Here is a 52461-nt window from a genome sequence, read left to right as displayed (position 1 = left end):
CAGTGGGAATCCTCAACGACTCTGCGTTCGATGAAACCGCTCTAGATCGAGGATCGCTTTCGCCTTGCGTGCCCGCGCCGTGTTTGTTCATGTCGCAGTCTCGGCTCTCTCAAGAGACATACCAGACCTCAGGTCAGGCTTCATCGATCTCGGATCATGACCTGAGCGACGCGAGCGACATCCTCGCGATGGTCGTCGAACTCTTTGGTCATCAGTATGCGCCTCTTTATCAGCTTGTCGAAGAGGAGCGGCTGAACCGACATCGCCTCGCCACCGACCTCGCCGAGCGCACAAAGACGCTCAACCGGGCAAAAGTTCTCAAACGTTGCCGGCGAAAGCGCTGAAGAGGCTTTCCTCGTAGGGGTGAGCGATCTTTTCGAGCGCCTTGGCACGATAGGCCATCGATCCCCCATCGCCATAGTTCGGCCTTTTGATGTCGTGACCCATCAAGAGGCACCGAAGTTCGTAATCGACACCCGCCTCCTTCATCCGGCTCTCGAAGCTGTGGCGGAAGGAGTAGATCACGTGATCAGTCGTCTCGAACAGCTTGCGCCGTTTGAACGCGGCGCCGAGCGCGGCCGAAAATGCGTTCGTCTTATCGTGGTATTTCGGGAAACCGCGAGGTGCCCGCCTCGCCGCTTCGAGCGCGACGCCGACGAGCGGGATTTCGCGCTCGGACTCTGCCGCCTTGATCTCTCGGTCATCACGAACAGGGATAACAAGATGCGGCACCGGCGCCGCGAGGACAATGTCCTGCGGGCGCAGGTTGATGACCTCGCCAGGACGACACCCGGTCTCGATGAGGATCATGGTGACGAGGAACAGCTCATCGCTGAGGCCCGCCCAGGCTTCGCGGTCGAGAACGCGGGTGCGGACCCATTCGTCGCTGAAGGCTGGCCTTTTCTTCCGCTTCGCCCTCTTGTCCTTGAAGTTCAGCTCGCGGAACGGGTTCAGGCGCCCCTCTTCACCGTGATAGGTATAGTAGCGCCTGTAGAGATCTCGCATGTCACCGAAATGCCTTGCCGCCGTCTTGGGCGACTTCGGCTTGGGGTTGTTGTCCGACGGCGTAATCTCGTCGTTCCACCAGGCGAAATAGGTCTGGGCGTGCTCCCTTGTGATGTCGTTCATGGGGAGGTCGCCAACCACATCGACAAAGTAGCGCACCGAGCGTTCCTTGGTCTGCTCCCACAGCTTTTTCTGGGCGTCGGATTTCTGTCGAAGCTCGCCCACCGCAATCTTCGTGCGATAGAGTTCCATCGCCTTCGTGACCGTCACCTGCGGTTCGGCGACACCCCCAAGAACGGCTTCGACGACCTTCGGCAGCAGCTCCCCTTTCGAAGTCGACCTCTCCCCCGCGGCAAGCGCCCGTCGCACCAACTCCTCGAGCATTGCGGGGTCAGCGAGTTCGTGCGCAGGCTTGTACCGAAAGCCCAACGACAGCGCCCGCGCCTTAGCCAGCTCGTAGCGTTTGAGCGCATCCTCGATGGTCATCTCATGCCCCGCCGCTTCGAGCCGCAATTTCTCCTTGAGGACGTGCCAGTGTTCATCGTCGGCGGCGGCGAGCGCGTCCCGCCGCTCTCTGGCCTGATCGCGTTCCCGAGTGCCCAGAGAGACCCACAAATCGCCCCGCTCATAGAACGTGCGCAGACGTTTCGGCACCATTCGCCGATAGTGCCACCAGCCGTTTCGCCGGATCAGATAGCGGTCGGGATCGTCGCGTTTCGCCATGCCAAAATGTAGCAAAAAACGAGAAGAAAATGTAGCAAAACCTGCCGCTCAGCGATCCAAACGGACTAAGCAAGAAAAAAGCCGCTGAAAATCAGCGGCTTATCAAAATACGGAAGATCGACAATGGAGCGGGCGATGCGATTCGAACGCACGACCCTCACCTTGGCAAGGTGATGCTCTACCCCTGAGCTACGCCCGCTCAATGCCGATCCGGGTGCCGATCGGCGGCGAAGCCCGCATAAAGCAAATCGGGGTGCTGCTTGCAAGGCTTTCGTTGGCGCCAGAGCAAAAAACTTTCGCGGAGGTAGCCGGAAACCTTTCGCGAGCGATACTACCCCCGCCGTCAGCCGTTCTGAGGCGGAGTATCAATTGAGAACGGGGGCGATAAAGGGTAGGTTTTCAGCATGGATGCCGAGAATCGCCTCTACGCACGGTTCGCCGAGATGGGCCTGCCCTACGAATTGGTCGAGCACGAGGCCACGGCGACCGTAGCCGACAGCGAGAGGCTGGCGGCCGACATGCCGGGGGGGCGGTCGAAGAGCCTTCTTCTCACCGATCGCGACGGCAGGCTCGTGCTCGCCACCCTTCCGGGCAGCCGGCGTGCCGATCTACAGGCCATCGGTCGCCTCTGCGGCTCGAAGAGTAGGCTGAGCTTCGCCCTCCCTGAGACGATGCAGACGGTTCTCGGGGTGGAGCCCGGCCATCTCTCGCCCTTCGCGCTGATCAATGACAGCGCCCAGCGGGTCGGCATGGTGCTGATCGACGAGGCCCTTCTTCGAGCCTCGCCGGTCTGGGCGCATCCGCTGCGCAACACCGCCTCGATCGGCATGGCGCCGGAGCACTTGCAGGCCTTTGTCGCGCTTCACGCGGCGGAGCATCGGACCGCCGGACTTGCCGCAGCCTGATCGAGCGGCCATCTGGTGCCTCAACGATAGCCCCATATAGAGTGAGCGCCATGTCCAACACACTGAACCTAGGCGGCAACGCCCCCCAAACCGGCGCGGCAGGCGACGATCTCGTCAAGGACGCCACCATTGAGACCTTCGAGGCGGACGTCCTCACCGCTTCGATGAGCACGCCAGTGGTGGTGGATTTCTGGGCCTCCTGGTGCGGCCCCTGCAAGACCCTCGGCCCGATCCTGGAGAAGGCCATCCGCGCCAAGGGCGGACGGGTGAAGATGGTCAAGGTCGACACCGACAAGAACCAGATGCTCGCCCAACAGCTTCGCATCCAGTCGCTTCCCACGGTGATGGCCTTTATCGGCGGCCAGCCGGTGGACGGTTTCATGGGCGCCGTGCCCGAAAGCGAGGTGAACGGCTTCCTCGACCGCATTCTCGCCGCCGCGGACCAGATGGGCCTGCAAGGCGGCCAGGCGGGAGCACCCGATCTCGGCCAGCTACTGGATATTGCCGGACAGGCTTTCGAGGGAGGCGATCTTCCGGGGGCCATGGGCGCCTACGCGCAGATCGCGGATGTGGCGGAGGACGGCAGTGAGGAGCACGGCCGCGCGCTGGTCGGCATCGCGCGCTGCCAGCTCGCGGCGGGCGACGCCGAAGCGGCCCGCGCCACGATGACGCAGCTCACCCCCGCTCAAACCGCCCATCAGGACGCAGCGCAGCTTCAGGCCCAGCTCGATCTCAGCGCGGGAGGCGAGGTCTCCGTCGAGGCGAACGAGGCCGCCGAACGCTACCGCGCCAACCCGCAAGACCCCGAAGCCGCGCTCGGTTTCGCCGACGCCCAGATCGGCAGCGGCGATATGGAGGGCGCGATCGACACCCTCCTCGCCTCGATCGAGCAGGACCGGGACTGGAACGAGGGCGCGGCGCGGCAGAAGCTTCTCACGGTCTTCGACGCCCTGGGCGGCGCTCACCCTGCGGTGAAGAGGGGGCGTCGGCGCTTGTCTTCTATCCTGTTCAGCTAAGTCCCTTAGGGACGTCCCCGCGCCAGAGGGACGGTTTGGCGACAGGAAACGGGCTATGCACTTCAACCGACAGGATGCCGTTCTGCCGACGAAGCTGCCGATCTTCCCGCTGCGCAGCGCGATGCTTCTGCCGCGGGCGCAGCTTCCCTTGAACATCTTCGAGCCTCGCTACTTGGCCATGACCGAGTACGCGCTCGGCCATGGCCGCCTCATCGGCATGGTGCGTCCGAAATACGAGGACGACCCCGAGGGCACGCTCTACGATATCGGCTGCGCGGGGCGCATCACCTCCTTCATGGAGACCGGCGACGGCAGGTTCCTCCTGACCCTCACCGGGCTCTGCCGCTTCCGCCTGGAAGGCGACGAGCTCACCGATGGCGGCTTCCGCGAGGCGGAGGTGGACTGGTCCGCCTTCGCCCTCGACCACTATCAAGAGCCAGAAGAGAACCCCCACCTCCGCGACCGCGTCATCGAGCTTCTGATGGAGTATCTCGAAGAGGTCGGGCTTCGTGCCGATTGGGACTCGATCGAGGGCGCCAGCGCCGAGACGATCATCAACTCCGTCTCCATGTCCTGCCCCTTCGAGCCCGACGAGAAGCAGGCCATCCTCGAAGCCCGATCCATCGAAGAGCGCGGCGACGCCCTCGTCGCGCTGATGCAGATGGCGATCGCCACCAAGCGCTCCGAGCTGGGTGACGACGAGGTCTCGGAGCGGCTACAGTAGCCAGGCCATGACGAACGACGCCGCCCTCTCCCCCCGCCTCCTCGACCTTCTCGTCTGCCCGGTCAGCCGCGGACCGCTGCGCTACGACAAGGAGGCGCAGGAGCTCGTCTCCGAACAGGCGGGCCTCGCCTACCCGATCAGGGACGGCATCCCGGTCATGCTCGAAGGCGAAGCGCGCAAACTGGATGATTACCCGGCAGCAGGCTGACGATCAGCCCGTGAGCCGCTCCGCATGCCATCTGAGATGGTCCTCAATGAAGGTCGAGACGAAGTAGTAGGAGTGGTCGTAGCCCTCCTGCATCCGTAGGGTGAGCTTCTGACCGGACTCCCGGCAGGCCTCCTCGAAGAGGTGCGGCCTGAGCTGCTCTTCCAGGAAGTTGTCCGCCGTGCCCTGATCGACGAGTATCTCCGCCGCCGACGGGGCCTCTCTCACCAGGCGCGAAGCATCGTAGGCTGCCCATCGGGAGGGGTCCTCCCCCAGATACCGGCTGAGCGCCTTCTGACCCCAGGGAACCTCCGTAGGTGCAACGATCGGCGCGAAGGCCGAGACCGTCTTGAACAGCTCGGGGTTCTTGAGATGCAGGGTCAGGGCGCCGTGCCCGCCCATGGAATGACCGGTGATCCCCACACGCGCCATATCGGCAGGCAGCTCGCCTTCGATGAGCCTCAGCAGCTCACCCGTGACGTAGCTCTTCATGCGGTAGTTCTCGCACCAAGGCTCTTCGGTCGCATCGAGGTAGAACCCCGCGCCCTTGCCGAAGTCGTACTCGTCCTCCGCATCGGGAACATGGTCCCCCCTCGGGCTGGTGTCGGGCGCAACGACGATGAGGCCGAGCTCGGCGGCGACCCGCTGGAAGCCGGCCTTGGTGGTCGCGTTCTCCTCCGTACAGGTCAGCCCCGACAGGTAGACCAGCACCGGTGCCGTCGCACTCTCCAGCAGGTCAGGGACATAGGCGGCCAGACGCATGGCGCAGCCGCAGCTATCCGAGCGGTGCTCATAGGTCCGCTGGCTGCCGCCGAAACAGCGGGTCTCGCTGACGAGGTCCGCCATCAGTACACCACCACGGAGCGGATGCTCTCGCCCTCATGCATCAGGTCGAACCCCTCATTGATCTGACCGAGGCTGAGCTTGTGGGTGATGAGGTCGTCGATATTGATCTTGCCCTCCATGTACCAGTCGACGATCTTCGGAACGTCCGTACGCCCCCTTGCCCCGCCGAAAGCCGTGCCGCGCCAGACCCGGCCGGTGACGAGCTGGAAGGGGCGGGTGGAGATCTCCTCCCCCGCTCCTGCGACACCGATGATCGTGCTCTCGCCCCAGCCCTTATGACAGCACTCGAGCGCCTGGCGCATGGTGGTCGTGTTGCCGATACACTCGAAGGAGTAGTCCGCACCCCCGCCCGTCATCTCGACGATATGGGGCGCGACATCCTCCGGCTTCATGCCGCGAGGGTTGATGAAATCCGTCATGCCGAAGGTCTCGGCCAGCCCTCTTCGGCTATCGTTGATGTCCACACCGATGATCCGGTCCGCGCCGACCATCCGTGCGCCCTGCACCACGTTGAGACCGATGCCGCCGAGGCCGAACACCACCACGGTGGAGCCTGGCTCGACCTTGGCGTCGTAGACCACCGCGCCGACGCCTGTGGTCACCCCGCAGCCGATATAGCAGACCTTGTCGAAGGGCGCGTCCCGCCTGATCTTGGCCAGCGCGATCTCGGGCAACACCGTGTGGTTGGCGAAGGTCGAGCAGCCCATATAGTGGTGCAGCTTCTCCCCGCCGATGGAGAACCGGCTGGTCCCGTCCGGCATCAGTCCTGCTCCTTGCGTCGAGCGGATCGCCTGGCAGAGATTGGTCTTGGGGTGCAGGCAGTACTCGCACTGGCGACATTCGGGCGTGTAGAGCGGGATGACGTGGTCGCCGGGGGCAAGGCTCGTCACCCCCTCCCCCACTTCGAGCACCACCCCTGCACCCTCATGGCCCAGGATCGCCGGAAACAGCCCCTCGGGGTCGTTGCCCGAAAGGGTGAAGGCGTCGGTGTGGCAGATGCCCGTGGCCTTGATCTCGACCAGCACCTCCCCGGCCTTCGGCCCTTCGAGATCGACCGTTTCGATGGAGAGCGGCGCTCCTGCCTTGAACGCGACGGCGGCTTCGGTCTTCACGGCGGTTCTCCTTGATGAGGGCTGAGACGGGCCGTCCTTGCGCCCTGCCGCCCCGCACCTCAAACGGTCCGTGCAGTCGAGACGCCGCGGGTCTCAAAATTCTCCCGAAGAGTGCTTGACGCCAGCGCGCCCGTTCTCTACTCCCGCCTCTCGCTCCGCCATATGGAGCAAGCGCGGGTGTAGCTCAGTTGGTTAGAGTGCCGGCCTGTCACGCCGGAGGTCGCGGGTTCGAGCCCCGTCACTCGCGCCACTTTCCTAAGGGAAAGTGTTGGTTTCTCTTCAAAAAACGGTTCTAGCTTGGTCTGGTTAGATGGTCGGCGTCTAGACATGTGCCGAGCTGCTCCATCATGGAATGATCTGCACACTGCAATTTGCGTGGANACGGTTCTAGCTTGGTCTGGTTAGATGGTCGGCGTCTAGACATGTGCCGAGCTGCTCCATCATGGAATGATCTGCACACTGCAATTTGCGTGGAAGGGAGTGGTACCGCCTCCCCGGTTCGAACGGGGGACCTCTTGATCCACAAGTCGGGACCTCGGGACAAAAAGCACAACCAGATCAAAACTTTGAAGGCGTTGCGAGCGAAACGAAGCTCGAACTAAGCCTTTGACCGTCTGACGTCTTGGATGAAATGCCCGGCTGAGGAAAACCGAGGGAGTCTATGGCGTGTACATTCCCGCCGGTCCGCCGCAACATCTCTCATCCTTTCCGATTCGTACTCCACGTGAGAACCCTGATGAGCGCACCTCTCCCCAAATTCTCTCATCGCTACAGCGAGGTTGACGAGAAGAAGTCTTCCGGCGCGACGTTCACGCCGATGCTCCTGGCAAATTTCCTTGCAACTCAAACGCTAAAGGAGCGGAACCAACGGGGAAGCCGGCTTAGAATCTTGGAACCAGCAGTCGGCGATGGAGAGCTTCTGTTAGCGCTCCTGCGCGCGCTGGCCCCTGAGGAGCGGCGGCATTGCGAAATCGTTGCGTTCGACACCGATCTATCGTCTCTCAGTATCGCTCGGGCTCGGGTTGAAGACCAATTCCCAGAATGTAAAATTGAGGTCCAGCATGGAAGTTTTCTTGAGCACATTGCCGAAAAACTGGCAGGTAGTAATTTATTCAGCTCCGCAGAACCACCAAAGTACGATCTAATCGTCGCGAATCCACCCTATGTTCGCACTCAGATACTAGGCACGAAACAGGCAAAGGAGCTTGCGCGGGTCTTCGGCCTTTCTGGCCGAATTGATTTATATCAGGCGTTCGTAATCGCGATCGGCAGAATTTTGGACAATAAAGGTGCGGCTGGTCTGATTGTATCCAATCGTTTCATGTCCACCAAGACCGGTGCCGTTATGCGAAAGTCGCTCATCGAACAAAGAAGGCTCAAGAAGGTAATTGACTTAGGCGATACAAAAATTTTCGATGCTGCGGTCCTTCCTGCACTTCTGTTTCTCGGTCCACAGAACGATGAGGAGATAGTATTCAGTTCCATCTACGAAGCTGACGGGGAAACTGACGAAGTCGCATCCGATCCAATTGACGCTCTTTCATCAGAGGGCAACGTCCGAATAAGTGATGATCGAGTTTTCATGGTGCAGCATGGGAAACTCGACAATGGTAGATCATCTGACGGGGTATGGCGTCTTTCAAGTTCGCGCGTAGACAGCTGGCTCGAAACCGTCCGAAACCACACGGATTCTTACTTCGGCGACATCGGAAAGGTGCGCGTGGGCGTAAAGACGTGCGCTGATAAGATTTTTATACGATCAGACTGGGAACAGTTAGGATCACCCGAGCTGTTACGCCCCCTCATCACTCACCATTCTGCAAGGAGATATCGAGAGGGCATTCCCAAGAAGAAGCGAGAAATTCTATATCCACATGGCTCGACTAATGGGCAGAGATTCGCAGTTGATATTTCTCAATACCCACGATCAGAGACCTATCTCCGACAGAATCAGGAAGCTCTAGAGAAACGTAAGTATGTCCTAGAGGCAGGACGGAAGTGGTATGAGCTCTGGGTTCCGCAAGACCCGAGTGCCTGGTCACAACCTAAGCTCGTGTTTCGAGATATCGCTGACGAACCAACATTTTGGATAGACCTAGAAGGTGCTGTCGTAAATGGTGATTGCTACTGGATAGCAGTAGATGATCAAAGTAGTGAAGATCTACTATGGCTTGCAGTTGCCGTTGGCAACTCATCGTTCATCGAGAAATACTATGACGCTTCCTTTCCAAACAAACTATACGCCGGCAGGCGACGCTTTATCACTCAGTACGTTGAGAAATTCCCACTTCCAGATCCCGCATCGAATGTAAGCAGGGCGATTGTAAAGCATGCGAGGGATGCGCATGCTCAACCGGCAGATGCCGATATCGAACATCGCCATCACCAGATTGATCTATTGGTCTGGTCAGCGTTCGGCCTAAGCGCTGAAGAAATTTGACGGCAACGGGATTTGGAGTTTTTTGTTCAGTCTACGACCTTGGAATTGAACAAACCGGTTGAAGAAGTCCCGTCCTGTAATCAATACCAGTCCAGTCACGGCCACCGCTGTCCCGTCGGTCTTCGCGTCAAAAACAGCATACCGCACATCACAATGCCTGATCTGATGGCCACCAAGCTGCGGTACATCGAGATACTCATCTGAGTTCGGTAATACGAGGCCCAAGTCTATCGTGGGGGAAGTCTGAAGCTTTACCTCCAAGAGCTGGTTTCGAACATCAGGGAACTGCCCATTATCTCCATAACGTGTATACCCGAGGGCCTTACACACGAGTCGATGCAATGCTTCTCCGCGGCTTCTCTCCGACACGGCCCCAGAATCCTTGAATGAGTTACCGACGATTGCGCGCAGTTTCTCGAAGAGATCTGCAATTGGTAGGATGCCTTCCTCGACCGATGGCGGTTCCTCTGGACGCCTTTGAGTTGACCCCACGGCACCTGAATCGCATAGAGGTTCAATCAAATCAGTATCCCTGGAACTGAAAAGCTGGCAACCCTGGCCTCTCTCGCTAAACCTCGCCTGATACTTCTGAGTGAGTGTGCCTGTCGTGTCAAGCACAGCCAATGTGTCACCGTTTACAACTTTTATTCGTGTGATTACATCATCGCTATCTACTCTGATCAGCACATAGCGCCTAGCAGATGATAACTCTTCGTTCCAAATCTGTAGGTTATTAGCCTTTTGAACATATGTATCAAGTAGCTGGCCAGGGAAACGAGGCTGCGTTTTTTGAAAGCTGGGCGGTGCAGAATAGCCCATTGCTTCTGCTACCCAGCTCTTCGCGACTTTCGACCTTGTTCTTATTGGCAGTCCCGCAAGGCTTGCTCCAATCAAAGAATCAGAAAGCAACTGCTCAAGATCACCTGTTGGTATCCAAAGATCTGGGTCTCCGACAGGTATCTCATCATAGATGGTAAGGTTGGATCGCTGGATGTTTGACACGAACCTGTTGCCCGTGTCGGGTTGAACTCGAAAAGATGCTGCGCGAGTGGAAGACTGAGACATCCCCAAGGGATGTCATTTCGATGGTGATTCCGCCAGACCAGCACTGCATAAAGAAGCTCGTCAGGTCACCGCTCAGCTCTCCACTTCAGACGCTTGGTGGCTGATAGGCTTGGTTTATCGGCGGTGGTCGATTTGGCTTCCCGAGCGTCGCATTGCGCACGCAACCGACGCCACCGAACGCCGGGTCGTCCGCGCCTCGGGGAACCTGGTCCGCACCGCCTCGACGATCGCCGGGTACGTCATGTCCGTCTCGGCGAGCAGGTGCCGGACCATCTCGGTCAGGTTCCTGAATCCGTCCGTGTCGTGACCGTCTTGGCCGTCGGCCTCATCGGCGGCGTCCGGCTCGGTGTCGGCAACCTTCGGCTCACGGAGGGCGTCGACGATCGCAACAAGCTCCGCCTTCGGGCGCTTCCAGTAGGTCAGCTCATCTCCCCGGCGCGCATCTCCTGTTGTGCTCCTCGACCAACTCGCGACCGGTCATTTCGTTCAGGGTCTTCATCGCCTATGCTCCAGTCTCGGCCGCCGTCCGGAGTGGGCGGCGGTCGCTGGGAGCGTGGCGCGAACATTGGTCCCTGCGAGCGTGGAGACGATGACAGCGAGCTACGGAAGCCTACCCGAAGCAAACCTAGTGGTTTTGTACACTGATCGGAATCAGTTCGCTATAGCCCCCGTCGTCCAGAGTCAGCTCAGAACCAGCAGCAGACACGGAGCTCAGCATCGCCGAAATCATGTTAACCTTGAAAACGCTAGTTCAGCCGTCCCAACAGGTAATGAACGACGCCAAGGCGCATGGCTTCATCAGCCTCATCGTCAGCGTTGATTGGGCTTTCGGGGTCGTCCGGACTGAGGCCTTCAAACTGCTTGAGCAAGGACGTAACATTCGGGCTAAATTCGGTATACGGCTGGTCAGCGCTCGGATCGGTGTCAAGTAGACCGTCTAGCTCGCGGGGAACAGTAGCGATATAGCCGCGCGAGTTGGTGATACCGGCGGCATAAGCCCAAAAGTCTTCTGGCTTCTCTAGCGCAGAAAGGTCGAGAAGTGAAACCCGCGATCGGCGTTCTGCGGTGATGGTGGACCTCGCGAGACTGACGATTGCTGAACGCCACTCTTCTTTCAAATCTACGCCCTTTAGAGCTTTCTGAAGTGAGGCTAGCATGTGAAGTTGATCAGTGTCGGAGAGCTTACCGTGCACAAGCTCAGACAGCCGGTGGATAACGATTTCGACGCGGCTTGGATCAGGTCGTCCAATAGCTTCCACACCTAAAGCCCGGCGTTGCTCCGTCGCGCGGAGTGAGTCGAACCCATCGACGTACATCAGAGCAAGACACTCAATTAGTTTTGTCTTGAGCTCGGAGTCCATTGGGGTTGGTTGATTGATCGATTGATGGCTATCCATAAGAGTTCTCCTTGTTTGGTATGGAGAATCTAGTGACAAAATTCTGGTAGTCAATCAATGATTGTCTGCGGTCGTTCAAGGGAGCGTGAGCTTGAAGAAAATCAGTGTCTCCATTGAGGAAGGAACTTTTGCAGCGATGCATCAGGTTGCAGATATGCGAGCGATGACAGTGCCCGATCTCATCCGATCGACACTGGCAGGCGCATTCGGTGGCGAAGGATCGGAGGCGTCTAGCCCATTGGTGAAAGACGTTGCAGAAGAGGCGATCAGGGAAGGCCTCACCAACGAAGAAACCATGGCACGTGTCCGGGAAAAATGCCCCGGTTCCTCTCCCACCCCGGCTTCCATCTCGTGGTATCGCACTCGGCTGCGGAAGAACGGCGAGCCTGTGAAAACCGATGCCGAAGCCAAGGTCACGCGTGCGAGAGGCTAGGTGGTCGCCCTACGCATCGTGACCTGCTGAAGGTTTGTCGCTTCGAGCACGAGTTCATAAGAGCTGGCCATGCGCTGTTGATCGCCAACTTTCATCGCGGCGTCGAACAGCCGCTCGGCACGCTTGCGCAGCGCCGTGCGCGGCTCTGCGGCGCGGTACGCCTTCCTGAGCTCGGGGTCGGACGGCAGCGCCACCCGCTCGGTCACGCCACGTAGGAGCGCGAGGGCGTTCGGCATCTCGGCCTCCAGTGCCTCGATCTGCCGCCTGAGCTCCACGACCCGTTCCCACTCGTCCTGGGTGGCGGCGATGGAGGCGAGCCTCGCGCTGGTCTCCTCCTTCCGCCTCTCCAGCTCCTCCCGCACCCGCTCAGCCCGTTCGAGCCCGGCGATGGCGTTCTCGCAGGTCAGCAAACCGTTCATTGCGCTTCCCCCTCAATGGCGGGGAGCATCGTGCCCGTCAGCTCCTCCATCGTCCTGCGGCGGTGGGCGGGAGCGCGCGGCAGCTCGGCCGCATGCGCGAAGTGGGGAGCGGAGCGGTAGGCCGCCCATCTGAGGTTCGGCGTCAGGCTCCTCACGATCCTGTTGCCATCGTGCAGCCCCGCATGGCGCAGCTCCTGCGCCAGCTCCATCCCCTGCTCGCGAAAGGCTAGGAACGCCTCTTCGAGCTCTACGAACGCTGCGTCTAGGTTGCGCGCCACGACGGTGAGCGCCTCGGCGCCCTCCTTCGCGACCGCCCTCGCCTCTGCCTGCCTCGTACGTTCGGCCTCTGCCGCAGCATCCGCATCGCGGGACCGTTGCAGCTCGGCGCCGTGGTCCAGGTCCTCGGCCTCGTCCCGCAGCTCGCGGCGTTCGGCCCTCAAAGCCTTCAGCGTCCTGTCGTCGCCGTCCGCCACGGCGGCGGCGATCCTTCCCTTCAGCTCGGCCAGCCGCTCCTCGGCCGCCAGCCTCCTCTTCGTCAGCAGTTCAAGCAACCTTCCGTCTCCTTCCCGTCCCGCGCGTTCGTGCGCGCACGAATGATAACGCGGTGGGAGGCAGGGCGTCCGCCAGCGTTTGGGCTCGCGGGGCAAATGATGATCATGCAGCAGCGAACAGGTCATTGCGAACCTTACGCCACAAGCAGTCAGACGGACCGAACGGTGCCTGGACGCGATCGGCAGGCTGCATGATCCGTTGAGCCGAGAAGTTTGATCGTCGAAGCGACAGGCAGGCATGAACAAGCGTGAATATCTTGCCTACATCCTACGCGACCGATGCGGACACCCCTTATGCGATCAGAGGGACAACCCAAAACTGCATGAGACTGCGGTTTGCCCTTGAAGCAAATTGTTCACCAGTTTAACTTGACTGAAGTTAATCGAGCGGGGAGATGGTGGTGAAGTTCGATTGGGGATGGGCAGCTGTTGCGACCGTCGGGGCGTTAGCTTCCGCTGTACCAGATGCAGAAGCTAAGCCTGTCACTGTCGCCAAGGCTTCGGCAAATCCTTTCGGGATCACTTCGTGCGAAGAAGCCGAAGCTTACGTGGCGGATCAAGTCGCGAAGGGCCGTATCGGTGGCAATCCGCTACCCTGCGAAGAAACAAGTCGGGGCACGACATTCTCCGAACCATCGCCATTCGTCGGCCAGCTCCAAAGCTTTGTACGGATCGTCGTTCCTATTGAGGATGGCTTTACGCCTGGGCTTACCGTAGATTTCCGCGAAACCGTATTGATTGACACCGTCACGCTGTCACAGAGTTCGAACTCAAAACGGTTTGATTATAACGAATGCATGTTGTCTGGTTCATCCGGCTGTAGCGAGAAACATGGTTATCAGTTGACTGCTGACGTTTTCGGTCGATTCGCAAACACACTCGATGATTTGGTAGATAACATTAAAGACAAACTGATATCATTTTTTGTGAAGGATGTCGCCAATCGTACTGAGCAGCATGCCCAGGGTGATCAAAAGCGCGCGCTTGATCCACCCGACTTCGACTATTTTAATGTGCCTGCCTACAACACATCTTTCGTAGAGTTGGAAGGATTCAACCCTCTTGCAAACGAGTTCAGCACCGCTTTCCAAGAAGCTATGGACCGGTTTGGAACGAGCAGTTTTCACAGTATCAATACCTATGAGAAGATGTTGGGGGCCATCGTCGATGAAGAGTATGAGGCGCTCCTCCCCTTGGTTGACGCCCACCTGATGTTCGAGGGCGACCGGCTTCAAAACCAACATGATGCTGGTGTCTACCTGGCCATGATGCCTTCGTTCCTGGCCGAGCTGGGCCTTCAGGACATCGACCTCTCGGGGCTGTCGGGGATCACCGATGCGGACCTTTCTTCTCTAGGCCTGTCGCTCGACGGTCTGACACTGTTCAGCCTTCTGATCACCATAGGGAACGACCTTCAGCTCGAGGGATACACAGACCCCCAGATAGCGAGCTTTAAAGGCGCGGCCTTCAGTCCCTCGGCCGGTGAAGTCCCGCTTCCCGGAGGCGCCGTGATCATGGCCACAGGACTCTTTGCTCTGGTAGCGCGGGCACGCCGCGTGCGGACGTTTTAGTCGGTCGACTCGCCCGGTAGGGGTCCGGGTCATGCCCAATTGCTCTAAGCGCAGAATGTCGAGTATCGCGCGGGAAAGATATTGCCGTAGGCCTCGTGGTCGTTGCGATTGAAGACAGGATCGCAAGGGCATGGCGGAGCTGCCCGCTCAGCCGGTTTGGGGTGAAAATGCGCGATGAGGTGGAGTTCAATGTTCGGGCGGCTGCCTCGCTTCGTCGTTGGCCAGTACGATAGGCGAAATTCCGTCTCACCGAACAGCATGTTCAATCGAGCGGGCTTGATTGCGCGTTACAACGAATCGGCAATAGCTGGCTCATGTGAAGTGTCACTAATCAGGAGTGCTATTGAACCCTTCAACTAAGGCCGAGAGCCGCACGAATCTCGGGGTAGAATATAGTTGCGACAACGCCGCCGAGGGCACCGAGACCGCCAAAGACGGTGCCCGCAGCTGCAACGCGAGGCCGTCTTTCACTCTGCGCTTGGTTCGAACAGTAGGTTGCTAAACTGACAGCGATAATGGCCACCAAAACTGCTTGTTCTCCAGAGGGAGGCAGGACGTCTGGATGGAATAGCGAGACCACCCAATAGACGACGAAGCCAAAAGGGATGAACACGATAGAGGTCATGAGCCCCGTACTCCATGCATCCCGCAACACATTATCTGTCATCGAACGCCCTTCGCACTGCCTGCTGCTATTACAGAATGGAGAAGCACGGGGGTCAACCGCATGCGAGCCAGGTTCCGAACCAACGGGGCTAGTTTCGTCCAGTAGAGAGCCGTTTCGCAGCGAACTTGCCCCGTGATTCCTGAGCGGGAGGATCTTCGGCCACATCCAGTAGCACTGGTGCTGAGCTACCGCTCAGCCCTCCAGGTGCCCGGCGTACTCGACCCACTGCCTGAGGCGCTGGCGTGTCGCCTTGTCCACACCGCCCATCCTCGCGACCACCTCAAGCGCCTGTCGCTGCAACGCCTCGCTCTCGAAGGGCGGGGGATCGCCGAGGCTGTCCATCTCCTTCAGAAGCCCATGCTCGGGGTGGCAGAGCTGCCCTACGGCGATGCGCACGTTCATGGCGCCGTCCGCGAAGCGGCGGCAGACGACGCCCGAGGGCGACACGAACTCTACGGTCACGCAGTCAGGGCAAGGCTTACTCATCCTCTTCGTCCAGCTCGGTCGTGGCTGCATCGGCGGCGCGTACGGGTTCGGCGTCCAGGACGTCGTCCTCGCCGGCCCTTGGTGCCCAGGACGGTCTTTCGACGCGCCTGATGACCTCGGGACGCTGCTGCGCCTGGACGTTTAGCTGCGTGTTGACCGTGACCGAGGGCGCGTTCCTGCCGTCCGCCGAGACCATGGTCTTGTTGACGAGGCTCTTCAGGATCTGGGGGTCGTAGTCCACGAGCTTCCTGACCGTCACGAAGTCGCCGAGCTCTTCGTCCCATACGGGCATGCCGTCCTCCCCGATCAGCGCCTCCTCCACGATGCGCCCCGTTGCAACGAGGGCCTTCTCGACCACCTCGTCTCGGATGGCATCGAGCCTGATCGCGATGGACTGCTCCCACGCCTCCGCCACCGCCTTGTCCGTGGTGCGCCAGTGATAGACGACGGAGCGGGAGAGCTGCGAGCGCCTGCACGCTTCCGCCACCGAGCCCGTCAGGGCCAGCTGCGAGAGGAACAGCTCCTTCGCCTCCCTCTGCTCGACCGGCGTCCTCTGCACCATGCTGACCTCCCCTATCCCAGGCCCATGCAAGGCCGAGCCTTTTCGGCCCCTCCAAGCGCATGAACCGGAAGGGCTTTCCGTCCCTCCACGGGGACCACCTGATCGTCAGTCACCGGACACTGCCGGATCGCGTGTAGAGCGCAGCGGGCGACGCAGCGCCCGCAGAATCCAAAGCGCGTTGCCGTTCTCTCTGCGGCTGCCAGAAGCAACCATAACGCATACTGATGGCACTCGACGCCCTCGAAGCGTACGGTGGGCGTCCGGTCTCCCAGGAAGACAAAGACACCATCAGGATGTGCGGACAGGACGGGGTGTCTTAGGTCAAGCTGCTGTTCGCTATAGTCTTTTCGTGCCCGGGACCGCTAAGACACAAGACGGCTATGCTCGAAGCTACAGAAATGTCGTAATCATGGTCACGGCTTTCGAGATGAGGCGAACGCCGCTCATCGTACCTTTTCTGCCATAACCATAATTGTAGGTGTCTTGGTGTCTTATTGCAGTAAGAAGGTAACGATAACAACGCTTTCGGGTAAGACCATGCTGTAAGACACACATGCCGATAAGACAGGCGCCACCCTGTCTTATCGGCGTATGGAACCCGGCAGCGCCTGGAAGCCAGTTAGCCGTCAAAGGCATCGTTAGCTTCCTCGATCTTCCGCCACGCCTTCGCCCTCCCTGCAGGTCCTTCAGCCTCCCACTTCGTGTGGTCGCGGCATGACCAGAGCTGACACGTAGGCAGTCCGCCCCCAGCGTTCGTGTTGCGAGGGTGTTTCACACATCCGAAGCGCTTCAGTGCCGTTCTCACCTTTGCCTGGCTAACCTTGGTCGCCGCGCTGCGGCGAAGCTCATCGCAGGCATCATCGACCCTGAACAGTGCGTGCGCGAAGGGGCCGGACTGCTCCTCAAGCCACTGTTCGATAGTCAGCTCGATGTCGGATTTCGAAGCCTCCCGCATAGTGAGCTTACCTGCTGTCATCGGCGCACGGCCCTTCGGGTTCAGCTTTGGCGTTCTCTGCTGAAGCATGTGGATGAAGGCCCCAGGTGCCTCCTCGCTCCCGATCCAGCCGAAGAGGTCATCGTAATAGGCGTCGTCCTGAGGCTCCATTGGCGACGACAGCACCATCCACCGCCTGTCCCCGTCCTCAAGCCGCACGGCATCGTCGTGGTTGGTGAACGCCAGAATGTTCAGGTGGTTGGGGATCGAGTAGAGCGGCATGTTCTTGTTCTCGATACGCAACGTGTCGTCAGTGATGACCGGCTTCAGCTTGTTTGCGACCTCAAGCTTGCCAAGCGTCATTAGCTCCTCGATGATCGCCAGCGAGGCCCCCTGCTGCCAAGCGGTCCAGTTGCCGGTGACCTCTCCGTTGCTCGGCTGCGAGACGTTCCGCTTGCCGATGGTCCGCTTCAGAAGCAAACCGATGGCCGATTTACCCGTTCCCTGGCTACCCACGACAAGCGCGGCGAACATCATCTTCACCTCGGGCCGACAGACAAGGAAGTGCATGTAGTCGAGGAAGTAATCCCGTTCCGTCTCGTCAGGCAGCAGCAGCTCCAGATGGCGCTCGATGATCGATGTATCGCTAGGCCTCGGCTCGGCGGCTGAGGGCCGCCAGAGATTGAAGGCGTTGTCGAAGGTCGGCGGTCTGCCGGGGATGTAGACGAGTTCCTCGAACTTCCGGACCGGCGTCTTGTTTTTGTAGACCAAGCTAGGAAGGTTCCTATCGGGGCAGAGGTCCGCGAACATCGCGTTCCATTGCTCCTGCTTGTACTGCTTGAAGTCCGTCCGCCTGATGAACGAGCTGGCATCCCCTACGAACACCCAGTCATGCAAGACCGGGTGGTCAACCTCGACGTTGGGCTTCTTCGGCTTTTTGGGCTTCGCCTCGTCGGCTATCGCAGGAAGATCGTCCTCGAAGTCGCTTGCTGCGATCTCAGCCGAAGGGGCAACGCCTGCAACGTGCCTCGCGAAAGTCTGCCAAGTGATACCGCCTTTCCGGTCAGCTTCCAGGCCCTGCCACCTATCCTCGATCGAAGGTCCGGCCCCACCATTGGCATACTCGGGGTCACGTTCCGACCACGCTTGGAAGGCAAGCATGGCATCCGTGTCGCCGCCTGCTGCAGCGTGGAACGAGATGAGGAGTTCGATCCACTGCTCGTACCGCCCCTTACCGTACTCCAACGGGTCCAGGCCGTTCAGGCGGTCGATCAGCTCCTCGACCGTGAGCGGACAGTCGGTTTTGATCGAAGCTGGCAGCTCGTTTCTAACAGCCAACTCGAGCAGCGCTGCCGGAGCGTCCTTGACCGACGGCATCCAGAGCTCGTCTTCCGCCCAACGGTAGATGCCGCCATCGGGATGAACCGAACCGGCGGCTACGACATAACCGCCCTCTGTCTTCAGATCGATACCAGGTAAACCGTGGCGGTTCAGGTTGGCTGCTACACGCAGATCGGCGGGTTTGCGCAAGTAGACATGGAAGCCGCCGCTTCCCGTACGGACGAAGGGAAACTCGTCAGCATCGAGCAGATCGGTTCCAAGCCTCTCGCGAAGCTCTGCTAGAATGTCGCGTCCCTCGGGGAAGTTGCGGGGGTCGATATCTACGACTAGATCGGTTGCGGTCAGCCTCACGCCCAAGTTGCCGCCGTTCTGCACATGGCGCTCGGCATCGAAACCTGCCTTCGGCTCCCGCCACGGGCCCTGTGGCTCTTTCGAGCGCGGTTTGAGGGAGAAGAGGTCGTGCCCGTGGATGTGGTGTGCCTTCAGCTGCTCTACCTCCGGCGCCTCTTTGTCGTCGTGAGCCATCGGTCAGACCTCCAGCGAGGTCGCGAGGAACGCCTCGACGGCGGCCAGCGGATAGAAGACCGCCCGGCCCCGTGTGACGAACTCGGGGCCCTTGTCCAGGCCCTTCCGCCTCAACGAGCGGTAGCTGTCTAGTGTACTGACGGTCAGGCCGGTTGCTTTTGCGGCTTCCTCCGTCGTCAGGAAGTTGCGCAACGATGGTTCGATCGCGCCTTGCGGCGCGCTACGCTGATGCATGAACTTGTTCCTTTCGGTTAGCGAGTTCGACGTCTGCTTCTTCGACTGGCCGCCGTTCCTTCTGGAGCGGCGGCTTTTTTCGTTCCGAAGTGAGCTGGATCGATTGTGTCAGTCCGGGTTTCGGGAAGAACCTATTGTTTGAGGTTCTTTGCTACATTGTAACTTAGCGAGCAGCCCGGCGGCAGTGTTGCCGTCGTCGCTCGGTTTGATACTCTCCCCGCCGAAGAAGGGGGACACCATGGAGATATCCGACTGGTTGAACGCTGCCGCGATCCTGGCGAGCGGCCTAGGTATCTACGTCGGCATCAGGGGCGTTCGTCAGCAGATTCAGACGGAGACCTCCATTCGGTACTCTGAAAAGATGATCGCTGTCATCGACCGACACAGACCAAAAGACCTATCCGCATACGTCGACAGACCGTTCGAGGAGTATCCCGACCCTTCGAAGCTTCAGGAGTACATGGAGTACTACTACGACGTGATCTTCCACGAGTTCCAGCTTCGGGAGATGGGCTCGGTCAACGATGTGATTTGGAAGACCTGGAGACAGGGTCTGAGGCGCTGACTACGGCGGCAAATCTACGCCGACGGCTGGACCAGGGTACGGGATGTCTTCAGCATCCACCCGAAGTTTGTCAGATGGGTGGATAGCGAGTACAGCAAGGCTGGCTGGGGAAAGCCGTTCAGCGCTGGCGGTGAGATGGTGCCATAACTGATCAATGGGACCATGCAAAGGCGTTCAGCTTCTTCGCCAGCTCGGTTTGCCACCCGCCTCAGTCGTTCTATCTCTCATACGAAGATCGGTTGGACGTTGTTTCTAAGAGGTGACACCTGCCGACGGATGCGGTTTAAGCAGATCGTAGACAGGCGCTGCCCTTAGTAGCGGCCGTTTTAGCCATCGACGCGGGAGCGATTTAACTCTCGGCTGGGCCTGGAGTTCCAAAGGTTTGCACTCAGTGTGTCCCCGTCACCGTAGCGCTTCGGTCCTGCCCTCGGCCATGAAGTTGTGGAGGTCGCGGACGGCGTAGCGGACTACCTTGCCGACCTTCGAGTAGGCCGGACCCTGCCGCTTCAGTCTCAGACCCTCAAGCGTCCTGACCGAGAGGCCGATGATCGTCGCCGCGCCCTCAGTGTCAACGTACTCGATCGGGGCGGAGAGCAGCCGCTCGATCCGATCCAGCCTCTTGATGATCTCTTCCATGACCTTCCACCACACTTCGCTCTACGGAAAACAGTGTACTGAATTATAGTGGGCGCGCAGACCATCAGTCGGTACTCTCTGGCACCTTCAGTATGGATGAGCAGCACTGTGATTGCGACGGGCAGTCGTACGATAGTTTCTGGCTAAGGGAATTGGTTGCGTTCCTTTTCTGAATGCGCGATGAAGCAAGGGCTCACTTAGAGCGGGGTTCAGCAGGTTCAGAGTAGGGTGTCTATCTCGTGCTAGTCGATGTCCTTCCTGCCTGGACTGGAAGCTTAAGTTTCGCAGCTGCTGTGACCGGCGGGGCCTTCTTGGCAACGTTGGTATTTTTACTAGGAGCGAAAAGGCGAAACAGTAATCGCTTGAAGTTAATTGATTTCGTAATTACGCTTGCTGGTGCATCAAGTGTACTAGGCCTACTTTATCGGCTCAAGACCGATTCGACTTTATCCGTCTGGAGATATTAGACGGTCATTGGAGAGGTCAACACAATATCTTCGAGTCAACGATCAATATTGCGGAACATAGTTGTGTAGCTGCAGAGACTGCAGTGAGGTCGCCCTATTCTCCTGATAATTTTGATGACATTGTCGGTTACGATCGGCAAGTATGCGAATGGGGTAAGGAACTTCGGTCGATTTTTGAACAACTGCCTTCAACTCCTGACGAACTTGATGGTCCCATCATATGGCCGGAGTATCCGGCAGATGCGCGAGATTTTTTTAAGGGCCGGGCCTCCGCAGCTGATGACGCAGTCAGAAGACTGAACAATTGGGTCGAGGAGTATATACAATTCAGATACAGAGTGCTTTCGCCTTGGCGACATGACTTCTACTACGCTCTTGCACCTTTTGTGGCATCAATCTTCTTCAGCGCTGCGATTGCCAGGTCTCTGAAAGCCTTTCAACTGGACTAGGTTTTCTCCTGGGGATGCTAGAGCAAGTCGTTTCTTCTGGTTAGGTTAGAAGTCCGGTCCGTTATGATATTGGTTCGGTTTTAGACCAAGGCGCTGTCCATCTCACGATAGGCAAGCATGGCCTCTGCCACCCTCTCCGCCTGCACTCGCATCGTCTCCTCGAGCGCCGCCCTCGTGACGTAGCGGAACGTCACGCCCTGACCCTTGTGGTTCATCAGGGCCATGCAGACCTCGAGCGGCACGCCCGTCATGGCGCAGAAGCTCCTGTAGGTGTGACGGCACATGTGGGGCGAGAGCCAGAAGCCGCCCTTCCGCTTGAAGCTCTCGATGTGACCGCTCCTCGACTTCGCCGGGAACACCCATGGCGACCAGCTCCTGAGGGCCTCGATCTCATCGAGCACCGCCCTCGGCAGGGGCAGCCTGAAGGCCCTGCTCTCGCCGCCCTTGGGCTCCCTGATGAAGGCGACGCCGTTCTCGTCGATGTCGTCCCAGCGCAGGTTCCTGACGTCGTTCGCCCTCAGCCCCGTCAGCATCATCGTCGCCCACGCCGCTCGCATGACCGGGTTCTCGATGCCGTCGATGGCCTTCCAGGCTTCCGCCATGTCCTTCGGCTCGACGGCCCAGTCCCGCTCCTTGTCCTTGTGCATCCTGACGGCAAGGCTGACAGGGTTCGGCGGCAGGTCCATGGTCCTCGCCACGTCGTTATAGAGGGCCTTCAGGACCCGAAGCGCCCCGTTCGCCGTCGTCGGGCTTACATCCTTCGTCAACCGTTCATGGAGCGATCTGCAGGTCTCCCGGTCGAGCTTGTCCATCGGCATGTCGGCCACCTTCTTGAGGTGCACCTCGGTCTGGTGGCGGTACCAGTCGACCGTCGTGGGCCTGAGGCTCTTGGTCGCGACGTGGCGCTCCATGGCCTCGCGGACGGTGGGTGCGGTGGACTTCAGGCGCCTGGGGTCCTCGCCTCGGCGTGCGGCGACGTTCGCCTCGGTCGCGAGCTGCCTAGCGGTCTTCAGGCTGACCTCGTCGGTCCTGCCGATCATCACCGAGACCACGCGGCCCGTGCCGTCGTTGATGCCGGTCACGAGCTTGTAGGAAGCGGACCTCTTGCCCACCACGACCCTGAAGCCCTTCACCTGCGTGTCGTAGAGCTGTTTGCCCGCGCCCACCTCTTCCATGCAGCGGTCCACCACCGCTTGGCTTAGCTTCGTTACCACTCTCCACCACCTCCTAAGGCCCGAAATCGGCCCTGAGACACAGAGTGCTCAGGGGTACACGGAGGTATTATGTCGAGAAGCGGAGCGGTCGCGGACCACGACATCTCGCGGGGAGACCATCGTTTTCATACTGGATGGAGTGCCTGAGAGTATCAGGGAGTGGTACCGCCTCCCCGGTTCGAACGGGGGACCTCTTGATCCACAATCAAGCGCTCTAACCTACTGAGCTAAGGCGGCACTGGGTCGCTACGCAAGCGTTGCGAAGGTTGCGGGGTGTAGCGCCGGGGACACCGCGCGTCACCCCCTTTTTTACGCCTCGATCAGCAGCGCTTGCCCTGCTGGCTGGTGATCTGGCGGAGGTTGTTGATCCTCGTGTCGGAGGCCGGGTGGGTGGAGGCGAACTCGGGCGGGCGCTGCTGGCCTGCCGAGGAAGCCTGCATCCGCTGCCAGAACCGCACCGCCTCGCAGGTGTCATAGCCCGCCCGCGCCATGTAGCGCACGCCGCCCTCATCGGCCTCGAGCTCGTGCTTGCGGCTGTAGGGCAGGATCGCCCCGTAGACGGCGCCAATACCCAGGGCCTGGACCAGGGCTCCGCTGCGCTGCTCGCAGGCGCGGCGCTCCTGAGGCGTGCCGTCACAGGAGACTCCCGCCGCGATCGAGGCCGCGCCGATGCCGATGCTGGCGACCATGTTCTGGCTGTAGCGCTCGCCCGAGTGGCGGTAGTTCACATGGGCGATCTCGTGCCCGACAACGGCGGCGAGCTGCGCGTCGTTCTGCATGATGTCCATGATGCCGGTGTGGATGCCGATCCTGCCGCCGGGCAGGGCAAAGGCGTTGAGGCTCTTGTCCTCGAACACCAGGTACTCCCACTGGGCCGGGTTGCCGCCCGCGGCCCTGATGAGCTTCGGCGCCACACGGTTGAGGCGCGAGGTGTAGCGCTCGTCTCGTGAGATAGGCTGCTGCTTCTTGAGCTGCTCCCAGCTTCCGGCGGCCGCCTGGGCCATGTCGTCTCGGCCCGCGAAGAGAAGCTGGCTGCGGCCCAGCTCCTCATTATAGGTGCAGGCGGTCAGCCCCGCCACGGAAGCGAGGACCACGGCCAAGGCCGAGCGGCGGAAACGGGGCATCAGACTCTCCCTAATGGAACTTTCCACAAGATAAGAGCCGCCGCACCCATGGTGCAACGGCTCTCTTCATAACAGCGCCGGGAGGTTACTGGTTCGGCGCCTGAGCCTTCACCGAGCTGACAGCCTGAGCGACGCTCTGGCGCTGACGCGCGAGGAGGTCGTAGGCAGGGTCGGTCTGCGGGAGGTCTTTGAGGGCGTCCTCGTACTCGTTCAGCAGCGTGCTCTCGCCGCGGGCGACCTCGTTGAGGATCGCGCCATCATCGCGCCCGCCGGTCACCGCATCGCGGATATCGGTGAAGGCGCGGTGGGCGGCGGCGAGGAGCGAGCCGTCCTCCTCGATGTTCTCGCCCGAGGCCTGAAGATGGCTTCTGATCTCGGTGGCGAAGTTGCGGCGCTCCTGGGCGCGCTCGCGGAACATGACGGCGAAGCTGCCATTGTCGGCGCTTTCCGCTGCGCTCTCATAGCCGTCGGCACTGTCGACGACGCGGGTCAGGACGCTTTTCAGCTCGCTGGTGGTCTTGGACATATCGGGTCTCCTTCTTCTGGTTTCCGGAGGCACGGGCGCGCGGCCCGTCCATGACGAATCAACGGCGCAGGCGAGCCCGCCGTTCCGTTAACGCCGGGAGAGCTTCACCGCCGGAAACACCCTGTCTTCAGGGGTTTGCCCTTTCGGGAACCGGCGGCTCCCGAAGAGCGTCTCCTCAGCCTGATGCTGAACGCCGTCCTCGATCCCCGCCTCGATGCCCAAGCCGCCGGTCTGGTCTATAGCTCGGACGATGCGCCGGGGATCAGCCGTGTCAGGCGCGGGCGCGGCTGGTCGTTCAAGGACCCGCTAGGCTGCACCATCGCGGATGGGGCCGAGCGCCAGCGCTGCCTCTCCTTGGGCGTGCCGCCCGCCTATGAGGATGTGTGGATCTGCCCCGATGCCAGGGGGCATTTGCAGGCCACGGGACGGGACGTCAGGGGCCGCAAGACCTATCTCTACCACGACGACTGGCGCCGCTTCCGCGACGAGAAGAAGTTCTCGGCCCTTGGCGGGTTCGGCAGGAAGCTGAAGGAAGCTCGCCAGACCAATGACGGCCTGCGCCGGGGCCTTCAGCCCAGCAGGGCGAGGGTGCTGGCCGCGGTCTTCCACCTCCTCGACACCCATGCCGTCCGGGTGGGGAACGATACCTACGCCGAGGCGAACGGCAGCTACGGCGCCACCACCCTGCGTACCCGTCACCTCAAGGAAGACGAGACCCACCACCTCGTCCTCCAGTTCAAGGGCAAGTCGGGAAAGCTGCAGAAAGTGGAGCTTCACGACCGGCGCTTCGAGAACCTGCTCCGCACCCTGAGCGACCTGCCTGGCCAGCGCCTCTTTCAGTACGAGGACGAGGAGGGAGCGCTCTGCCCCCTCACCTCTTCGGACGTGAACGCCTATCTCCACGGCCTCTTCGGTGACACCGTGACCGCCAAGACCTTCCGTACCTGGCACGGCTCGGTCGCGGCCTTCGCCGCCGCCTGCCGGGAAGGCGCGAAGGTGGACGACGTGCTCGAGGCGGCTTCCGGCAGGCTCGGCAACACCAAGGCCGTCGCCAGGTCGAGCTATGTGCACCCCCGGATCATCGAGGAGGTCAAGGACGGCACGTTCGCCGGGCTCGGCAGAAACCCCTGCAACATGCGTGCACGATCGGGTCTGGGACGGGAAGAGAGCGCGTTCCTGCGTTGGCTGGAGCGGTAGGAGGGGACGTCGCGGCCTACCACCTGTTTTTCCTCCGGTATGCCTATCGTATACAGTATTCTTCAACGTCATCCCGGCCGTAGCGAAGCGGAGAGCCGGGACCCATGGACCGAGTGGATCACGCATTGCAACGGTCCGGTCCATGGGTCCCGGATAAGCCTGGCGGCTTTCCGGGATGACGAAAAAACTATCCGTTGTCGAACACTACTTGAGTATCTGCCGAAGGCAGAGGTGAGCCTGCGGCTTTTGAAAAGATAACGACTAATCCCCGCCAACGGTCGCCGCCACCGCTAGCCTTCCGCCGTCTACGGACAGAACCTGCCCGGTGATGAAGCTCGCATCCTCCGCCGTCAGGAAGTGGATGGCTCCCGCCACCTCGCGGGGCTCGCCCCGCCTGCCCATGGGCGTGACCTCGGCGGAGTGGCGGCGCTGCTCGGCGGTGACGACGGCGGTCTCGTCGAACGTGCCCTTGATGCCGGAGACGGCCACCGCATTGGCCCTCCCTCCGTAGGCGGAGAGCGTCATCGCCACCGCCTTGGTGAGCTGCACCACCGCGCCCTGACTGGCGGCGAAGATGGCATCGTCCGCGGTCGCCACCATGGCCTCGTTGGAGACCACGTTGACGATGGCCGCACCCTCCGTATCCCCCGCAACAGCCTCGGCGGCGCTTTCGGCCTGGCGGATGAACTGCCTCGCCACGGCGCGATTGATGAGGAAGGCGGCGCGGACATTACGGTCGATCACCTCGTCGAAATCGGCCTCGGATGTCTCCAGGAAAGGCGCCGCGTAGAAGTAGCTCGCCGTATGCGCGAGGACGTCCACCCGACCGAAGCTGTCCAGCGCCTCCGCCATCACGTTGTGCACGTCGAGCGCCTCGTGGAGGTCGGCAGCGATGAAGGCGACCTCGACACCGCGCGCCTCGATCTCCTGGCGCACCTGCTCGCCGCGCTCGCGGTCGGGGTCGGTGAGGAGGATATTGCTGGAGGTGCGCGCGAAGCGAAGGGCGACCGAGCGCCCGAGGCTCGCGGCGGCGCCGGTGACGATGACGGTACGTTTGGCCAAGAAACCCGCTCCTTCGGTTTGCCGAGGGGGATCAGCCCCCCGGCAGGTTTTTCCAGGCGCATGCTCCAGAAGCGGGACCGGAGCTTACGCCCTTTTCAGGGGGTCTAGCTCGGCTTTCTCCCAGACCCAAGCGTGTGCTGCTGAAGCATGGCCATCTGGTCCTTGATCGCGAGCTTCTGGCGCTTGAGGTCGCTGATACGCTGCTCGTCGAAAGCTGCGTGGTTGCGCTCTTCCGCGAGCTGGGCCTCAAGGGCCTGATGCTTCTGCGATAGGGTGCCGATGCGTGCTTCAATGGACATAGAGGTCTCCTTTTCAGCGGCTCTCCGAGGACCGGAGAACGTGTCTAGTTCAGCACCCGGAGCACGTCGCTGTCACTCCCCCTCGCTGCATGTTTCAGAAGATTTGACTTCGATTAACGCCAGTTTCGGTTCCCTCCTAAACCGCCTGTAGCATTTTCGGTTGAGGGCGCGCGCTTTGGCGCAGCCTGCGCGGCGCGGGATGGCATCGCTCCGGTTTTCCTCTAGGAGCGCTGGATGAGCAAACCCCGCCTTATCGTCGGCGTCTCCGGCGCCTCCGGCATGATCTACGCCCAGCGTCTTCTCCTCGTAGCGAAGGCCGCAGGCTGCGAGACCCACCTGGTGGTCAGCCGCGCCGCGAAGATGACCATGGCCTACGAGCTCAGCGAGGGGATGAGTTTCGAAGGCGCCGACCACACCTACGGCATTCAGGATGTCGGCGCGCCCATCGCCTCGGGCAGCTTCCAGACACTGGGCATGGTGGTGGTCCCCTGCTCGGTCAGGACCCTGTCCGAGATCGCCACGGGGGTCACCTCCACCCTTCTCACCCGCGCCGCCGATGTCTGCCTCAAGGACCGTAGGCGGCTTGTGCTGATGGTCCGCGAGACACCCTTCCACCTCGGCCACCTGCGCTCCATGACCGCCGTGACCGAGATGGGCGGCATCATCGCGCCCCCCCTTCCCGCTTTCTACGCCGAGCCCTCCTCGATTCTGGAGATGGTCGACCAGTCCGTAGGCCGCGTCCTCGACCTCTTCGGTATCGAGGCCCCCGGCGTGAAGCGCTGGGGCGAGGACCTAGAGAAAGGCCGCAGGACATGAGCGCAGCGCCCGTTTCTCTCTGGGCCTACGCGATCGAGGTCTATACAAGGCCCGGGGTGAAGGAGCGCCTTCTGAAGCTCCAGGACCGCTACTATCTCGACGTGAACATCCTCCTCTGGTGCCTATGGTGCGGGCGCTACGGCTTCGGCTTCGAGGCGGACGAGGTCGAGGCGATCTTCGAAGGGGTGCGCGACATGTCCCTTCATGCCGTCAAGCCCCTGCGCAATGTCCGCCGCTTCCTCTCCTCCCCGCGCGAGGGGTTCACCGATGCCGAGTTCTGCGCCCTGCGCGACGAGGTGCTGCGCCTGGAGATCACCGCGGAGGAGATGGTGCTCCGCCGTCTGGGCCAGCTCACCGAAGCCGCTGCCGATCCGAACCCCGAACTCGGCGACATGCAGCTCCGCGCCGAGCGCCTCTTCACCCTGGCGCGAGAGGCCATGGACAGGCCGACCATGATCGCCGATGAGGAAGGCCCGCTGAGCCCCGCTGCGCTGTTCGCCAGCGTCTGCCGACAAGCCGAGGATGAAGGACCATGACCGACGGCGACAGACCCTCCTTCGGCGTCATCGAAGGCGATGCTGGCAAGGCGGAGCCCGTACCCGATCCCGGCGGCGCCAATGACGAGGCGCTGCAGATGAAGATCGCCGAGCTTGAAGAGGAGCACCGCGACCTCGACCAGGCGATCATCAGCATGGAGGAGCGGATGCCCTATGACCGCCTCACCATCGGCCGGATGAAGAAGCGCAAGCTCGTCCTCAAGGACCAGATCGAGGAGCTGCGCGACCGGCTGTTCCCGGACATCATCGCCTAGAACTTCCGGGTGAAGCTTTTGCAGGTTGGCCTCTAAAAGCTCGCCAGCACTGCCCCGAACCTCTATGTTGGCGGAGGTCTCGGGAGGACGGAAGTTTCATGCGCAGTCTCTTGCTTGCCGGTGCGGTGTGTCTGCTCGTCGGCTGTTCGCTTCAGTCTTCGAGAACCGACGACGGCATCGGCGTACCCGGTCTCGATGCGGGCATGTCCGAGGAGGAGCGCAGCGAGTACTTCACCCTGGTGGGCCTCGAGAAACAGCTCCCCCGCGACTTCATCGGCTGCCTCGACGAGAACCGTCTCTGCTACGTCTTCGGAAGTGAGGTCGATGCGGAGCTGCGCTTCGAGCCCCAGAGCGGGCGCTACTGGTTCCTCGATCCCGACAGCGGCAACACCTACTTCTTCAATGGCGATCTGCGCACCGGCGATCCCCTGCTGATGGTTCCGCCGCCCGTTCAGGCCGAGCTTCCGGAGGAAGACGACGAGAGCACCGAGGACCATACGGGCTGACCCCCGTAGCGCTGCAGAAAGGCGCTAGAGTCTTCACCATTTCGGTCTAACTCCCCCTCAGCCGACCCTTTGTCAGGCGGGATGGAGCGGGCCGTTGAGCAAGACCAAGAGCACCGACGATAGCTGCTCGGAGTTCTCCGGTCCTGAGTACGGCGCCATGGCGCACCTCTATCGCGGCGAGATCTACCGCTCCACCATTTGGCGGACGAGGCTCGACGCCACCACCAACTGGTCCGTGGTCAGCCTGGGTCTGGCCCTGACCATCTCTTACCAGTCCTCGGAAGCCTCCGCGCTGCCGCTGTTCCTGGTGGCGCTCCTGATCGGGGTGTTCCTCTACCTCGAAGCCCGCCGCTACCGCTACTTCAACGTCTGGCGCGCGCGGGCGAGGTGGATCGAGATCCACTTCTACGCGCCCATGCTGCGCCGGGGACAAGTGGAGCGATCGGGCTGGATGGACCGGCTGGCCGAGGACTATGAGCGTCCCGAGCACCATATCGAGTTCCGGCGCGCCCTGGGGCGGCGCCTTCGCCGGAACTACCTTTGGATCTTCACCGTCCAGACGGTGGCCCTGTTCGGCAAGGTGCTCGGCGGCGCGGGTGGGAGAATGGGGTTCGAATCCCTCGCCATCGGCCCGTTTCCAGGCTGGATCCTCGCGGCCGTCGATGCCGCCGCTTATTTGGGGCTGATCGCCTTCACCGTCTATATCTGGCGCATGGACAAGCGCCGCTTCGCCGAGAGCCCCAACCCGATTTCGATGGGTTGAGGATTCCTTCTTGGCGCTACCGTCGGCCTGACCGCCCTCCTACTTGAGCGCCGGCTCGACTTCGCTGCGCTTCGCTCGCGTGCATCGTTTCGCTGTCTTGGTGCAGAGTTTCGCCGTGGGCTGTTCCGCTCTTCTACGCCTCCGCCCTTGCCTTCCGCCTGAGAAGCGCATCCATCCGCTCCCTCGCCTTGGCGCGGTGCTCCTCGGTAATGTGGCGGCTGGCGAAGGTCAGGGCGCTGGCGAGGATCGCCGCGTCATCCGCGAGGCCGAACGGCACCACATCTGCCACCCCGTCGAGCGGCGTGATGAAGTAGACCAGCGCCGCCGCCATCGCCGCCCGCACCGGCAGCGGCGTGCCGGGGTCGCGCATCACGTGGTAGGCGACGAGGATGTCCTCGACCACGCTCTCGGCCAGGCGCCCGAGCACCGAGAGGACCTTGCTCGTGAGGTTCTTCTCCACCTCCTCTTCGGCCTGGTGGACCTCCTCCTCGGAGGCGTCGAGGTCCTCCCACTTACCCTTGAAGTAGCGGTAGAGGGCACGGTTGCGGCGGGTGAAGACGCGAAGCATAGCCGCTATGTGGTGCGCGGGGACAAGGTGTCGAGCCGTCTCCTCAGTCCTCGAAGCGCACCGTACTCAGGCGCTTGCGGTTTACGCGGAGCTCGAAGATGTCCGGGCGGCTGTAGTGGCCGACCACGTCGAAGCTGTGCCGCTCGCGCCTGACCTCGGCGTGGTCGATGGTGGCGATCAGGAGCGCCTCCTCATCGTTCACCGGCGGGATCAGGAAGCTGCCGTCTGGCCTCGCGATGCAGCTTCCGCCGCGGGCGAAGAGGCGGTTCTCCGCCGCCAGCTCCTTGGCGCCGGGGAGGTCGAGGTCGATACTCGCCGGGTTGAGGAAACCCGAGACCGAGAGGGCGAAGCTCCGCGCCTCCTTGGCGATCACGGGGGTCAGGTCCTCGGTGTTCTGCGGCCCGCCCGGCCAGGAGGCGACGTGGAGGTTCTCGCCCTGGCCGTAGAGCGCCGCCCGCGCCAAAGGCAGCCAGTTCTCCCAGCAGTTGAGCGCGCCGACCCGGAAGGGGCCGAGATCGTGCACCTTGAGCCCGTGCCCGTCGCCGGCGCCCCAGACCAGGCGCTCCTCATAGGTCGGCTGCACCTTGCGGTGGACCGATCCGATGGTCCCGTCCGGCGCCAAATAGGCCATCGAGGCGTAGAGCGTGTGCCCGCCCCTATCCGCCGCCCGCTCCATGATCCCCGCATAGACCGCGACGCCGAGCTCCTTCGCCGCGTCCTGCAGGGGAGCGAGGTCGCCGCGCGCCGTATCGACGCCCTGGTCCAGATAGTGCGCGTACCACTCCTTCTGCGGGGCGCTTTCGAAGCGGGCGCCGTCGGTCTTGTCGACCCAGAAGGGGTAGCCGGGCAGAAGCCCCTCGCCGAAGCAGACGAGCTTCGCTCCTTCGGAGGCGGCGAGGCGCACCGCCTCCACCATCTTCTCGAGGGTCGGCTCGCGCCGGAGCCAGACCGGCTCGATCTGGGCGAGGGCCACGGTGAGCGCCTCGTGGGGCTTGGGGGCGAGCGGGGTTTCGGGGCGGACGATCCTCATGCCCCCCGCCTCTCCCCCAGGGCCTCTGCGCGTCAAGTCAGAATGGCTGCGCCCCCCCTTACGCTTCCTCCGCCCCCGCCACCTCGCCGGGTACCGCGCCGACCTGCACGATCATCATGCGGCAGGGCTCATCGCCGACGACGCCGGAGCGGTGGCCCTTGCCGCCTCGGCTTCCCTGGTCACCGCCGAAGCTGACCTCGCCTGGGCCCATCTCCACGCGGGTGCCGTCCATGGTCTCGACCCACCAGCGGCCCGACAAAGGCACGATCCACTGGGGCTTGGGGTTCTCGTGCCAGTCGCCGTCGAAGCCCGCGGGCAGCTCGGCGAAGATCACGCGCCCCTCGAAACGGCCGAGCACGTCGTTCCACTGCTCTCCGGAGGAGCCGCCCATGGACTGCTTCTCAAAGCGGGTGAGGCAGCGGCGGACCTGCGTGGTCACGCCGTCCTCGCCGGTGAGGCAGTGCCAGTAGGTGAGCATGGGCGCGTCGGTCATGCGGGGTCCTCCGAGGGGAGGAAACGGGCAGAGGAGGCGATGGTTCGCGGGGCGGGCCACGTGGCCGAGCGGCGCGCAGCACGAAGAGCCGCCCGTGGGCGGCGGTTGAGCGGCAGGGGCTGGAGCGGGCGTTGGTCCTCGCTTCAGTCTAGTGGTTGGTGTGCGGGGACGTCCCGCCCGCTCCCGGCGCTTTTGATGCGAGAGGCCGGTCGGGGGAGGAGGCTCTGGGTCCCTCGCATGCCGATCAGCGCTTCAAGCTCTCGTCGGCAGAAGGAAGCGAGGAAGCTGACGCACCTTGCCGCCGCCCTCCTCCGCCGGGGGTCACCCGGCCCACCTGCCGAAGCACCGCCCCTTCCCCGCACCATGACGACCGGTCCGCCCTGCCTTCGGGAAGAGGAGCGAGAACATGGTAAGCCGGGAGAGAGCCAGGGGGACAACTCACTGCGTGAGGGCATTTTTGGGCGCCGGTTTCCCACTCACTGCGCGGGGGCGGTTTGCCGTAGGGTGGACGGCGGAAGCCGGCCACCTTGCAACCCTTGCCGCCAGGGAAGCGCGGCCGCTTGCCAGCGTCCGCCCTACAAGGAACACGAGCCGTAGGGCGGGTGCGCATCGAAGAGGCCAGCATGGAAGCAAAACGGTCCCCGCACCCTTCGTAGCCGGTTCACCGCAGGTGAAAGAAAGGGTCCGGGGGACCTTTTCTAGGCGGAGAAGGCCACGGCAGTGGCGTGCAACAAGAGCAACCGTCGCAACGCGGCTGCCGGAAAGGTCGGCGCCTCAGACCATCAGTACACAGGTAGCCGCCCTACGGCGCGGAGCGCTCTACTACCCCAGCATCAGTTCCGCACTCAGATCGCTCCAGTGACCGTTGCGTGCCTCGATCAGCTCGACCTTCCAGCGCCTGGGCCAGGTCTTGAGCCGCTTCTCCCGATGGACGGCGGCGCCGATGGTCTCATGCCGCTCGTACCACACGAGCTTCATGCAGCCATATTTCGCTGGAAACCGTGCGCCCGCGCTCATTTTATGCTGCCCCATTCGCGCGGGAAGGTCCGATGACGAACCGGTGTAGATCGCGCCGTTCCTGCGGTTGGCGAGCATGTAGGTAGCAATGAAGTCGAACCGGGCCATGGATAGATGTTCGCGCATTGTTCCAGCAAGCGCAAGCTCGCCGCGCAGCTCACCGCGTGAAAGCATTTGGGACACCACTTCCCCCTTTATCTCACGCCTCTCCTCAAGCGCTCCCCACGGCGCAGCGAAGCGGAGACCGTGGGGTCCATCTCCCTAAACTCCGTTCCCGGACGAGCCGGTAGGAGATGGGCACCACGGTCTTCGCCGTGGTGAGCGTCAAGAGGAGAGCGGTGCTCACTGCGTGAGGGCGTTCTTGGTTTGGTGCATTACGCCAGTGGCTTCATGCACACTACGCTTGCTGATCACACGGAAAAGGATTTTAGAAACCCCCATGAAAGTACAGCCCCTGAGGTGATCGCCATCGTCCAAAGTCGCTTTTGTGTCGTGCTAAAAGCCCAGTACAAAAACGATTTCTTGCGTGCAATCACGGTTGAGGCTGCGCGAATTCGCTCTCTATACACTTGCTTCTGAGCATCAAACACTTCTCGATTCCAAGCTTCTTCGAGAGCGCGCTTCCAAACATATTGGTCACGATCCGACCCCTGTTTAGAAACATAAGCTCTCTCCGCTTGCTGCTTCATATCAAGCAACAAGCTTTCGATTGCCTCGAGAAGCACGTCGAAGTGAGCAGCTCTATATGATGAAAACTCTGCTTCCGGCTTGGAAAGATCGTTAGACACATACTCTGAGAATTCCCCCAATACCTCGCTTGCAGCACTTGCCAGAGCAGTAGCTCTCGCGCCGCTTTGATAGAGGCCTTGATGGGCGTACTCAGCATCAATCTGTCGAAGCTTCTTGCCGTACTGTTCTGAAGCAAGCTTCAGGTATGGCTCAATTGCTCCGGCAGGATGACCCTCACTGACAAGCCAAACACTCATCATAGTCCGTCTTCTCGACCACGAACCCCTCAGCCTGCGCCTCTTTCTCCTTGCCGCCGGCATAGGCCGTGCGCTGAACGGATTGGCTGCGGCAGTAGTAGAGGGACTTCACGCCGCGCTCCCAGGCGGTCCAGTGGAGCATGTGGAGATCCCATTTATCGACGTCGCCGGGGAGGAAGATGTTGATGGACTGGCTCTGGCAGATGAAGGGCGCGCGGTCGGCGGCAAGCTCGATCACCCAGCGCTGGTCGAGCTCGAAGGCGGTCTTGAAGACGTCCTTTTCGTCAGCTGTCAGACCGTCCAGGTGCTGAACACTGCCGCCATGCTCGAGGATCGAGGCCCAGATGTCGTCGTCGTCGAGGCCCTTCTCGGCGAGGAGCTTCTCCAGCGCCTGGTTCTTGACCGCGAAGCTGCCCGACAGGGTTTTGTGGGTGTAGTAGTTGGTAGGGATCGGCTCGACGCAGGCCGAGGTGCCGCCGCAGATGATGGAGATCGAGGCCGTCGGCGCGATCGCCAGCTTGTGGGAGAAGCGCTGCATGATGCCGCGCTCCTCGGCGTCGAGGCAGGGGCCACGCTCATGGGCGAGCTTGACCGAGGCCTGGTCCGCACGCTGACGGATATGCTTGAAGAGGCGCATGTTCCACGACTTGGCCATGGCGCTTTCGAACGGGATATTCTTGTTCTGCAGCATGGAGTGGAAGCCCATGAGGCCCAGCCCCACGGAGCGCTCACGCTGGGCGGAGTACTTGGCCTTGGCCATGTCGGAGGGCGCGCGGTCGATGAAGTCCTGCAGCACATTGTCGAGGAAGCGCATCACGTCCTCGACGAAGAGCTCCTCGTCCTTCCACTCCTCATAGGTCTCGGCGTTCAGCGAGCTCAGGCAGCAGACGGCGGTGCGGTCGTTGCCGAGATGGTCCTCGCCGGTGTGCAGCATGATCTCTGCACAGAGGTTCGAGGTCGACACTTTGAGCCCCAGCTCCTTCTGGTGCTTGGGCATGGCCTTGTTCACCGTGTCGGAGAAGATGAGGTAGGGCTCGCCGGTCTGTAGGCGGATCTCGAGGATCTTCTGCCACAGCTCGCGCGCGTCGACCTTCTTCATCACCTCGCCGGTCTTGGGCGATTTGAGAGCGAAGGAGCGGCCCTCGCGCACGGCGTCCATGAAGTCGTCGGTGATGTTGAGACCGTGATGGAGGTTCAGCGAGCGGCGGTTGAAGTCGCCCGAGGGTTTGCGGATCTCGAGGAACTCCTCGATCTCCGGGTGGTGGATGTCGAGATAGACCGCTGCCGAGCCCCTGCGCAGCGAGCCCTGGCTGATGGCGAGGGTCAGGCTGTCCATGACCCGGATGAAGGGGATGATGCCGGAGGTCTGGCCCGAGCCCTTCACCGTCTCGCCGATGGAGCGCACGCCGCCCCAATAGGTGCCGATGCCGCCGCCATTGGACGCCAGCCACACATTCTCGTTCCAGGTGCCGACAATGCCCTCGAGGCTGTCATCCACCGCGTTGAGGAAGCAGGAGATGGGCAGGCCGCGCTTCGCCCCGCCATTCGACAGCACAGGCGTTGCGGGCATGAACCAGAGCTTGGAGATGTAGTCGTAGAGGCGCTGGGCGTGCTCCGGCCCATCGGCATAGGCGGTGGCGACGCGGGCGAACATGTCCTGGTAGCTCTCACCGGCCAGGAGGTAGCGGTCGTCCATGGTCTTCTTGCCAAAGGCCGTCAGAAGCGCGTCGCGGGAGGGGTCGGTGACCACCTGGGGGACGATCTTGAGCTCGGGCTTCTGCGCCTCGGCCTTCTGGACGGCGGGCTGTAGCAGGGTGGTTTCCGTGGCACTCATGGTCGTTCCCTCTTCTCAATCACGCTTGGGCGGAGCCCGATGGGCTGGTAACCCTGTTCCCGGCACAGACACCATATCTTGGGGTCTGGTTTCATTCAAAGGCTAGGACTAGTTTTCGACATGACTCGCGTGTTCCGGTCAACGAAACAATTTGAGCGTGCGTCAACCTTCCGTTTACTAAAATGCTCACCGCGCTAGGGAGGCGGGCAGATCCTTCGATTCTACCTGACTTCAAAAGGAACAAAGATGAAACAACGAGTTTTCCTGAGTGCCGCGGTAGGTGCCCTGATGCTGACGGCCTGCGGCGGCGGCGAGGCGGAGACGGACGCGCCCGAGCGGGCCGAAACCAGCGCTGCGCAGGGGGAGAGCGCCTCCGCAAGCAGCGTCTCGGTGGAGGCGCCCGAGGCCTTCCAGACCGCGCCTGAGGCGACCGGCGAGAGCGACGCCTATCTCGCTTCCTTCGCCGAGCTGGAGAACACCGAGACCACCGAGACGGGCCTCGTTCTTCAGACTATCGAGGAGGGCACGGGCCGCCAGCCGGACGCCGACGACCTCATCAAGCTACACTTCGTCGCAAGGCGCGCAGGCGACGAAGAGCCCTTCGAGAGCACCTACCGCAACGGCGCGCCTGTCGTGCTGACTGCCGGTCAGACGCTCCCAGGCTGGGCCGAGGCGGTGCAGATGATGAAGGCGGGCGGCAAGGCGAGAGCCGCCATCCCCCCTGCCCTCGCCTTCGGCGCCTTCGGTATGGAGGGCGGCCCGGTGGGCGCGAACGAGGTGGTGGTGTTCGACCTCGACCTTCTCGACGTCATCGACAATGAGGACGAGGAGGCGCTCCAGGCCCTTAAGGCCGATGCGGAAGCGCAGATCGCAGGCTATAGCGAGGAGGCCCAGCGCCAGCAGAACCTCGCCCAAGCCCAGGCGCTGACCATCGCGGCCGTCAACACGGCGAGCTCCCAGAACTATGTCCGCACGCAAGGCGAGCGAGAGGACACCGAGACCACCGAGAGCGGCCTCGTCTACGAAGTGCTGACCGATGGCGGCGAGGATGACGGCGCGAGCCCGGCCATCGGCGACATCGTCCGTGTGCACTATAGGGGCACGCTGCCCGATGGCGAGGAGTTCGACAGCTCCTACTCCCGCGGCGAGCCCACCGAGTTCGAGCTCGGCCGGGTCATCGCCGGATGGAACGAGGGGCTCCAGCTCATGCAGCCGGGCGACAAGTACAAGTTCTACATCCCGGCAAACCTCGCCTACGGCCAACGCGGCGCGGGCGAGCTGATCGGCCCCAACCAGGCGCTGGTCTTCGAAGTGGAGCTTCTGGAGGTGAAGCCCGCCGAGACACTGGAAGAGGGCGAAGAGTAAGCCCGTAGGGCGGCTCGCCTCGGCGTGCCGCCCACCTAGGCAGCTTCGTTGAGGCTTCAGGGTGAGGCTTTGCCCAAGGTTTGCACCAGCCAAGCGATGGGCTCTTGGCTGCTTACGGACTTGTCGAAGACTGGAACCTCGTAGTGATGGGCGCGCGAGCGACCCTTGGAGGCGAGCGAGGTGTAGAAGACGAAAGGGATGCTTAAATCATTGAGGCGGTCGGCGGCAGGAAACACTGTTCCGTCCAGAAGCTCTACGTCGAGAATAGCGCCCTCGGGAAGCTCTGAGGAGAACGCTTGCAGCGCAGCACTAAGGGTACGGAAGGGTCCATGCACGATTGCGCCCATCCGCTCCAGCGATACGATGAGTTCGGCACCGAGCACGGGATCGTCCTCAACAATGGCAATCACGCGCCCCCTTATGCTCACAAACCGCCGTTCCCTTCAGCAGCAACCTCGCCCACAGCGCCGATCAGAGGGAACCGAACGTCGACCGTCAGGCCGTCCTCCGCCCAGTTGCGACTGATCTCTCCTCTCAGGCTGCGGATGAGACTGTCGATGAGACGGGTTCCAAAACCCTGCCTTGACGGTGGCCCGACAACCGCAGGTCCCGCGCGCTCAAGCCAGCGCAGCGCCATGATCGGCGTATCGGCGGCACCGGTCAGCACCTCCCAGTCGATACTCACCCTGCCCTCGGGCACCGACAAAGCACCGTGTTTGGCGGCATTGGTGGCAAGCTCGTGAAGGGTCAGGCTGGCTGCGTTAGCCTCCCCCTCATTGAGCCTGACATGCGGCCCTTGTACGGCGAAGCCGCTTTCGGCTCTGGATACAGCGTAGGGCTCGAGAACGGCCGCCACCAGTGACTCGAGATCGACCCCTTCATCTCGGTTGTAAGCATTGAGGGTAAGCGAATGGGATCGTGCGAGAGCACCGACCCGCGAGCGGATCTTGTCGGCCAGCTCCCCAGCGTCGTCGGTCTCGTTTGCCGATAAGCTTACCAGCGCTGGCACGAGGGCGAAGAGGTTCTGCACCCGGTGGTTCACCTCGCGCAGGGCGAGCTCTACCTGGGCTTTGGCCTGCGCCAGCGCAGCCTCTTGCTCGCGCCGGAGGGAGATGTCCTCATGGGTTCCCGACGCGACGAGCGGCGTGCCCTGATCGTTTCGGTAGGTCACCGCCCCCGTGGTCTTCACCCAGACCCACCGGCCTTCCTTATGCCTTAAACGGATTTCTTCGGAATAGGTCGGAGCGTCCCCGCAAAGGTGAGCGTCGAGCGCCCGTTTAGCCCGCTCCCGATCGCCGGGATGCAGGAGCCGTTCGAACTGATCAAAGGTCTGCTCCAACTCCTCCAGACGGTAGCCGAGCATCCCAGCCCACCGCTCGTTGTAGCGAACTTGGCCTGTTTCGATGGACCACGTCCAGGAGCCGAGCCCAGCGCCCTCCAGCACCGCTTCGAGCTGTGCCTCTTTGATCTCGACAGCCAGGTTGGTCCTCTTGGCATCATCGATGTCGATCACCACGCCAACGACACGGACCGCGGGACCACCGTCCTCGTTGGACATGACCTGTCCCTGAGCACGGCACCAGACATCTGTACCATCGGGCTGCACGATCCGGTACTCGATCTGGTAGTCCTCCACATCCGCCACAGCGCTTTGGAGAGTCGCCTCGACGCGAGGCCGGTCGTCCTCATGGATGCAGTTCAGATAGTCTTCTACCGGCAACCCATCTTCACCGCTGCGCTTGGGATCGAGGCCGTAGAGTTCAGCGATACGGCCGTCCACCCTGACCACATCTTCGGAGACAAGCCAGTCGAACGTACCCACACCTTTAGCAGCCGCCAGGGCGGCGGCCAGGGTCAGGTTCTCGACATCGGTACCGGCTTTTGTCGGCATGCTCGCTGCAGCTACCCCCGTAAGCGGTGCATAGTGGCTCGCAAGACCGAGTCGTTCGGGAAGAGAGCGCTATATTGAGCTTAGCAGGTTCGGTAAGGTCCTGCAAACGCAGCGGAAATTGCCCACAGCACTGTGATATCCAAGCGCGGGGGGCTGCGCTGCGCAATGGATGCTATAGGCTGGGACTATGCGTCTTCTTCTCACCGCCCTACTCCTTGCCGCCTGCGCCGAGAATCCCGCGCCTGAGCCGCCGCGCGAGCCCACCGGGGAGGAGATCGCCCGTGCTCGCGCCTTCCTCGCCGAGGGGCAGAGCGCGCTGCCAGGGGGGTGGACATTCCGCACCATCCCCTTTGGCGAGGATGGGTTCCTGCGGCTCGGCTCCGCCTCTCCCGAGAGCCCTCGCGGCAGCGTTCTGTTCGTGCCCGGCTATACGTCCTCGCCCGAGCTGGCCTCGGACTTCCTGGCGCGCTGGTACGCGCTCGGCTTCGAGGTGGCGTCCGTGGACCTGCCCGGCCAGGGCGGCTCGGTCAGGCGGCAGGATGACTACCAGAAGACCTATACCGGCGACTTCTCCGTGTTCGGAGCGGCAGTGGGCACGGCCGTCGAGGCGTTCGACCGCGCAAGGATGAGCAGCGGTCCCCTGATCCTGGCAGGCGATAGCTTCGGCGGCCACTCCCTTCTCCGCGCCGCTGCCGACGGGGACGCGGAGGAGGCGGACGCCCTCTTCCCCATCGTGCCCGCCGTGCTGCCGACCACCGGGAAAGTGCCGCTGGGTCTGGCCGAGTTCGCCACGGGGCTCGCCGTGCGCTTCGGTCAGGGGGCGGAGTATATGGCGGATAACGGACCCTGGGTGCCCGACCGCTTCGACCCCGCCACTTTCGAGCCGGTCTGCGGCGACCGCGAGGACCGGGCCTTCAAGAACGACGCGCTGATGACCCTCGACCCGGCCTTACGCGTCGGCGGGGTCAGCAATGAGTGGGCCTACGGCATGGTGCGTTCGGGGCGGGACCTCCTGCGCAGCGAAGCGCTCGGTCAGGACGCGCGGCCCATACGGATGGTTCTGGCAGGCAAGGAGGTGGTGGTCCGCAACGACGCCGCCGAGAAGCTCTGCGCCAGGGCTGGGGAAAACTGCGAGGTTACCGTCGTCGAGGAGGCGACGCACTGCGTCTACCTGGAAGAGGACGAGGTGCAGGAGGAGGTCCACCAGGCGCTTCTTCGCCTCTACGAAGAGCTGGTTCGGTAGGCAGTCTCAGTCTCCGCCGCCACCCCCGTCGCTCCAGCCGCCATCGCCGCCGCTATCGCCCGCGCCGGTATCCGTGCCCCCGCCCCTTCCCCGTTGCATATAGGGGGAGATGTAGATCCCGATCAGCACCGCACCGGCATAGAGGGTCTGCCAGGAGACCGGCAGCCCGCCCTGCGCCACCATGAGAAGACCGGTAGCGACCATCAGGGCAAAGACGATGCCGATGAGCAGCCGCGTAGGCCACGGCGTGAGGTTGGGACGCTCGGAGCGGCGCTGAAACAGCGTACGGACAAAGACCCAAAGCGCCACGGCGGGACCGGTCAGCTTCATCCAGTTCGCCCACGTCGTATCGAAGTCGTCGGTGACGAAGGGGATGCGCTCGCTAATCTCTCCCATGGTAAGAAGGGTGAGAAGGAGAGCCAGAATGGTGCCCATGATCGCGCCCGCCAGAAGGCCGAAGACGATACCGAGCATGATCTTGATGGTGAACCAGTGAAGAACGACCAGCGGATGACGGCTCGTGTTCCAGTCCACGGGTGCCCCTTACTCTCCTGCCCTACTGCGATCTAAGCCCGGCTGGCCTGCCGGTGACAAGAGCTGGCTCGTCGCTCTCGGAGCGGGATGGGCAGCCCCCTTTGCAATCAACCCCTTCTCTGACAGGACAGAAACTCGATCTCGAAGAGGAGGACGCGATGAGACAGGACGATGCGCAGGCCGCCGCTGGCCGGACCGTCGACACCTTCCTCATCGGCGGCTCTGCCGGGGCCTTCAACGTGGTCAAGGAGATCGTCCACGCCCTGCCGGAGGACTTCGGGGCAGCGGTCTTCGTCGTGCTGCATACGGGGAGCGCCGACCTGCCCCGCGCCCATGAGATCATCGGCTTCCGCTCTGCGATCAGAACCCGCCTCGCCGAGGACGGCCAGCCGATCGAGAAGGGCACGGTGACCTTCGCCGCCCCCGACCGCCACCTCCTTCTGGGCCGAGGGCACATCCATCTCGCGCGGGGCCCGCGGGAGAACCTGTTCAGGCCAGCCATCGACCCCCTCTTCCGCTCCGCAGCGGTCTATAAGCGCTCGCAAGCCGTGGGCATCGTCCTCACCGGCATGCTGGACGACGGTGCCGCGGGCCTTCGCCAGCTCAGGCGCAGCGGCGGGCTCGCCATCGTTCAGGATCCAAAGGAGGCACCCTTCCCCTCCATGCCGGCCGAGGCCCTCAAAGCGGTAGAAGAGGCGGAGGTCCTGACCGGGGAGAAGATCGCCGCACGGATGATCGAGCTTGCGGGCAGCCCCGCCCCTCAGGAAGGCGAGGTCACCGAGCAGGTCGAACTGGAGCTGATGATCGCGGATCTGGAGGCGAACACCATGGCCAATGCCGAGCGGATGGGCGAGCTCACCCCTTACAACTGCCCGGACTGCAACGGAGTCCTGTGGGAGATCAAGGACGGCCCGGTGGTCCGCTACCGCTGCCACACTGGCCATGCCTACTCACGCCTCGCCCTCAACGAGGCACAGGAAGAGGCGCTGGAGCGCAGCCTCTACGAATCCTTGCGCGCCCACAGAGGCCGGATCAGCGTCATCCGCCGCATGCTGAACGACATGACGAACGATGAGGGCGATGCGAAGAAGCGGCTCGAAGAGCGGGCGAAATCCTATGAAGAGGACGCCCGCGCCATCGAGATGATCATCCGCAAGCGGGCGGATGCGGTTTAGTTTTGCGGATAGGGCACCTAACTCTGGGGGGTAGGGCTATCGCATATAACCAAGCCTTGTCATCTCGGGGCGGCCCAGCCGAGCCCGATATTTAGAATCGAAGCAGTCTGAATCGCTGGTGGCGCGCTTAAAACCTCAAGCCTGACTGATTCTGGATTCCGGACTCGCTCTTCAAGCGCCCCCGGAATGACAATGAGATATTCTGCATGCGATAACCCTTGGGGGGGGGTCGAAGGGCTCAATGTAACGTATCGTCTAGTCTTCGAAGCATGTTCGCACTTTCAAACCGCTTGTATTCGTAGACAGCTTAGTCATGCCGACAGAAAGTCGGAAGCGGCGCATTCGGTCCTACCGCACCTTTGCCAGAGCACTGATCATCTTGGTTGCGGTCTCGAAAGGGGACGTGCTCTCTACAACGCGCGAGAGGACCCAAGCTCCCTCGATCGCTAGCACCATGGCTTCGCCGAGCATCTCGGCCTTGTCTTCGAGTTCATGTCTTCTTGCCGCCTCGGCGACAGCGTTGGACCAGTCCGAAAGAACCGACCGGCAGGCGGCGTGCAGCCTCTGTGACTGCGGCACCGTCGCGAGCAGGACGGACGTGATCGGGCATCCCTCCGCATACCCGGATGTCTCAAACCAGTCCGCGATAGAGCCGGACATGGCAGACACACCCTCCTCGAAGGTCTCCGTATCAGCAAAAGCCTTTTTCACCAGCGCCGTAATGGCCGCCCCCGCCTGAAGCACAACGGCTTCGGCGAGTTCTTCCTTACCCTCTGGGAAGTGGTGGTAGAACGACCCCTTCGGCGCACCGCTTTCCGCCAGAATATCCGACAGCCCTGAGCCATCGTAACCCTTCCGCCCGAAGAGGGTACCCGCGGCTGAGATCATCTTCTGCTTGGCGTCAGATCGTCTTGGCATCGGTCGGCAGGGCTCGCGCTCATCCAGCAAACTCGTGGGGAGCATAGATAGTAGTATGGCGATCGGTCTAGTGATAATACTATGGTGACCGACCGACTATAGATAGGGCACGGAGATCAGAGATTTCATGCAGCAGCTCAACTTCATCAAGGCTCGTACACTGGAGTGGCATGAGGTCGATGCCCCAACGCTCGAAGACGATCACGGCGTGCTCGTCCGCCCCTTGACCGTTGCCACCTGCGACATGGACGGCGTCGCCATCATGGGGTTCGTCCCCCTCAAAGGTCCCACCCCTATTGGTCACGAGGGCGAAGGGGTCATTACCGAGGTCGGATCGGCAGTGACCAAGTGGAAAGTCGGCAACCGGGTCATCATCCCGTGGAAGATCGCCTGCGGATCGTGCAAGTCCTGCGGTCGCCATCATACCGCTCAGTGTCTCTCGGTTCCCCCGGAAGACGCCTATGGCTGGGGGCCCACGAGCCCGAAATGGGGAGGCTTCATCTCGGACACTGTGCTCGTGCCCTGGGCGGACAACATGCTGACGCGGCTGCCGGACGGCGTCGATCCGCATCTCGCCTGCGGCGTCGCCGACAACATCTCCGACGGTTACCGCGCCGTCGCGCCGTTCCTCAAGGAACGCCCCGGCGGGACGGTCCTCGTCACGGGCATGGTCCCTCCTGGCAGTATTGCTCTTTATGCAGCGGGTTTTGCCGTCGCACTCGGATCGGAACGGGTCGTCTACGCCGATAGCGATCCCGGACGCCTCGAGATTGCCGAGGCGCTCGGTGCAGAGGCCATGCAGCTGACCCAGGACACGCTCAAAGCCTACGCGACCGACCAAAAGACCCTATCGGGCGGCTTCGACATCACCGTCGATGGCTGCGGCATGGCAGCCTTCCTGCCTGACTTGATCGCGGCCACCGCACGCGCAGGCGTCTGCGTCTCGACGGCAGGAATCGTCTACCGCGGCAACTCTGTGCCGATGGATGTCTACTCGATGTACCGAAAATCTATGAGCTTCCACACAGGATGGGTGCACACTCACGCCTTCATCGAGGAGCCGCTGGACCTCATCGCATCGGGAGAGTTTGACCCGTCTCCGGTGACGACCAAAATCGTCCCCTGGGCGGACGCCGCCGAAGCCCTGGCCGAACCCTTCACTAAACTGATTATCTCGCGGCCCGCCTGATCCCATACCTTTAGAGGCGCGGTTATCTCGCACCCCCAAAAGCTACAGAGGTCGGCTGTGAAGGCGGCCCATCCTCACACAGACTCAACCCTACCGCCTCGGAGGCTCGCTCACCGTGGAGGGGTCATCGCCTTTGTTCATGGCTTCGAGCTCCTTCTCGGTGAGCTCGTCCTTGCCGCCTGGCTCGTCGGTGCCTGGCTCGATGGGGAGGGTGGTCATCTCCTCCCCGGTGTCGGGCATGTCTTCGGAGCGTAAGGCGTCGCCGGAAGGAACGGGGTCGGCGCCGGGGGTCTGCTCGTCGGTCGGCATGGCCGGGGCGTCCGTGCCTTCGGCCTGCTCCTCGAGCTCTTCATACTCTTCGCTATCGGTCACGTCCTCGGCGCTGCAGGCGGCTGCGAGGGCGAGGACGGACAGGCCGGCTAGAAACTGGCGCATGGATCGGGACTCCCACTATCTGTCCAACGGACACGGGGGAGCCGCAAAGCGTTCGCCTCAAGCGCTAGAGGAAGCGCGTCTCCAGCACCTTGGCCATGGCCGGAACCGGCAGGTCCATGATCTTGGAGGCGTCGAACTTCTCCTCCTCCGTGGCGTCGTGGACGCGCAGGAGAAGGCCCAGAATGTCCGCCGCCGAGAACAGCGCGGCGGCGAAGAGCACGGCGCCCACCTCCGTGAAGCTGCCGCCGATGGCGACGACGCCGATGCTGATCAGCACGATGGGCTTGGCGAGCGACATCCACACGGCCAGCACGGTGGCCAGCGAGAAGCGGCTGTCGTTGAAGAGTTGCCCGAACTCCGGATTGTCCATGGTCTTCTGCCCTAAAACCTCACGATGGCGTGATGTTGCTACAGGAGGGTTAACGAGGCAAGGGAGATCGTTCCCCTAGGGGATGAGCAAACCGACATCCTGCACGGCGAGGAGTGACCATGACCGACCGTATCAAGGCCCTGGAAGAGGCGCTGCGCCAGCGCATCCTCGTTCTCGACGGGGCGGCGGGCACGATGATCCAGCGTCACAAGCTCGATGAGGCCGCCTATCGGGGCGCACGCTTCGCCGATTGGGGCCAGGACGTTCAGGGCAATAACGACCTTCTGAACCTCACCCAGCCGGACATCATCCGCGCCATGCATGCCGAGTATCTCGAGGCGGGCGCCGACATCGTCGAGACCAACACGTTCAGCTCCACCACCATCGCCCAGGCCGATTACGGCATGGAGGCGCTGGCCCGCGAGCTGAGCGTCGAGGGGGCCAGGCTGGCGCGTGAGGCGGCCGACGCGGCGGAGGCCGAGGATGGCCGCACCCGCTTCGTCGCGGGCGCCATCGGCCCGACCAACCGCACGGCGTCGATCAGCCCGGACGTGAACGACCCAGGCGCCCGCAACGTCACCTTCGAGGAGCTGGTGGCGGCCTACAAGGAGAACGCCGAGGGCCTGATCGACGGCGGCGCCGACATCCTCCTGGTGGAGACGATCTTCGACACGCTGAACGCCAAGGCGGCGATCTTCGCCATCCAGGAGGTCTTCGACGAGCGAAGAAACCTCTGGCCCGTCATGCTGTCGGCGACGATCACGGACCAGTCGGGACGGACCCTCAGCGGGCAGACGGCCACGGCCTTCGTCCACTCGGTCTCGCACGCGAAGCCCCTCTCCATCGGCCTCAACTGCGCCCTCGGCCCGGACCTGATGCGCCCTTACGTCGAGGAGATCAGCAACGTCGCCGAGACCTATGTGCACGCCTACCCCAATGCGGGGCTCCCCAACGCCTTCGGCGGCTATGACGAGACGCCCGAGAGCATGACGGTGCATCTCGAGGAGTGGGCGGAGAGCGGCCTCCTCAACATCGTCGGCGGCTGCTGCGGCACCACCCCTGACCACATCCGCGCCTTCGCCGAGGCGGTGAAGGGCAAGGCACCGAGGCAGGTGCCGAGCCGCGAGCGGGCGATGAGGCTGTCCGGCCTCGAGCCCTTCACCCTGACGGGGTAGCTTTCTGCAGAAACCAAGCACTTGCAGCGGACGGTTTCCCACGGTCGCGCAGCGATCCGTGGGACCCATTACCGAACGAAGAATGCAGGAAGCGAACGACCGGAGATGGATCCTATGGACGACGCTTCACGCCGCCATAGGAAACCAGAGGCAAAGGTGACCGTCGCTCTGTTTGACAGCCCCCCTGCGCCCTTCGGGCAGCTACTACCATGGCCTTCTGCGCTTACTTCCGATCCACCGGATCGAAAGTTTTGCCTTCGGCAAACCAGCTACGGAGCCCCTGGCAGGAAGAGGAACCAACGCCCAACCCCCGCCCCCAAGAACGCGAGCGAAGCGCAGCGAAGTCGAGCCGGCGCTCAAGTAGGAGGGCGGTCAGCCCGACGGTAGCGCCACTTAAGTCAAGAATTCAGCACCTTGAGCCGCTCCTCCCAGGCGATGGCGGTCCTGGCCATCTCCTGGAGGCTGTCGTGCTGCGGCTGCCAACCCGGCAGGGTCTCCTTGATACGGGTGTTGTCCGAGATGAGGACCGCTGCGTCCCCGGCCCGGCGGTCCGCGTCGCGGGCGTCGATCTTGCCGCCGGTGACCTCCTCGGCGGCGGCGATGACCTCGCGCACGGTCGAACCCCGGCCGTAGCCGCAGTTCATGGTGGTCTGCCCGCCGTGCTCGAGGACGTGCTTCAGCGTCTCCACATGGGCGGAGGCGAGGTCGCTGACATGGATGTAGTCGCGGATGCAGGTTCCGTCCTTGGTCGGATAGTCCGTACCGAAGACCTCCATGTGGTCCCGCTTGCCGGTGGCGACCTGGCTGGCGATCTTGAGGAGGTGGGTAGCGTTGGGGGTGGACTGACCGACCCTACCCTCGGGATCGGCGCCGGCCACGTTGAAGTAGCGCAGGATGCCCGCCGGCAAACCGTGGGCGAGCCCCGCGTCACGGATCATCATCTCGGTCATCAGCTTGGACTGTCCGTAGGGGGAGAGCGGCGCCTTGACCGCTTCCTCGTCGAGGGCAGCGCCCTCCTCCCCCGGCGCGTAGACCGCTGCCGTGGAGCTGAAGAGGATGGCAGGCGAGCCCGCCGCCACCATCTCCGTCAGAAGGCCGAGCGAGGTCGCCGTGTTCTCGCGGTAGTATTTGAGGGGGTTCTCGACGCTTTCCGGCACCACGATGCGCCCGGCGAAATGGATCACCGCATCGAAGCCTCCCGAGAGCAGCTTCCGCAACAGCGCCGTGTCGGCCACGTCGCCGCGAACGAACTCCGCCTGTGCCGGAATGGCATGCTCGACCCCCGTGGAGAGGTCGTCGAGGATTGTTACATCAAATCCATCATCGAGGAGCGCATGCACCGTATGGCTGCCGATATAGCCCGCGCCGCCGGTGACCAGTATGTGTTTCGTCATCGCCCATGCCTTGTATTGGGAGGTCCTCCACACGGCTTGTATCTTGCTGAAGAATGGTTCAACCTTTTTCACGAGGCCGTGCGAATCGGCCGGGCAGCAGGATCCATGCAAAGGGGTGCAGGATGATGTCGAGTCTCGCGCAGCAGCAGACCTCCGTCGCCGGGAGAAAGCCCCGGCTCACCAAGAACGACCGTCTGGTCCTCACCGCGCTCGAAAGCGCCGAGGCGCCGCTCAAGGCCTATGACCTTCTCGAGCGCCTCAAGGTGCAGGGCATCGGCGCGCCGATGACCGTCTACCGTGCCCTCGACCGTCTGCAGAAGCAGGGCCTGGTGCACAAGCTCGATGGCCTCGGCGCCTTCATGGTGTGCAGCCACGGCCACCCCCATGAGGTCGAGACCTTCATCATCTGCCGCGACTGCGAGAAGGTGGAGGAGATCAAGGACGGTGCCCAGCGCCTTCACGATGTCGCCCACCACGCCAGCGACAATTTCGACTTCAAGGCCGATCTGATTCGCGTCGAAATCCGCGGCACGTGCAAGGACTGCGCGGCGTAAGCGCCGCCGCCCCTATCTCAGCAGAAACTCTCTGATCCAGCGTCCCATGAGGGCGCGGTCGCTGCCGTTCTCCAGGCTTCTGAGGCCCGCCTCGACCCGGTCCGCCGGGATGCGGTCGCGCCTCAGCGTCAGCAGCGCCGCTGCGTAGTCGTGGGTGAACTCGGGATGGGCCTGGAAAGTCAGGACCGGCAGCTCTCGGTGCAGGAGCGCCGCGTTGGGGCAGAAGGGAGAGCCTGCGATCCGCGAGAGCTCGTCCGGCAGGAAGACCACCTGGTCCTGATGGCTGACCGCGCAGGCGAAGCGGTCCGGGCCGCCTCGCCACGGGGTCTCGCCGAGGATCTCATGGGTATGGACGCCGACGCCCCAGCCCATGGCGGACTTCTCCACCCTCGCCCCGAAGGCCTGCGCGATGAGCTGGTGGCCGAAGCAGATACCGACCACGGGCCGCCTCGCCGCGGCCCAGTCCCGCACGGAACTCTCCAGGGGCGGGATGAAGGCGTGGCCCTCATAGGAGCCCTTGGGCGAGCCTGTCACCAGAAGCGCCGCACCCTCTTCGGGTTCGGGCAAGGGGTCGCCGTTCTCGACATCGACATAGACCACCTCGAAGCCGCCGCCCGCCTCCTCCAGCATGGTCTCGAACTGGACGCCGTAGCGAGGCCACGTCCCGCCAAGCTCCTGCGGCGGCGCGCCGGTTTCGGCGATGTAGAGCTTGACCATGCATGTCTCCGGCGGCTTTGAACTTGTCGAGGTCATGCCAAGGAGCCGGGGAGCTGCCAATGAGTGAGCACATCAAGCGCGAAGAAGAGAACGGCGTCCTGCATCTGCGGCTGAACCGGCCCGAGAAGAAGAACGCCATGACCGAGGACATGTACCGAGGGTTGGCGGACGGCCTGAAGGAGGCGGACGGACGAGACGACATCTGCGCCGTGCTTCTCTCGGGCGAGGGCGACAGCTTCACTTCGGGCAACGACCTCTCCGCCTTCGCCTCGGTGCTGACCATGGACCAGGGCACGCGGCCTCCGGTCCTGGACCTCATCGAGGCGGGCCTCAAATCCGAGACACCGCTGATCGCCGCCGTCGAGGGGTGGTGCGTCGGCATCGGCGCCACGATGATGCTGCATACGGACTTTATCTATGCAGGCCGCAGCGCACGCTTCCATATGCCCTTCACCGAGCTCGGCGCGGTGCCGGAGGCGGGCGCGTCCCACCTTCTGACCAGGCGCTTCGGCCGCCAGCGGGCTGCCGAGATGATGATCGCCTCCAAGGTGCTGCCCGCCGAGAAGGCCGAGCGCTGGGGCTTCATCACCGAGGTCGTGGAGGATGGCGACGCTCTGGCCGCTGGCAAGGAGATGGCGGCCCACATCGCGTCCCTGCCGCCCCAATCCGTGCGCGACACGAAAAAACTGATGACGGAAGACCTAGGCAGCATCCTTCCCCATACGGAGCACGAGCTGAAGGTGTTCGCCGGTCGTCTGCGCTCGGAGGAGATGCAGGCGGTGATCGCCAAGAAGATGGCGCGGAAGTCGGGCTGAGGGGTCTCTACCTCTCGTCATCCCGGAAAGCCCTTGGGCTTATCCGGGACCCAGGCACCAATCGTCGCCATAGCTCGATCCACCCAGTCCATGGGTCCCGGCGTTCCGCTGCGCGCCAGCCGGGATGACGGGAAGGTTCCTACTTCAAACCACCCTCCCCTACTGAAACGCGGCAGCCGTCCTATCCAGGGCACGGCGGAAATGCTCCTTCCCCCTCGGGCCGCTCATGGACAGTAGGAGAGCGAGGCCCTCCCTATCCTCTGCCGCCCTGATGCCGGTCAGCAAGAAGCCCTCGTCGTCCAGCCCCCTGGTGATGGCAGCCAGCTCGTCGCTCTCGTTGATCGTCTTGATCTCACGTTCGAGGGCCGCCTTGAGAAGAAGGTCTGTACGCGCCGTGGCCGCCATGCGGGACAGGCCGTCTACGGAGAACTCTTTGAGAACGAGCCGGGGCCTGCCCCCCTCCACCTCGACGCCGATCAGTGAGCGGATTCTCCCCTGCTCCGAGAACAGCTTCTTCTTGCCCCACATCTCCGTACAAAGATACTGCGTGAAGCTGACGGGCAGGACGACCGCGATGCTGCCTCCCGCGCCAGCGAAGGAGGGCTCACCGGCGGCAAGCTCTTGGTGGCAGGACGCAGCCAGCCCCTCGACGCCCGTCGTCAGCTCCCTGGCTAGCTCGGGCAGCAGCGCGGCGGCGTCGACGTCCACCTCATAGGTCGTCACCGCTCCCGCCTCCATGGTGGCGCGGAGGGGGACGGCCAGGGTGCCCTCGCCCGCCGGAAGGATGACCCTGCCGGAGAAGACAGGGATCGCGGCGAGGAGAAGAAGGGGAAGGAACGGCATGATGGGCGACCCTTTCGGTCAGGCACCGCGCCTGCCTGTCACTGCAGCGCGAAGACGGCATTAACGGTGATCGACATGGACTGCTCGCCCGCCTCGATCACCGGGGCTGCATCCGCGGCCATCTCCATCCGCGCCGTGCGGACGATGGGTCTCGGACCGCCATAGCTCTGATGCGCACTGAGCGTGATGACGGGGCCAAGCTCCGCCCCCGCCGCCTCGGCCATGTCGCCGGCCTTGCGCATGGCGTCCTCGACGGCCTTGATGCGGGCCTCATCCTGGAGCTTTCCGGGTTCGGAGAAGCCGAAGGAGAAGCTGTCGAGCCCGTTGGCGCCCGCGCCCACCGCCTGGTCGATCACCTCGCCCGCCGCCTCGACATCGCGCAGGCGGACCATCAGCGTGTTGCTGGCCCGGTAGCCTGCGATCTCGGAGCGGGAGGTACTGCCGATGGTGCGCTTCTGTTCGTAGACGGGGGAGATGCTGAGCTGGCCCGTCTGCCGGTCACGGGCGGCGACGCCAGCGTCTTTGACCGCTTCCAACACCTCGTTCATCTGCTTGGATGCCGCCCGGAACGCCTCCGCCGCGTTCTCCGCCTCGGTGGTGACCGAGAAGCTGAGCTGCACCATGTCCGGCACCGCCGTGACCTCGCCCTCCCCCGTCACGGAGATGGTGCGCGGGAAGGCAGGCTCCTGGGCCGCCGCAAAGGCTGGCAGAAGAAGGAGAGCGAAGGCGGCGCTAGCGGTGTGTCTCATCAGGACTATCTAAGCCCTGATCCATCTGCTCGCCAGCGGCCTTGGCACAGCGGCCCACGGGCACGGCGGGCACGCCCGCCACGGTGCAGAAGGGTTTGACCGGCTCCAGCACCACCGAGCCCGAGGCGATCTTGGCCCCGTCCCCCACCTCGATATTGCCGAGGATCTTCGCGCCCGCGCCCACCAGGACGCCGTTGCCGAGCTTGGGGTGGCGCTCATGCTTCTCCTTGCCGGTACCGCCCAGGGTCACGGAGTGAAGAAGCGAGCAGTTGTCGCCGATGCGCGCGGTCTCGCCGATGACGATGCCGGTGGCGTGGTCGAAGAAGAGCCCCCGCCCGATCTTAGCGGCGGGGTGGATGTCCACCTGGAAGAGCTCCGACATGCGCGACTGGAGGTAGAGGGCCAGCGCCTCGCGCCCCTGGCTCCACAGCCAACAGGCGATCCGCTGGGACTGGATCGCCTGGTAGCCCTTGAAGTGGAGGAAGGGCTGGGACGTCGAGCGGGTGGCGGGGTCGCGGTCGGTATAGGCCTGAAGGTCGGCAAGCGCCGCCGTGACGATGGCGGGCTGATCCTTGTAGGCGTCCTCGGCCACCTCGCGCCACAGCATGGCGTTCATCTCGCCGTCCGAGAGCTTCTGGGCGAGCCGGTAACTGAGCGCCGACTGGAAGTCGCGGTGGTTGAGGATGGTGGCGGAGAGGAAGCTGGCCAGGATCGGCTCGGAGGCGGCATCGGTGGCCGCCTCGACGCGCATGCGCGACCAGATGCTGTCCACCGTCTGAAGGTTCGGCGTCTCGCGAAGGGCGCTGCTGCTTGGCATCACTTAACTCCCGCCGGTCCTGGCTTCCGGCAACTGGTCCAAGATGAGGTTTCGGGGCCGATCAGGCAACTCCCCCATGATCGCGCGGCTAACAGCCGTCAGCACCAGCAGTTGCGTCAGCGCGTCGTCCACCTCGCCGCGATGAATATCCGTCAGAAGCTCGCCAAAGGTTACGCGCTTATACTGGAAAACCTCGTCGGGCTCCGGCGCCGCCTCCCCCTCGGTGAGGTCCCAGGCGAGGAAGAGATGCGCCCGCTCATCGGTGACGGAGTTGGAGAGGTCCGCCTGGCCGTACTCCAGCCAGTGCGCCGCCGTGGCCCCCGTCTCCTCCTTCAGCTCGCGCTTGGCAGACAGCAGGGGGTCCTCCCCCTTAGGCCCGCCCCCCTCGGGCAGCTCCCAGGTGAAGCGTTTGAGCGGAAAGCGGTACTGCCCCACCATGGGCACGGTGCCGTCGGCGAAGAGCGGCAGGACGCCGATGGCCAAGTTCTGAAACCCCACCACCCCGTAGACGCCCGGCGAGCCGTCCGCCCGCAGCACCTCGTGATGGGTCACCTCGACCCAGGGATTCCTGTAGCCCTCGCGGGAGGAGAGGATGGTCCAGGGTCCGCGCTTTTGTTCCATGGCCGGGGGCGCTAGCGGCGATGGTGCAGCGCGGCAAGGGAGAGCCGTAGGGCGGCTCGCGAGAGCGTGCCGCCGTGCAGCGCTCGGACCTGGGAACGGCGGCACGCTTCGCGAGCCGCCCTACGATTTATC

Annotated in this window: 57 protein-coding genes and 3 tRNA genes; 23 read left to right on the top strand and 37 right to left on the bottom strand. The window is 62.7% G+C overall.

Going from position 1 to position 52461, the window contains the following annotated elements; translation table 11 throughout:
- Positions 1 to 344: hypothetical protein (locus tag NOG11_RS13780; protein ID WP_256620369.1), on the top strand; the 344-nt coding region annotated here is incomplete at its 5' end.
- Here NOG11_RS13780 and NOG11_RS13775 read toward each other — a convergent pair.
- Together NOG11_RS13775 and NOG11_RS13770 are read right to left on the bottom strand one after the other, a co-directional pair.
- A complete protein-coding gene (locus tag NOG11_RS13775) occupies positions 319 to 1728 on the bottom strand; it encodes a DUF6538 domain-containing protein (RefSeq protein WP_256620368.1) in 1410 nt (469 codons plus the stop codon). The genes NOG11_RS13780 and NOG11_RS13775 overlap by 26 nt on opposite strands.
- Before the next feature lie 124 nt (positions 1729 to 1852).
- A tRNA-Gly gene (locus NOG11_RS13770) sits at positions 1853 to 1927 on the bottom strand.
- 205 nt (positions 1928 to 2132) lie between these two features.
- On the opposite strand from NOG11_RS13770, the gene NOG11_RS13765 reads away from it, so the two are divergent.
- From NOG11_RS13765 to NOG11_RS13750, 4 genes are read left to right on the top strand one after another with little or no spacing between them, the layout of a single operon-like run.
- Complete coding sequence (locus NOG11_RS13765; protein ID WP_256620367.1) at positions 2133 to 2633, top strand: prolyl-tRNA synthetase associated domain-containing protein; 501 nt, start codon at positions 2133 to 2135, stop codon at positions 2631 to 2633.
- A 50-nt stretch (positions 2634 to 2683) separates the two neighbouring features.
- The gene (trxA, locus tag NOG11_RS13760; protein ID WP_256620366.1) at positions 2684 to 3649 is read left to right on the top strand and encodes a thioredoxin; all 966 of its coding nucleotides are present in this window, start codon (positions 2684 to 2686) and stop codon (positions 3647 to 3649) included.
- A gap of 55 nt (positions 3650 to 3704) precedes the next feature.
- Positions 3705 to 4373, top strand: a complete 669-nt coding sequence (locus NOG11_RS13755; protein ID WP_256620365.1) for an LON peptidase substrate-binding domain-containing protein — start codon at positions 3705 to 3707, stop codon at positions 4371 to 4373.
- A gap of 7 nt (positions 4374 to 4380) precedes the next feature.
- Entirely contained in the window at positions 4381 to 4581 is a 201-nt protein-coding gene (locus NOG11_RS13750; RefSeq protein ID WP_256620363.1) for a Trm112 family protein, read from the top strand.
- Between the two features lie 3 nt (positions 4582 to 4584).
- Here NOG11_RS13750 and fghA read toward each other — a convergent pair whose 3' ends face one another.
- Entirely contained in the window at positions 4585 to 5424 is an 840-nt protein-coding gene (fghA, locus tag NOG11_RS13745; protein WP_256620362.1) for an S-formylglutathione hydrolase, read from the bottom strand.
- Positions 5424 to 6536 (bottom strand): S-(hydroxymethyl)glutathione dehydrogenase/class III alcohol dehydrogenase, encoded by a 1113-nt coding sequence (locus NOG11_RS13740; RefSeq protein WP_256620361.1) that lies wholly within the window; start codon positions 6534 to 6536, stop codon positions 5424 to 5426. Before NOG11_RS13740 ends, fghA begins: the two co-directional genes overlap by 1 nt.
- A gap of 173 nt (positions 6537 to 6709) precedes the next feature.
- Here NOG11_RS13740 and NOG11_RS13735 point away from each other — a divergent pair.
- Together NOG11_RS13735 and NOG11_RS13730 are read left to right on the top strand one after the other, a co-directional pair.
- Positions 6710 to 6786 (top strand) — tRNA-Asp (locus NOG11_RS13735).
- Positions 6787 to 7272: 486 nt separating this feature from the next.
- Entirely contained in the window at positions 7273 to 8976 is a 1704-nt protein-coding gene (locus NOG11_RS13730; RefSeq protein ID WP_256620360.1) for an Eco57I restriction-modification methylase domain-containing protein, read from the top strand.
- On the opposite strand, the gene NOG11_RS13725 is transcribed toward NOG11_RS13730, so the two are convergent.
- The gene (locus NOG11_RS13725; protein ID WP_256620359.1) at positions 8956 to 9978 is read right to left on the bottom strand and encodes a hypothetical protein; all 1023 of its coding nucleotides are present in this window, start codon (positions 9976 to 9978) and stop codon (positions 8956 to 8958) included. The genes NOG11_RS13730 and NOG11_RS13725 overlap by 21 nt on opposite strands.
- Before the next feature lie 809 nt (positions 9979 to 10787).
- The gene (locus NOG11_RS13720; protein WP_256620358.1) at positions 10788 to 11438 is read right to left on the bottom strand and encodes a hypothetical protein; all 651 of its coding nucleotides are present in this window, start codon (positions 11436 to 11438) and stop codon (positions 10788 to 10790) included.
- Positions 11439 to 11529: 91 nt separating this feature from the next.
- Here NOG11_RS13720 and NOG11_RS13715 point away from each other — a divergent pair, with 91 nt between their 5' ends.
- A complete protein-coding gene (locus tag NOG11_RS13715; protein ID WP_256620357.1) occupies positions 11530 to 11871 on the top strand; it encodes a hypothetical protein in 342 nt (113 codons plus the stop codon).
- On the opposite strand, the gene NOG11_RS13710 is transcribed toward NOG11_RS13715, so the two are convergent.
- Together NOG11_RS13710 and NOG11_RS13705 are read right to left on the bottom strand one after the other, a co-directional pair.
- Complete coding sequence (locus NOG11_RS13710; protein ID WP_256620356.1) at positions 11868 to 12290, bottom strand: hypothetical protein; 423 nt, start codon at positions 12288 to 12290, stop codon at positions 11868 to 11870. The genes NOG11_RS13715 and NOG11_RS13710 overlap by 4 nt on opposite strands.
- Positions 12287 to 12841, bottom strand: coding sequence for a hypothetical protein (locus NOG11_RS13705; protein WP_256620355.1), 555 nt, complete (start codon positions 12839 to 12841; stop codon positions 12287 to 12289). Before NOG11_RS13705 ends, NOG11_RS13710 begins: the two co-directional genes overlap by 4 nt.
- 401 nt (positions 12842 to 13242) lie before the next feature.
- Between NOG11_RS13705 and NOG11_RS13700 the strand changes: the two genes are divergently transcribed.
- Positions 13243 to 14412 (top strand): hypothetical protein, encoded by a 1170-nt coding sequence (locus tag NOG11_RS13700; protein ID WP_256620354.1) that lies wholly within the window; start codon positions 13243 to 13245, stop codon positions 14410 to 14412.
- Positions 14413 to 15271: 859 nt separating this feature from the next.
- Here the strand turns inward: NOG11_RS13700 and NOG11_RS13695 are convergent.
- The 4 genes from NOG11_RS13695 to NOG11_RS13680 all read right to left on the bottom strand — a co-directional run bounded on the left by NOG11_RS13695 (position 15272) and on the right by NOG11_RS13680 (position 19161).
- The gene (locus tag NOG11_RS13695; protein WP_256620353.1) at positions 15272 to 15565 is read right to left on the bottom strand and encodes a hypothetical protein; all 294 of its coding nucleotides are present in this window, start codon (positions 15563 to 15565) and stop codon (positions 15272 to 15274) included.
- A complete protein-coding gene (locus NOG11_RS13690) occupies positions 15558 to 16127 on the bottom strand; it encodes a hypothetical protein (protein WP_256620352.1) in 570 nt (189 codons plus the stop codon). The genes NOG11_RS13695 and NOG11_RS13690 overlap by 8 nt, the downstream gene beginning before the upstream one ends.
- A gap of 619 nt (positions 16128 to 16746) precedes the next feature.
- Positions 16747 to 18927 (bottom strand): bifunctional DNA primase/polymerase, encoded by a 2181-nt coding sequence (locus NOG11_RS13685; RefSeq protein WP_256620351.1) that lies wholly within the window; start codon positions 18925 to 18927, stop codon positions 16747 to 16749.
- Between the two features lie 3 nt (positions 18928 to 18930).
- Entirely contained in the window at positions 18931 to 19161 is a 231-nt protein-coding gene (locus NOG11_RS13680) for a helix-turn-helix transcriptional regulator (protein WP_256620350.1), read from the bottom strand.
- Between the two features lie 238 nt (positions 19162 to 19399).
- Here NOG11_RS13680 and NOG11_RS13675 point away from each other — a divergent pair, with 238 nt between their 5' ends.
- Entirely contained in the window at positions 19400 to 19726 is a 327-nt protein-coding gene (locus tag NOG11_RS13675; RefSeq protein ID WP_256620349.1) for a hypothetical protein, read from the top strand.
- A 402-nt stretch (positions 19727 to 20128) separates the two neighbouring features.
- Here NOG11_RS13675 and NOG11_RS13670 read toward each other — a convergent pair whose 3' ends face one another.
- From NOG11_RS13670 to NOG11_RS13650, 5 genes are all read right to left on the bottom strand, one after another.
- On the bottom strand, positions 20129 to 20362 hold the full coding sequence (locus tag NOG11_RS13670) for a MerR family transcriptional regulator (protein ID WP_256620348.1): 234 nt from the start codon (positions 20360 to 20362) through the stop codon (positions 20129 to 20131).
- A 996-nt stretch (positions 20363 to 21358) separates the two neighbouring features.
- On the bottom strand, positions 21359 to 22492 hold the full coding sequence (locus NOG11_RS13665; RefSeq protein ID WP_256620347.1) for a tyrosine-type recombinase/integrase: 1134 nt from the start codon (positions 22490 to 22492) through the stop codon (positions 21359 to 21361).
- Positions 22493 to 22652: 160 nt separating this feature from the next.
- Positions 22653 to 22729 (bottom strand) — tRNA-His (locus NOG11_RS13660).
- A gap of 83 nt (positions 22730 to 22812) precedes the next feature.
- On the bottom strand, positions 22813 to 23616 hold the full coding sequence (locus NOG11_RS13655; RefSeq protein WP_256620346.1) for a M48 family metallopeptidase: 804 nt from the start codon (positions 23614 to 23616) through the stop codon (positions 22813 to 22815).
- Positions 23617 to 23701: 85 nt separating this feature from the next.
- Positions 23702 to 24142, bottom strand: a complete 441-nt coding sequence (locus NOG11_RS13650; RefSeq protein WP_256620345.1) for a ferritin-like domain-containing protein — start codon at positions 24140 to 24142, stop codon at positions 23702 to 23704.
- Between the two features lie 135 nt (positions 24143 to 24277).
- On the opposite strand from NOG11_RS13650, the gene NOG11_RS13645 reads away from it, so the two are divergent.
- Positions 24278 to 25339: a DNA topoisomerase IB gene (locus NOG11_RS13645; RefSeq protein WP_256620344.1), complete on the top strand. Its 1062-nt coding sequence runs from the start codon at positions 24278 to 24280 to the stop codon at positions 25337 to 25339.
- Between the two features lie 261 nt (positions 25340 to 25600).
- Here the strand turns inward: NOG11_RS13645 and NOG11_RS13640 are convergent, their stop codons facing one another.
- Together NOG11_RS13640 and NOG11_RS13635 are read right to left on the bottom strand one after the other, a co-directional pair.
- Positions 25601 to 26401, bottom strand: a complete 801-nt coding sequence (locus NOG11_RS13640; RefSeq protein ID WP_256620343.1) for an SDR family NAD(P)-dependent oxidoreductase — start codon at positions 26399 to 26401, stop codon at positions 25601 to 25603.
- A gap of 104 nt (positions 26402 to 26505) precedes the next feature.
- Entirely contained in the window at positions 26506 to 26700 is a 195-nt protein-coding gene (locus NOG11_RS13635; RefSeq protein WP_256620342.1) for a YdcH family protein, read from the bottom strand.
- A 234-nt stretch (positions 26701 to 26934) separates the two neighbouring features.
- On the opposite strand from NOG11_RS13635, the gene NOG11_RS13630 reads away from it, so the two are divergent.
- From NOG11_RS13630 to NOG11_RS13610, 5 genes are all read left to right on the top strand, one after another.
- Positions 26935 to 27516 carry a UbiX family flavin prenyltransferase gene (locus tag NOG11_RS13630; protein ID WP_256620341.1) on the top strand — a complete coding sequence of 194 codons (582 nt, stop codon included), beginning with the start codon at positions 26935 to 26937 and terminating at the stop codon, positions 27514 to 27516.
- Entirely contained in the window at positions 27513 to 28052 is a 540-nt protein-coding gene (locus NOG11_RS13625; protein ID WP_256620340.1) for a TIGR02444 family protein, read from the top strand. Before NOG11_RS13630 ends, NOG11_RS13625 begins: the two co-directional genes overlap by 4 nt.
- A gap of 98 nt (positions 28053 to 28150) precedes the next feature.
- A complete protein-coding gene (locus NOG11_RS15230) occupies positions 28151 to 28327 on the top strand; it encodes a YdcH family protein (RefSeq protein ID WP_370468298.1) in 177 nt (58 codons plus the stop codon).
- A gap of 98 nt (positions 28328 to 28425) precedes the next feature.
- Positions 28426 to 28833, top strand: a complete 408-nt coding sequence (locus tag NOG11_RS13615; RefSeq protein WP_256620338.1) for a hypothetical protein — start codon at positions 28426 to 28428, stop codon at positions 28831 to 28833.
- A gap of 94 nt (positions 28834 to 28927) precedes the next feature.
- A complete protein-coding gene (locus tag NOG11_RS13610) occupies positions 28928 to 29596 on the top strand; it encodes a DUF2270 domain-containing protein (protein WP_256620337.1) in 669 nt (222 codons plus the stop codon).
- 133 nt (positions 29597 to 29729) lie between these two features.
- On the opposite strand, the gene NOG11_RS13605 is transcribed toward NOG11_RS13610, so the two are convergent.
- The 6 genes from NOG11_RS13605 to NOG11_RS13580 all read right to left on the bottom strand — a co-directional run bounded on the left by NOG11_RS13605 (position 29730) and on the right by NOG11_RS13580 (position 35524).
- Complete coding sequence (locus NOG11_RS13605; protein WP_256620335.1) at positions 29730 to 30164, bottom strand: YkvA family protein; 435 nt, start codon at positions 30162 to 30164, stop codon at positions 29730 to 29732.
- Positions 30165 to 30207: 43 nt separating this feature from the next.
- Positions 30208 to 31194, bottom strand: a complete 987-nt coding sequence (locus NOG11_RS13600) for a carbon-nitrogen hydrolase family protein (RefSeq protein WP_256620334.1) — start codon at positions 31192 to 31194, stop codon at positions 30208 to 30210.
- 58 nt (positions 31195 to 31252) lie between these two features.
- Positions 31253 to 31687 (bottom strand): cupin domain-containing protein, encoded by a 435-nt coding sequence (locus NOG11_RS13595; protein ID WP_256620333.1) that lies wholly within the window; start codon positions 31685 to 31687, stop codon positions 31253 to 31255.
- A gap of 822 nt (positions 31688 to 32509) precedes the next feature.
- Positions 32510 to 32878 (bottom strand): GIY-YIG nuclease family protein, encoded by a 369-nt coding sequence (locus tag NOG11_RS13590; RefSeq protein ID WP_256620372.1) that lies wholly within the window; start codon positions 32876 to 32878, stop codon positions 32510 to 32512.
- A gap of 236 nt (positions 32879 to 33114) precedes the next feature.
- Positions 33115 to 33693, bottom strand: coding sequence for a hypothetical protein (locus tag NOG11_RS13585; RefSeq protein WP_256620332.1), 579 nt, complete (start codon positions 33691 to 33693; stop codon positions 33115 to 33117).
- Positions 33668 to 35524, bottom strand: a complete 1857-nt coding sequence (locus NOG11_RS13580) for a ribonucleoside-diphosphate reductase subunit alpha (protein WP_256620331.1) — start codon at positions 35522 to 35524, stop codon at positions 33668 to 33670. The genes NOG11_RS13585 and NOG11_RS13580 overlap by 26 nt, the downstream gene beginning before the upstream one ends.
- A gap of 246 nt (positions 35525 to 35770) precedes the next feature.
- On the opposite strand from NOG11_RS13580, the gene bamJ reads away from it, so the two are divergent.
- Entirely contained in the window at positions 35771 to 36889 is a 1119-nt protein-coding gene (bamJ, locus tag NOG11_RS15225; RefSeq protein WP_370468296.1) for a BamJ family beta-barrel-assembly machinery protein, read from the top strand.
- A 56-nt stretch (positions 36890 to 36945) separates the two neighbouring features.
- On the opposite strand, the gene NOG11_RS13565 is transcribed toward bamJ, so the two are convergent.
- A complete protein-coding gene (locus NOG11_RS13565) occupies positions 36946 to 37299 on the bottom strand; it encodes a response regulator (protein ID WP_256620330.1) in 354 nt (117 codons plus the stop codon).
- Positions 37300 to 37313: 14 nt separating this feature from the next.
- Entirely contained in the window at positions 37314 to 38780 is a 1467-nt protein-coding gene (locus NOG11_RS13560) for a sensor histidine kinase (protein WP_256620329.1), read from the bottom strand.
- 187 nt (positions 38781 to 38967) lie between these two features.
- On the opposite strand from NOG11_RS13560, the gene NOG11_RS13555 reads away from it, so the two are divergent.
- On the top strand, positions 38968 to 40023 hold the full coding sequence (locus NOG11_RS13555) for an alpha/beta hydrolase (RefSeq protein WP_256620328.1): 1056 nt from the start codon (positions 38968 to 38970) through the stop codon (positions 40021 to 40023).
- A 6-nt stretch (positions 40024 to 40029) separates the two neighbouring features.
- Here the strand turns inward: NOG11_RS13555 and NOG11_RS13550 are convergent, their stop codons facing one another.
- Positions 40030 to 40557: a hypothetical protein gene (locus NOG11_RS13550; protein WP_256620326.1), complete on the bottom strand. Its 528-nt coding sequence runs from the start codon at positions 40555 to 40557 to the stop codon at positions 40030 to 40032.
- A 158-nt stretch (positions 40558 to 40715) separates the two neighbouring features.
- Between NOG11_RS13550 and NOG11_RS13545 the strand changes: the two genes are divergently transcribed.
- Entirely contained in the window at positions 40716 to 41732 is a 1017-nt protein-coding gene (locus NOG11_RS13545; protein WP_256620325.1) for a chemotaxis protein CheB, read from the top strand.
- Between the two features lie 348 nt (positions 41733 to 42080).
- Here NOG11_RS13545 and NOG11_RS13540 read toward each other — a convergent pair whose 3' ends face one another.
- Positions 42081 to 42680, bottom strand: coding sequence for a TetR/AcrR family transcriptional regulator (locus NOG11_RS13540; RefSeq protein WP_256620324.1), 600 nt, complete (start codon positions 42678 to 42680; stop codon positions 42081 to 42083).
- 97 nt (positions 42681 to 42777) lie between these two features.
- Here NOG11_RS13540 and NOG11_RS13535 point away from each other — a divergent pair, with 97 nt between their 5' ends.
- On the top strand, positions 42778 to 43839 hold the full coding sequence (locus NOG11_RS13535) for a zinc-dependent alcohol dehydrogenase (protein ID WP_256620323.1): 1062 nt from the start codon (positions 42778 to 42780) through the stop codon (positions 43837 to 43839).
- A 90-nt stretch (positions 43840 to 43929) separates the two neighbouring features.
- On the opposite strand, the gene NOG11_RS13530 is transcribed toward NOG11_RS13535, so the two are convergent.
- Together NOG11_RS13530 and NOG11_RS13525 are read right to left on the bottom strand one after the other, a co-directional pair.
- Entirely contained in the window at positions 43930 to 44274 is a 345-nt protein-coding gene (locus NOG11_RS13530) for a hypothetical protein (RefSeq protein ID WP_256620322.1), read from the bottom strand.
- 64 nt (positions 44275 to 44338) lie between these two features.
- Positions 44339 to 44644, bottom strand: a complete 306-nt coding sequence (locus NOG11_RS13525) for a hypothetical protein (RefSeq protein ID WP_256620320.1) — start codon at positions 44642 to 44644, stop codon at positions 44339 to 44341.
- A gap of 119 nt (positions 44645 to 44763) precedes the next feature.
- Between NOG11_RS13525 and NOG11_RS13520 the strand changes: the two genes are divergently transcribed.
- Complete coding sequence (locus NOG11_RS13520) at positions 44764 to 45819, top strand: homocysteine S-methyltransferase family protein (RefSeq protein WP_256620319.1); 1056 nt, start codon at positions 44764 to 44766, stop codon at positions 45817 to 45819.
- Between the two features lie 398 nt (positions 45820 to 46217).
- On the opposite strand, the gene galE is transcribed toward NOG11_RS13520, so the two are convergent.
- A complete protein-coding gene (gene galE, locus NOG11_RS13515) occupies positions 46218 to 47213 on the bottom strand; it encodes a UDP-glucose 4-epimerase GalE (protein WP_256620317.1) in 996 nt (331 codons plus the stop codon).
- 122 nt (positions 47214 to 47335) lie between these two features.
- On the opposite strand from galE, the gene NOG11_RS13510 reads away from it, so the two are divergent.
- Positions 47336 to 47767 carry a Fur family transcriptional regulator gene (locus NOG11_RS13510; RefSeq protein WP_256620316.1) on the top strand — a complete coding sequence of 144 codons (432 nt, stop codon included), beginning with the start codon at positions 47336 to 47338 and terminating at the stop codon, positions 47765 to 47767.
- A 12-nt stretch (positions 47768 to 47779) separates the two neighbouring features.
- Here NOG11_RS13510 and NOG11_RS13505 read toward each other — a convergent pair whose 3' ends face one another.
- Complete coding sequence (locus NOG11_RS13505; RefSeq protein WP_256620315.1) at positions 47780 to 48484, bottom strand: type 1 glutamine amidotransferase; 705 nt, start codon at positions 48482 to 48484, stop codon at positions 47780 to 47782.
- A gap of 59 nt (positions 48485 to 48543) precedes the next feature.
- On the opposite strand from NOG11_RS13505, the gene NOG11_RS13500 reads away from it, so the two are divergent.
- The gene (locus NOG11_RS13500; RefSeq protein WP_256620314.1) at positions 48544 to 49299 is read left to right on the top strand and encodes an enoyl-CoA hydratase/isomerase family protein; all 756 of its coding nucleotides are present in this window, start codon (positions 48544 to 48546) and stop codon (positions 49297 to 49299) included.
- Positions 49300 to 49458: 159 nt separating this feature from the next.
- On the opposite strand, the gene NOG11_RS13495 is transcribed toward NOG11_RS13500, so the two are convergent.
- The 4 genes from NOG11_RS13495 to NOG11_RS13480 are packed head-to-tail and all read right to left on the bottom strand — an operon-like array spanning position 49459 to position 52329.
- Complete coding sequence (locus NOG11_RS13495) at positions 49459 to 50142, bottom strand: hypothetical protein (protein ID WP_256620313.1); 684 nt, start codon at positions 50140 to 50142, stop codon at positions 49459 to 49461.
- Between the two features lie 38 nt (positions 50143 to 50180).
- Complete coding sequence (locus NOG11_RS13490) at positions 50181 to 50891, bottom strand: SIMPL domain-containing protein (protein WP_256620312.1); 711 nt, start codon at positions 50889 to 50891, stop codon at positions 50181 to 50183.
- Positions 50875 to 51708 (bottom strand): serine O-acetyltransferase, encoded by an 834-nt coding sequence (gene cysE / locus NOG11_RS13485; RefSeq protein WP_256620311.1) that lies wholly within the window; start codon positions 51706 to 51708, stop codon positions 50875 to 50877. Before cysE ends, NOG11_RS13490 begins: the two co-directional genes overlap by 17 nt.
- A gap of 3 nt (positions 51709 to 51711) precedes the next feature.
- Positions 51712 to 52329, bottom strand: coding sequence for an NUDIX domain-containing protein (locus tag NOG11_RS13480; protein WP_256620310.1), 618 nt, complete (start codon positions 52327 to 52329; stop codon positions 51712 to 51714).
- Positions 52330 to 52461: the final 132 nt, after the last annotated feature.

Origin of the sequence: Parvularcula maris (assembly GCF_024505085.1) — a bacterium.
GTDB lineage: Bacteria > Pseudomonadota > Alphaproteobacteria > Caulobacterales > Parvularculaceae > Parvularcula > Parvularcula maris.
Note: the sequence above shows the minus strand (reverse complement) of the source record. Positions and strands in the feature narration are given on the sequence as shown.

Excerpts from the sequence above, each read along its gene's own strand:
- NOG11_RS13535 (WP_256620323.1), top strand. The coding sequence starts at position 42,778 with ATGCAGCAGCTCAACTTCATCAAGGCTCGTACACTGGAGTGGCATGAG.
- NOG11_RS13500 (WP_256620314.1), top strand. The coding sequence starts at position 48,544 with ATGAGTGAGCACATCAAGCGCGAAGAAGAGAACGGCGTCCTGCATCTG.
- NOG11_RS13555 (WP_256620328.1), top strand. The coding sequence starts at position 38,968 with ATGCGTCTTCTTCTCACCGCCCTACTCCTTGCCGCCTGCGCCGAGAAT.
- NOG11_RS13695 (WP_256620353.1), bottom strand. The coding sequence starts at position 15,565 with ATGAGTAAGCCTTGCCCTGACTGCGTGACCGTAGAGTTCGTGTCGCCC.
- NOG11_RS13750 (WP_256620363.1), top strand. The coding sequence starts at position 4,381 with ATGACGAACGACGCCGCCCTCTCCCCCCGCCTCCTCGACCTTCTCGTC.
- trxA (WP_256620366.1), top strand. The coding sequence starts at position 2,684 with ATGTCCAACACACTGAACCTAGGCGGCAACGCCCCCCAAACCGGCGCG.
- NOG11_RS13560 (WP_256620329.1), bottom strand. The coding sequence starts at position 38,780 with ATGCCGACAAAAGCCGGTACCGATGTCGAGAACCTGACCCTGGCCGCC.
- NOG11_RS13625 (WP_256620340.1), top strand. The coding sequence starts at position 27,513 with ATGAGCGCAGCGCCCGTTTCTCTCTGGGCCTACGCGATCGAGGTCTAT.
- NOG11_RS13730 (WP_256620360.1), top strand. The coding sequence starts at position 7,273 with ATGAGCGCACCTCTCCCCAAATTCTCTCATCGCTACAGCGAGGTTGAC.
- NOG11_RS13765 (WP_256620367.1), top strand. The coding sequence starts at position 2,133 with ATGGATGCCGAGAATCGCCTCTACGCACGGTTCGCCGAGATGGGCCTG.
- NOG11_RS13595 (WP_256620333.1), bottom strand. The coding sequence starts at position 31,687 with ATGACCGACGCGCCCATGCTCACCTACTGGCACTGCCTCACCGGCGAG.
- NOG11_RS13670 (WP_256620348.1), bottom strand. The coding sequence starts at position 20,362 with ATGGAAGAGATCATCAAGAGGCTGGATCGGATCGAGCGGCTGCTCTCC.
- NOG11_RS13590 (WP_256620372.1), bottom strand. The coding sequence starts at position 32,878 with ATGCTTTCACGCGGTGAGCTGCGCGGCGAGCTTGCGCTTGCTGGAACA.
- NOG11_RS13530 (WP_256620322.1), bottom strand. The coding sequence starts at position 44,274 with ATGCGCCAGTTTCTAGCCGGCCTGTCCGTCCTCGCCCTCGCAGCCGCC.
- NOG11_RS13755 (WP_256620365.1), top strand. The coding sequence starts at position 3,705 with ATGCACTTCAACCGACAGGATGCCGTTCTGCCGACGAAGCTGCCGATC.
- NOG11_RS13510 (WP_256620316.1), top strand. The coding sequence starts at position 47,336 with ATGATGTCGAGTCTCGCGCAGCAGCAGACCTCCGTCGCCGGGAGAAAG.
- NOG11_RS13650 (WP_256620345.1), bottom strand. The coding sequence starts at position 24,142 with ATGTCCAAGACCACCAGCGAGCTGAAAAGCGTCCTGACCCGCGTCGTC.
- NOG11_RS13505 (WP_256620315.1), bottom strand. The coding sequence starts at position 48,484 with ATGGTCAAGCTCTACATCGCCGAAACCGGCGCGCCGCCGCAGGAGCTT.
- NOG11_RS13520 (WP_256620319.1), top strand. The coding sequence starts at position 44,764 with ATGACCGACCGTATCAAGGCCCTGGAAGAGGCGCTGCGCCAGCGCATC.
- NOG11_RS13525 (WP_256620320.1), bottom strand. The coding sequence starts at position 44,644 with ATGGACAATCCGGAGTTCGGGCAACTCTTCAACGACAGCCGCTTCTCG.
- NOG11_RS13480 (WP_256620310.1), bottom strand. The coding sequence starts at position 52,329 with ATGGAACAAAAGCGCGGACCCTGGACCATCCTCTCCTCCCGCGAGGGC.
- NOG11_RS15230 (WP_370468298.1), top strand. The coding sequence starts at position 28,151 with ATGAAGATCGCCGAGCTTGAAGAGGAGCACCGCGACCTCGACCAGGCG.
- galE (WP_256620317.1), bottom strand. The coding sequence starts at position 47,213 with ATGACGAAACACATACTGGTCACCGGCGGCGCGGGCTATATCGGCAGC.
- NOG11_RS13615 (WP_256620338.1), top strand. The coding sequence starts at position 28,426 with ATGCGCAGTCTCTTGCTTGCCGGTGCGGTGTGTCTGCTCGTCGGCTGT.
- NOG11_RS13710 (WP_256620356.1), bottom strand. The coding sequence starts at position 12,290 with ATGAACGGTTTGCTGACCTGCGAGAACGCCATCGCCGGGCTCGAACGG.
- NOG11_RS13720 (WP_256620358.1), bottom strand. The coding sequence starts at position 11,438 with ATGGATAGCCATCAATCGATCAATCAACCAACCCCAATGGACTCCGAG.
- NOG11_RS13495 (WP_256620313.1), bottom strand. The coding sequence starts at position 50,142 with ATGCCGTTCCTTCCCCTTCTTCTCCTCGCCGCGATCCCTGTCTTCTCC.
- NOG11_RS13630 (WP_256620341.1), top strand. The coding sequence starts at position 26,935 with ATGAGCAAACCCCGCCTTATCGTCGGCGTCTCCGGCGCCTCCGGCATG.
- NOG11_RS13600 (WP_256620334.1), bottom strand. The coding sequence starts at position 31,194 with ATGAGGATCGTCCGCCCCGAAACCCCGCTCGCCCCCAAGCCCCACGAG.
- NOG11_RS13775 (WP_256620368.1), bottom strand. The coding sequence starts at position 1,728 with ATGGCGAAACGCGACGATCCCGACCGCTATCTGATCCGGCGAAACGGC.
- NOG11_RS13690 (WP_256620352.1), bottom strand. The coding sequence starts at position 16,127 with ATGGTGCAGAGGACGCCGGTCGAGCAGAGGGAGGCGAAGGAGCTGTTC.
- NOG11_RS13685 (WP_256620351.1), bottom strand. The coding sequence starts at position 18,927 with ATGGCTCACGACGACAAAGAGGCGCCGGAGGTAGAGCAGCTGAAGGCA.
- NOG11_RS13605 (WP_256620335.1), bottom strand. The coding sequence starts at position 30,164 with ATGCTTCGCGTCTTCACCCGCCGCAACCGTGCCCTCTACCGCTACTTC.
- NOG11_RS13655 (WP_256620346.1), bottom strand. The coding sequence starts at position 23,616 with ATGCCCCGTTTCCGCCGCTCGGCCTTGGCCGTGGTCCTCGCTTCCGTG.
- bamJ (WP_370468296.1), top strand. The coding sequence starts at position 35,771 with ATGAAACAACGAGTTTTCCTGAGTGCCGCGGTAGGTGCCCTGATGCTG.
- NOG11_RS13675 (WP_256620349.1), top strand. The coding sequence starts at position 19,400 with ATGGAGATATCCGACTGGTTGAACGCTGCCGCGATCCTGGCGAGCGGC.
- NOG11_RS13585 (WP_256620332.1), bottom strand. The coding sequence starts at position 33,693 with ATGATGAGTGTTTGGCTTGTCAGTGAGGGTCATCCTGCCGGAGCAATT.
- NOG11_RS13580 (WP_256620331.1), bottom strand. The coding sequence starts at position 35,524 with ATGAGTGCCACGGAAACCACCCTGCTACAGCCCGCCGTCCAGAAGGCC.
- NOG11_RS13635 (WP_256620342.1), bottom strand. The coding sequence starts at position 26,700 with ATGTCCATTGAAGCACGCATCGGCACCCTATCGCAGAAGCATCAGGCC.
- fghA (WP_256620362.1), bottom strand. The coding sequence starts at position 5,424 with ATGGCGGACCTCGTCAGCGAGACCCGCTGTTTCGGCGGCAGCCAGCGG.
- cysE (WP_256620311.1), bottom strand. The coding sequence starts at position 51,708 with ATGCCAAGCAGCAGCGCCCTTCGCGAGACGCCGAACCTTCAGACGGTG.
- NOG11_RS13545 (WP_256620325.1), top strand. The coding sequence starts at position 40,716 with ATGAGACAGGACGATGCGCAGGCCGCCGCTGGCCGGACCGTCGACACC.
- NOG11_RS13680 (WP_256620350.1), bottom strand. The coding sequence starts at position 19,161 with ATGCATCAGCGTAGCGCGCCGCAAGGCGCGATCGAACCATCGTTGCGC.
- NOG11_RS13490 (WP_256620312.1), bottom strand. The coding sequence starts at position 50,891 with ATGAGACACACCGCTAGCGCCGCCTTCGCTCTCCTTCTTCTGCCAGCC.